Genomic DNA, 57,671 nt, shown 5'->3' with positions numbered 1-57,671 from the left:
TCACGGCCAGGTCGGTTTCGGCGGCCAGTATTTTTCGCGCCTCCGACGCCGAATAGGCATGCAGGAATTCCAGCGGGCGGCCCTGCATCTCGAGGCTGCCCAGGGCAAACAGGGTGGCCGTATGTACATCGGTATCGTCGTCGACGATCAGTACGCGCCAGACGGCGCGCGCTGCCGCGGTCCCGTCCGGTTTTTGACCGTCCGGGGTTTCAGCCAGAAAGACGAGATCGTCGTCGTCGGCCGCATGCTGCCTGTTCATTGTCTTCTCCAGCAGTCCGTCCGGTTCTTCATTTGCATGCATTGCATTCCTTGCAAGCGCCTGGTGCGGAGCATCAGTCGATCTTGCTGCGATACAACTCCGTTTTGGATGTTGCACGATATTTGTCTGGCATGCAATCCGGAAAGCAAATACCGGCTTGGGCTGGAGGGGCAGATAAATGGAATGTCGCAAATTCGCGCCAGGCGTTACGTTTTTGTCAAGAGCCGTCTGGTCCCGACAGTCTCCGTTCAGGCAACTTCGGCAGCGCGGCAGAAATCGGAGGTCGGGAGACATTTTGGCCGGCGCCTGATGCCGATACGTTAAAATCATCGCTTTCCCGACTCACTGCATATCATCATGTCCGGCAATACCCTTGGCACCATCTTTACCGTTACCACTTTCGGCGAATCGCACGGGCCGGCCATCGGATGCGTGGTGGACGGCTGTCCGCCGGGCATGGAACTGTCGGAAGCGGATATCCAGCCGGAACTCGACCGGCGCAGGCCGGGCACGTCGCGCCACGTCACCCAGCGACAGGAGGCGGACCGGGTGGAAATCCTGTCGGGCGTCTATGAGGGCAAGACCACCGGCACGCCGATCGCGCTCCTGATCCGCAACGAAGACCAGCGCAGCAAGGACTACGGCAATATCCTCGACACCTTCCGTCCCGGCCATGCCGACTATACCTATTGGCACAAGTACGGCATCCGCGATCCGCGCGGCGGAGGCCGCTCCTCGGCGCGCCTCACCGCACCGGTGGTCGGCGCCGGCGCCATCGCCCGCAAATGGCTGGCGCAGGCGCACGGCATCGCATTCAAGGGCTGCATGAGCCAGCTGGGCGAACTTCCGATTCCTTTCGAGTCCTGGGACCATGTGCATGCCAATCCCTTTTTCGCGGCCAATGCCTCGATCATTCCCAGGCTCGAGGAATACATGGACCAGCTCCGCAAGGACGGCGATTCCTGCGGCGCCCGCATCGACGTGGTGGCGCAGAACGTCCCCGTCGGCCTTGGCGAGCCGCTGTTCGACAAGCTCGATGCCGACATCGCCTATGCGATGATGGGCATCAATGCGGTCAAGGGCGTGGAGATCGGCGCCGGCTTCCGCTCGGTATCGCAGAAGGGCACCGAGCACGGCGACTCGCTCACTCCGCAAGGCTTCGCGACCAACAATGCCGGCGGTGTCCTCGGCGGCATATCCACCGGCCAGGACATCACGGTGTCCATCGCGATCAAGCCCACCTCCAGCATCCGCAGTCCGCGCGCCTCCATCGACAAGGCGGGCAATCCGATCAGCGTCGAGACCTTCGGCCGCCATGATCCCTGCGTCGGCATCCGTGCCACGCCGATCGCCGAAGCCATGCTGGCGCTTGTGCTGATGGACCATGTGCTGCGCCACCGCGCGCAGTGCGCCGACGTGCGTGTCGACACGCCAGACATCGCGCAGCGGCCGAGGTAAGTGACGCCAGCCTTCCGTTCCGGGCAGACCTTCAGTTTCGCGCTGTTTTTCTTTGCCTACTACGGCTATGTCGGCGTGTTCTCGCCCTACGCCAGCCTGTACTTCGCGGAAAAGGGGCTGACGGTCACCCAGGTCGGCGTGCTGCTCTCCCTCATGCAGGCCATGCGCGTCGTCGGTCCCAATCTCTGGGGCTGGGTGGCGGATCATCACCGCCAGCGTGCGCTGGTGCTGCGGCTGACCGCATTCGCGGCGGCAGCCAGCTTCATCGGCTTTTTCTTCGGCCACACCTTCGTGCATTTCTTCCTGGTCATGGCGGTGTTCAACCTGTTCGTCAGCGCGCAGACGCCCCTGTCCGAAGCACTGATGCTGGCCGAAATGCGGGGCGACTTCACGCCTTACGGCCGCCTGCGGCTGTGGGGCTCGGTCGGCTTCATCGTCAGCGTCGCGGCAGCAGGACCTCTGCTTGACCGTTACGGCGTGGAGGCCATGCCGTGGATCGCCATGACGCTGCTGCTCCTGGTGTGCATCAGCAGCATGCGTATGCGCGAAACGCCGCATGAGGACGGTGCGAAGCCGAAGGCATCCTTGCCCGATCTGCTGAGGCGGCGCGAGGTCATTGCCTTCTTCGCCTCGACCTTCCTGATGATTGCGGCGCACGCCTCGCTGTATGTGTTCCTGTCCTTGTATCTGGCGCAAATCGGCTACAGCAACACGGTGATAGGCTTGATGTGGTCGGTGGGCGTGGTGGCGGAGATCGTTTTCTTTTTCTACCAGGCACCGCTGTTCCGCCGCTTCGGCGTGAAGAGCCTGATGCTCGCCAGCCTGGCGGTCGCGGCGGCGCGCTTCCTGCTGATCGGTTTCGGAGCGCAGTCGCTTGTGCTGCTGCTCGCGGCCCAAACGCTGCATGCGGTGACCTTCGGCGTGCATCATTCGGCATCGATCATCACCCTGCAGCGCTGGTTCTCGGGCCCGCTGCAGGCGCGCGGGCAGGCGCTCTTCACCAGCATCTCCTACGGACTGGGAGGCTCGCTGGGCGGATTGATGCTGAGCGGCTTGTGGGATACATTCGGCGCCCGCGCAGTCTATCTTGCGGCAGCCTTGTTGTCCCTGGCCGGCGCGCTTGCCGCCGCCTTGTCCTACCGATGGCAGAACGATGAGGAGAAAAAATGAAATTCAAGACGATGCTCAAGCAGGCCGTGCTGGTTTCCTCGCTGCTGGCGCTGACCGCATGCGAAACCGTGCAGACGACGCAGGGCGGCGTGGTCGGCGTCAACCGCGAACAAAGGATGGCGGTCTCCGCCGATGCGCTCGAACAGGCGGCGCGCGAACAGTATGCGCAGCTGATCGCCGATGAAGGGCGCAAGGGAACCCTCAACCGCAATCCGACCCAGGTGGCGAGGGTCAAGGCCATCGCGGCCCGGATCGTTCCGCAGACCACGGTGTTCCGGCCCGACGCCAAGGCGTGGGCCTGGGAAGTGAACGTGCTGACGTCGCCCGAAGTCAATGCCTGGTGCATGCCCGGCGGCAAAATGGCCGTCTACAGCGGGCTGATCGAGAAACTGCAGGCCAGCGACGATGAACTTGCGGCAGTGATGGGACATGAAATCGCCCATGCCCTGCGGGAACATGCGCGCGAACGGGCTTCCGAGCAGATGCTCGCCAGCGGCGTGATTTCGGTCGGCAGTGCCTTGCTGGGGTTGGGGCAGATAGGGCAGCAGGGCGCCCAGTATGCCTACATGGGACTGGTCGGCCTGCCGAACTCGCGCGCGCACGAAACCGAAGCCGACCGCCTTGGCATCGAACTGGCGGCGCGCGCCGGTTACGACCCGCGGGCTGCCATTTCGCTATGGCAAAAAATGGGACAGCTCGGCGGCAGCGGAACACCGAAGTTCCTTTCCACTCACCCCTCGCAGGCGGATCGGCTGAACGATCTCACCGCCTATTCGCAGCGCGTGATGCCGCTCTACGAACAGGCAAGAAAAACTCGCTGAACGCGGCGCCGGAAGGCGCCCTGAAGCAGGTCCCGAGACAGGTCCTGTAGCAGGTGCCTCGCCAGGCTCCGATTGCCAGAACTTCAAGAAAACGCCCGCGGCACATGCCGGCGGGCGTTTTTCATGGGCCGCAGGTGCGGCCTTCATCGTTTGAGCTTGCTCAACTATGGCATAATCGAAGGCTATTTTCACCGTTTTGCGCTGCTCTGCACGCTCCTGAACATGGTCCGAACGCTCTACGACAAACTCTGGGAATCGCACGTAGTCCATACCGAGGACGACGGTACTTCCATCCTGTACATCGATCGTCACCTCGTGCACGAAGTGACTAGCCCTCAGGCATTCGAAGGCCTGAAACTGGCCGGACGCCAGCCATGGCGCATTTCCGCCAACCTGGCGGTCGCCGATCACAACGTGCCGACGACCGACCGTGCCCAAGGCATTGCCGATCCGATATCGCGCCTGCAGGTCGAGACGCTCGATGCCAATGCCAGCGCATACGGCCTGACGTATTTCAGCATGGCCGACAAGCGCCAGGGCATCGTCCACGTGATCGGGCCGGAGCAGGGCGCGACGCTGCCGGGCATGACGGTGGTGTGCGGCGATTCGCACACTTCCACTCACGGCGCATTCGGATGCCTGGCCCATGGCATCGGCACCTCCGAAGTCGAACACGTGCTGGCAACTCAGACGCTGCTGGCCAAGAAATCCAAGGCCATGCTGGTGCAGGTCGACGGCGCGCTGCCCTTCGGCGTTACCGCCAAAGACATCGTCCTGGCCGTGATCGGCAAGATCGGCACCGCAGGCGGCACGGGCTATGCGATCGAGTTCGCAGGCTCCACCATCCGTTCGCTGTCGATGGAAGGCCGCATGACCATCTGCAACATGGCGATCGAAGCCGGCGCGCGCGCAGGCATGGTCGCGGTCGACGACACGACGATTAACTACGTCAAGGGCCGTCCGTTTTCTCCGGTCGGTCCGCACTGGGACCGCGCGGTGGACTACTGGCGCACGCTGCATTCGGATCCGGGTGCTAAGTTCGACATGGTGGTCACGCTCAACGCCGCCGAGATCAAGCCGCAGGTCACCTGGGGCACCTCGCCGGAGATGGTGGTGCCGATCGACGACCGCGTGCCCGATCCCGACAAGGAAAAGGATTCCGTCAAGCGCGACGCCATGGAAAAGGCGCTGGTCTACATGGGCCTGACGCCCAACACCGCGATTTCCGACATCCGCATCGACAAGGTATTCATCGGCTCCTGCACCAATTCCCGCATCGAGGACCTGCGTGCCGCGGCCGCCGTCGTGCGTGGCAAGCAGCGCGCATCCAACGTCAAGCTGGCGATGGTGGTTCCGGGTTCCGGCCTGGTGAAGGCCCAGGCGGAAGCCGAGGGACTGGACAAGATCTTCAAGGATGCAGGCTTCGAATGGCGCGAGCCGGGCTGCTCGATGTGCCTGGCGATGAATGCCGACCGGCTCGAGCCGGGCGAGCGCTGCGCCTCGACGTCCAACCGCAACTTCGAAGGGCGCCAGGGACAGGGCGGACGTACGCACCTGGTGTCGCCGGCAATGGCGGCAGCAGCCGGCGTGGAGGGGCATTTCGTCGACGTGCGCGCAATCCGCTGACGGAGCGCAGGGGAGAAGACCATAAAAACACTGTTTGCATTGCTGCTTTCCGCATTGGCGCTGGCCGGCTGCAACACCGTCCAGGGTGTCGGCAAGGATGTCAGGAAAGTCGGCGAAGTAGTGGAAAACGCTGCGAAGCGATAAACGAAAACCGGCCAACGGCGCATCCTGCCAGCGAACAGGCAGGCGGAAAGCGCCGGAAGCCGCCAGGTCAGAAATCATGGAAAAATTTACCGTACATGAAGGATTGGTCGCGCCGCTGGATCGCGCCAACGTCGACACCGACGCAATCATTCCGAAGCAGTTCCTGAAGTCCATCAAGCGTTCCGGCTTCGGCCCCAACCTGTTTGATGAATGGCGTTATCTCGATCACGGCGAACCGGGCATGGACAATTCCACGCGTCCGCTCAATCCCGACTTCGTACTGAACCAGCCGCAGTTCCAGGGCGCGTCCATTCTGCTCACCCGCAAGAATTTCGGCTGCGGCTCCTCGCGAGAGCATGCACCCTGGGCGCTGCAGCAGTACGGTTTCCGCGCCGTCATTGCGCCGAGCTTCGCAGACATCTTCTTCAACAACTGTTTCAAGAACGGCCTGCTTCCCATCGTATTGAGCGAAACTCAGGTCGACCAGCTGTTCAACGAAGTCAAGGCGTTCCCCGGCTACCGCCTGGTGGTGGATCTGGAAGCGCAGGTGGTGCGCACCGTCAACGGCAGCGCGAGCTTCCCGTTTGAAGTCGATGGTTTCCGCAAGTATTGCCTGCTCAACGGCCTGGACGATATCGGTCTCACGCTGCGCCAGGCGGACAAGATCCGCGCATTCGAAGAGCGTCATCTGGCGGCCAATCCCTGGCTGGCCAACACGATCTAGGCGGCCGGACTGCATCGTTCCGGCCTGACCGGATCACGGACTACTTGAGAATTTGAGAACAGAACAATGAAAATCGCAATCTTGCCGGGCGACGGCATCGGACCGGAAATCATCGAGCAGGCAGTGCGCGTGCTGAATGCGCTGGATGAAAAATTTGAAATGGAAACCGCGCCCGTCGGCGGCGCTGGCTACGAGGCGCACGGCCATCCGCTGCCCGACGCCACGCTGGCGCTGGCGAAGGCTGCCGATGCCGTTCTGTTCGGCGCGGTCGGCGATTGGAAATACGACAAGCTCGAGCGTGCGCTGCGCCCCGAGCAGGCCATCCTCGGCCTGCGCAAGAACCTCAATCTTTTCGCGAACCTGCGTCCCGCCATTCTTTATCCGGAACTGGCCGGCGCTTCGACCCTCAAACCCGAGGTCGTGTCGGGACTCGACATCCTGATCATCCGCGAATTGACCGGCGACATTTATTTCGGCCAGCCGCGCGGCGTGCGCACCGCACCCGACGGCGCGTTCAAGGGCGAGCGTGAAGGTTTCGACACCATGCGCTATGCGGAATCGGAAATCCGCCGCATCGCGCATGTCGCCTTCCAGGCGGCGCGCAAGCGCGACAAGCGCCTGACCAGCGTGGACAAGGCCAACGTGCTCGAGACCTTCCAGTTCTGGAAAGACATCGTTACCGATGTCCACAAGGAATACCAAGACGTGACGCTGGATCATATGTATGTCGACAATGCGGCGATGCAGCTGGTGCGCGCGCCGAAAAAATTCGACGTCATCGTCACCGGCAACATGTTTGGCGACATCCTTTCCGATGCGGCGGCAATGCTGACCGGATCGATCGGCATGCTGCCGTCGGCATCGCTGGATGCCAACAACAAGGGTCTGTACGAACCGTCGCACGGTTCGGCGCCCGACATCGCCGGCAAGGGCGTCGCCAATCCGCTGGCGACCATCCTGTCTGCCGCGATGATGCTGCGCTTCTCGCTGAACAGGGCCGAACAGGCCGACCGCATCGAGAATGCGGTCAAGGCGGTACTGGCGCAGGGCCTGCGCACGCCGGACATCTACGAAGAGGGCACGACCAAGGTCGGCACGAAAGAGATGGGCGATGCGGTGGTGCAGGCGCTAAGGTAATGAGTTTATTTTTTTGATGGGCACTTGAGGGAGAAAATTGTGAAGTTAGTAGGCCTGGTGGGTTGGCGTGGTATGGTGGGCTCGGTCCTGATGCAGCGCATGCAGGAAGAGGGCGATTTCGCTCATATCGAGCCGGTATTCTTTTCGACATCCAACACCGGCGGCAAAGCCCCGGCGATGGCGAAAAACGAAACCACACTGAAGGATGCAAATAATATTGACGAGCTGAAAAAATGCGAAATCATTATTACCTGCCAGGGCGGTGACTACACGACCGAGATTTACCCCAAGCTGCGTGCTGCCGGCTGGAACGGCTACTGGATCGATGCGGCCTCCACGCTGCGCATGAAGGACGATGCGATCATCGTCCTCGACCCGGTCAACCTCAACGTCATCAAGGATGCGCTCAAGCGCGGCGTCAAGAACTACATCGGCGGCAACTGCACCGTGTCGTGCATGCTGATGGGCTTGGGCGGCCTGTTCCAGCACGACCTGGTCGACTGGATGACTTCCATGACCTACCAGGCGGCTTCCGGCGGCGGCGCACAGCACATGCGCGAACTGCTGACCCAGTTCGGCTCGATCAATGCAGAAGTCAAGTCGCTGCTCGATGATCCGGCATCGGCGATTCTGGAGATCGATCGCAAGGTGCTCTCCAAGCAGCATTCGATGTCCGCGGACGAGACCAAGCAGTTCGGCGTTCCGCTCGGCGGCAACCTGATTCCCTGGATCGACAAGGATCTGGGCAACGGCGTCTCCAAGGAAGAGTGGAAGGGCGGCGCGGAAACCAACAAGATCCTCGGCCGCGGCGAAGGTTTCGGCGTAACGGCCAAGGCAGCCATTCCGGTGGACGGCCTGTGCGTGCGCATCGGCGCAATGCGCTGCCATTCGCAGGCATTGACGATCAAGCTCAAGAAGGATGTGCCGCTTGACGAGATCGAAGGCATCATTGCCGACAACAACCAGTGGGCGAAAGTCGTGCCGAACACCCGCGAAGCATCGATGAAGGATCTGACGCCCGCAGCCGTCACCGGCAGCCTTACGATTCCGGTCGGCCGTCTGCGCAAGATGCAGATGGGCGGCGAGTATCTGTCCGCGTTCACCGTCGGCGACCAGCTGCTGTGGGGCGCTGCCGAACCGCTGCGCCGCATGCTGCGCATCGTGCTCGACAACTAATCGAGACCTGAGCAACTAGCCAAGCCTCCGACGACTGGGGCCTGTGGAACGCCGGAATGCATTGCCGGTATCTGCAGGCCCCAGTCTCGTTGTCAAACCACAACAGCCATTGCCGACTATCGTAGATACACTGTCACCAATGGCCGTCAAAGTTGGTACTTTGGTTACACTTGCATGGCCAAATCCATGCTGATATGGTGAAAGTTCCACCGATCAATGTTAAATTGGAGCGGTAACCGCCATCTCTCCAGCTCCGCAAACGGAATGCCCCTTATGCCATCCAATATGCATTCAAAAAAGCAACCGTCGATCCGCGCATTGACCCTGAAAACCATCAGCGCAGCCGTCGCGTCTGCATTGGTGTTTTCCAGCGCCTATGCTGCAGGACTAGGCAAATTGACGGTGCTGTCGTCGCTCGGGCAGCCGTTGCGTGCAGAGATCGAACTGACTTCCGTTTCCAAGGACGAGCTTGGCGCGTTGACTGCACGGCTTGCCTCGCCGGAGACCTTCCGCCAGGCGAACATCGATTACAACGCCGCCCTGGCTTCATTGCGTTTCGCCGTAGAACAGCGCGGCGACCGGCAGGTGATTCGCGTCACCTCCAGCCAGCCCCTGAATGAGCCTTTCGTCGACCTGCTGCTTGAAATGTCGGGCCCGAACGGGCGCCTGGTTCGCGAATACACCTTCCTGCTCGATCCCGCCGATTTGCGGCTGGCTCAATCCGCGCAGGTTTCTCCGTCCACGGTAGGCATTCCCGATACCGCTGCTGCAAGGACGCAGCAGCAGGCAGCGCCTGCCCAGCCGGCTGCCGAAGCCGCGGCAGCGCGCAGGAATGCGACGGCGGCCGCACCCGCACCGCGCGCACCTCGCATGGAAGAGCCTGCAGCTGCTTCGGGAGACTACAAGGTGCGCAGCGGCGATACGCTTGCCCGCATCGCCGGCCGTGTCAAGCCAAGCGGCGTTTCGCTCGACCAGATGCTGGTCGCCCTGTATCGCGCCAATCCGGATGCCTTCGTCGGCGAAAACATGAATCGCCTCAAGGCCGGCCAGATCCTGTCCGTACCGGGCGAGGATGCAGCCAAGGCCGTCAGCAGCGGCGAGGCGCGCAGCATCGTCGTTGCCCAGGCCGCAGATTTCAACAACTACCGCAGCAAGCTGGCCGACCAGGTGGCTGCCGGCGCCGCGCAGAAATCGGGCGAAGGCCGGCAGAGCGCAAGCGGCAAGATCAATGCCAAGGTCGAGGAACAATCCAGCCCGGCGGCAGACTCCAAAGACAAGCTGAAACTTTCCAATGCCGCGCCTGCCGCAGGTGCCAATGCCAACGCGGACAAGCGTTCCGGCGGCGGCTCGGCGGAAGACCGCATTGCACAGGAAAAGGCTGTCGCCGAAGCCAATCAGCGCGTCAAGGAACTGGAGAGAAACGTCAGCGAACTGCAGAAACTGCTGGAGGTCAAGAACAAGGGCCTGGCAGAGCAGCAGAAGCAGGCGGAGGCGCCGCTGGCAGACGCCGGCAAGGCAGCCGCCGCTGGTGCTGCGGCTGCTGTGGCACCGGCAGCATCCGATTCTGCAAAGACCGCACCGGCAGCCGGCTCCGCTGCCGAGGCAGGCAAGGCGGCACCGTCCGCTCCTTCAGCAGCGGCAGCACCTGCAGCACCTGCAGCAGCGGGCGCTCCCGAGGCCTCTTCTCCTGCGCCAGCTGCGTCCGCGGAAAAGTCCGCAACGCCCGCGCAGACTCCGGCTCCTGCCGCACCGGCGGCGAAAGCCAAACCGGCAACACCTCCGCCAGCACCGGAAGAGCCGAGCTTCATCGATTCGCTGACCGAAAACCCGATGGTTCTGCCAGGCCTCGGCGCATTGCTCGTGGCCCTCGGCGGACTTGGAATTTATCGCGCGCGCCGCAAGAAGGAAAGCAAGCCTTTCGAAGACAGCCTGATTACCGATTCCAGCCTGAAGGCCAATTCGCTGTTCGGCTCGACCGGCGGACAGACGGTTGATACCAACAACAGCATTTTCAATTCCAGCTTCACGCCTTCGGCCAGCCAGCTCGACTCCAATGAGGTCGATCCGGTCGCCGAAGCCGATGTCTACATCGCCTACGGCCGCGATGCACAGGCGGAGGAAATCCTGAAGGAGGCATTGCGTACCCAGCCCGAGCGTCATGCGGTGCGCGTGAAACTGCTCGAAATCTATTCCAATCGCAAGGACCTGCGTGCGTTCGAAGTGCTGGCAACCGAGCTCTACGGCCTGACCAAGGGCGAAGGGCCGGAATGGGCGCAGGCTGCTGCGCTCGGCGTGGCCATCGATCCGAACAACCCCCTGTACGCCGGCGGCAAGTCCGACGCGGACGACAAGGCGGACGGCGGACTGCTGGCACCGACCCGTCCGCTCGAAGAGCAGGGACTTGCAACGCTGCTTTCGGCAACGCAAAGCGACAATTCCACGCTGCAGACAATCGACTCGCTCGAGACCAACACTTCCTACTTCAGCAATACCGGAAGCGCGAGCGACGTTCCGCTTGAGGTTGCCAAAGACGCCAAGGATGAAGAACCGGCTGCCGTCAAGAACGAACTCGACTTCGAGCCGATGACGGACCTCGATATCGGACTGGACGACAAGCCGGAAATCAAGGCGGAGGCTGAGCAGCCCAAGCCTTCGTCCAACGACCTGGATTTCGATCTGGACGGACTGAACCTGTCTCCGGAACCGGCGGCACCGCAGGCGCCTGCCGCCGCAGCGGAGCCGCTTCCCGAGCTGAGCTCCATCGATTTCGATTTCCTCGATACGCCTTCGGCGGAAAAGGACAAGCCTGCCGACACATCTGCTTCCGTCTTGCCGGAAACGGAGCCAGAGCCGAAAACTGCGCCCGAGCCATCGGTCTCGTCGCTCGACGACTTGCCGAATTTCGAATTGAATCTGCCGGGCGAAGCGCCTGCACCGGCTGAGCCTATCGATCTTCCCGGCATCAAGGATCTCGATTTCTCGCTGGACAATATCTCGCCAGATATTGCATCGGAAGCCGATGTCAAAGCCGCCGAGCCGTTCTCCCTGGATATCGGCCTGCCTGCTGATCCGGCGCCGCTCAATCTGGATATTCCGGAGCTTGCCGATATTTCCGACGAACCGGCATCGGCTGCATCGGGTTCGGCAGAGGATCCGCTGGACTTCGACCTGTCCGGCATCAGCCTGGAACTCAATCCGAAGGATGCGGAAAGCGTTTCCGACTTTTCCCGGTTCGATCTGACCGATACGTCGGATTCGTCCGGTGCGACCGGTTCGGGATTGAGCGACCTTGATGCGAGCATCAACAGCGCAGAAATGGAAACCAAGCTCGATCTGGCCATCGCCTACCAGGAAATCGGTGACAAGGAAGGCGCGCGCGAACTTCTCGATGAAGTCTTGAAGGGCGGGACGCCGCAGCAGAGCGAGCGGGCCAAATCCCTGTTGCTTGAGCTTGCCTGATTGATCCGGCAAATGTAGTCCAGGCGATGCCAAGCTTGGTATTGGTACGAAACGGGCGCAGCGGAGCTTGCGCCCGTTTCGCATTTTTGCTTTTGAATGAACTGGAGTGGAATTGAAACGCATTGCGCTTGGCGTGCAGTATGACGGCGCCCACTGGCACGGCTGGCAGACTCAGCCCCACGGCAAGACCGTGCAGGATGCATTGGAATCCGCCATCAAGCGCTTTGCGCTGACCGACATTGCCACCACCTGCGCGGGACGTACCGATACCGGAGTGCATGCGCTGGAACAGGTAGTGCATTTCGATACCGGCCTTGAACGCGACATGTTTTCCTGGGTGCGCGGCGTCAACGCCTTCCTGCCTGCGTCGATCGCCGTGCGCTGGGCCGCCGAAGTGAAAGGCGAGGGCGACGACGCCTTCCATGCGCGGTTCAGTGCCCGCTCCCGAACCTATCATTACGTGCTCTACAACCATCCGGTACGCATGCCGCTGCTTGCCGGCAAGGCGGGCTGGGTATTCAGGCCGCTGCAGGTCGAGCCGATGCGGGAAGCCGCCGCCTGCCTGCTCGGCACGCATGACTTTTCCGCGTTCCGCGCGGCGGAGTGCCAGGCCAAATCTCCGGTCAAGACCATGCATGACATCCGCATCGAGCGGCGCGGCGACCTGATCGTATTCACCTTGACCGCCAGCGCCTTCCTGCATCACATGGTGCGCAACATCGTCGGTTCGCTCATCGTGGTCGGGAACGGAAACCAGCCACCCCAGTGGCTGGCCGGCATCCTCGACAAGCGCGACCGCAGCCTTGCCGCGCCGACCTTCATGCCCGACGGCTTGTACCTGGCGAAGATCGAGTACGATGCGGCATGGGCGCTGCCGCAGGAAAATTCTCCTGCCTTGCCGTGGTTTCACGGACAATGAATGAGCCGGTAGCATAATATCGGCAGAACGGCTTATTGCTCTCGATTCCATGACTTCCCGTACCCGTGCAAAAATTTGTGGCATTACCCGCCCGCAAGATCTCCAGTCCGTCATTGCGGCCGGCGCCGATGCGATCGGTTTCGTTTTCTATGCCAAAAGCCCCCGCTATGTCGCGCCGCAGGAGGCGGCGGCACTGATTGCCGCTGTGCCTGCCTATATCACCACGGTCGGGCTGTTCGTCAACGCTTCGGTGGAGGAGATCAAAGACGTGGTTCGCGTGGCGCCGGTGTCCATGCTGCAATTCCATGGCGATGAAACGCCCGAGCAATGCCGTGCCGCAGCCGAGGCGGTTTCCCGTCCCTTCATGCGCGCCCTGCGCGTGGAACCGGATATGACGGCCGCCGATTTGCTAGAATACGAGGAAAGTTACCGTGCCGCCGGGCCGTTGTTCGCCGGCCTGCTGCTCGACGCATTTGTCGACGGCTATGGCGGCGGTGGAAAGGTTTTCGATTGGTCTCTCATCCCAAAAGAGCTCGCGCCTCGGGTCGTTTTGAGTGGTGGCTTGAGCGCACAAAACGTCACTGAAGCCGTGCTTCAGGTACGCCCGCATGCCGTCGACGTCAGCAGTGGCGTCGAACTCTCCAAGGGCATCAAGGATCCTGCAAAGATTGCCGCGTTCATCCGGGCAGTTGGCCTTGCCGACTCCCGGCTGAACAACTAACGGATGGCATGCAATCGCGCTCATGCCGCGCTTGCCTCCGTTTCAACAGCAGCCCGATTCCGGATTCTTGCTTCTTGCCGTGGCTGCACGTTGCGGCATGCATTTAGCCATCAATGAACCGATCCAGGGCATTCGCCTGCGCGAGCGCCTTGCCGTCAAGCTTGAAAGAGGATGACCATGAAAGAACTGAACGCGCTTGAAAACTATGGCGAGCGCCAGCCTGTCACGACCGCCGCGCTGCACCAGACGGCGCCCTACAACCTTCCCGATGCACGCGGGCACTTCGGCCCCTACGGCGGCACCTTCGTGTCGGAAACCCTGACGCATGCGCTGACCGAACTGAAGAACGGTTATGCGCATTACCAGAACGATCCGGAATTTCTCGCCGAATTCGAGCGCGAACTGAAGCATTTCGTCGGCCGTCCCAGCCCGATCTACCATGCAAAACGCTGGTCCGAAATGATGGGAGGCGCGCAGATCTACTTCAAGCGTGAAGACCTCAACCATACCGGCGCCCACAAGATCAACAACGTGATCGGCCAGGCCCTGCTCGCAAAGCGCATGGGCAAGCCGCGCGTCATCGCGGAAACCGGGGCAGGACAGCACGGCGTCGCAACCGCCACCATCTGCGCCCGTTTCGGCCTCGAATGCGTGATCTACATGGGCAGCGAGGACGTCAAGCGCCAGGTGCAGAACGTGTACCGCATGGAACTGCTCGGCGCGAAGGTGGTGCCGGTCGAATCCGGTTCAAAGACCCTGAAGGATGCGCTCAACGAAGCGATGCGCGACTGGGTGACCAATGTCGAGAATACCTTCTACATCATCGGTACCGTTGCCGGCCCGCATCCCTACCCGATGATGGTGCGCGACTTCCAGTCCGTGATCGGCAAGGAATGCCTGGTGCAAATGCCCGAGCAGGCCGGCAGGCAGCCCGATTACGTCGTCGCCTGCATCGGCGGCGGCTCCAATGCCATGGGCATCTTCTATCCGTATATCGACCACAAGGACGTGCAGCTGGTCGGCGTCGAGGCGGCCGGAGAAGGGCTCGACACCGGAAAGCATTCCGCATCGCTCATCGCCGGTTCGCCCGGTGTGCTGCACGGCAACCGCACCTATCTGCTGCAGGATGAAAACGGCCAGATCATCGAGACGCATTCGGTGTCGGCGGGCCTCGATTATCCCGGCGTCGGACCGGAGCATGCCTGGCTCAAGGATTCCGGCCGCGCGCAGTATGTTTCCGTCACCGACGACGAAGCGATCGAAGCCTTCCACAACTGCTGCCGCATCGAAGGCATCATCCCGGCACTCGAGTCCAGCCACGCGCTGGCCTACGCGGCAAAGTTCGCCGCCACGCTGCCCAAGGACAAGATTGTGCTTGCCAATCTTTCCGGGCGCGGCGACAAGGACATGCATACCGTCGCCGAACGCATGAAGAAAAACATCTGAAACGCGTCGCCGTTTGCATACACGTCCTTCCAGCCGGAAAGCCGCAGGCGTTTGATCAAGCGCCCGCACTGTTCCATGGCCGAACAACGAGATAGAGACTGACCATGTCCAGAATTAAAAATACGCTGACTACACTTGCCGAACAAAAACGCAAGGGCCTGATTCCCTTCATTACCGCAGGCGATCCGTCGCCGGGACTTACCGTATCGCTGATGCATGCCCTGGTGGCAGGCGGCGCCGACATAATCGAACTCGGCGTACCTTTCTCCGATCCAATGGCTGATGGCCCTGTCATCCAGCGCGCTTCCGAACGCGCTCTGGCCCAGGGCGTCGGCATGCGCGACGTATTAAGCTTCGTAAAGGAATTCCGCAGCAAGGATCAGGCAACGCCCGTGGTGCTGATGGGCTATGCCAATCCGATTGAAAGAATGGGCGCCGACTCCTTCATCCAGGCAGCAGGGGAAGCGGGTGTCGACGGCGTGCTGGTGGTCGATTACCCGCCGGAAGAGTGCGAGGAGTTTGCGGCTTCAATGAAGCGCAAAGGACTCGATCCCATCTTCCTGCTGGCGCCTACTTCGACTCCGGAACGGATTGCGCAGGTCGGCAAGATTGCGACCGGTTACGTATACTACGTCTCGCTCAAGGGCGTCACCGGGTCGGGTCATCTCGACCTGGAAGCCGTGGCGAGCAAGATTCCGGAAATCCGGAAGCATGTGCAGGTGCCGGTCGGCGTCGGCTTCGGTATCCGTGATGGCGCTACCGCAAAGGCAATTGCTTCCGTGTCGGATGCGGTGGTGATCGGCAGCCGCATCATCCAGGAACTGGAAAACACGCCGCAGGAAAATGCGGCCGAGGCGGTGCGCAGTTTTATTGCCGGAATCCGGCAGGCACTTGACGAAAAGGCATGATGTCCAGCTGTTGCTGTCGTCAAACCGATATTGGCGCAAAGCAAGGCCGGCGGTACAATGCGCCCACCCGAAAAATCAAAAGAGGTCACGATGAGTTGGCTTGAAAAACTGCTTCCCCCGCGCATTCAGCGCTCCGACTCCGGCAACCGCAAATCGGTTCCGGAAGGTTTGTGGGTGAAGTGCCCGTCCTGCGAAGCCGTCCTGTACCGCACGGATCTCGAGTCGAATATTCACGTTTGCCCGAAATGCGACCACCACATGCGCATCCGCGCACGTGAGCGCCTTGATGCGCTGCTCGATGCGGGCGGCCGTTATGAAATCGGACAGGAAGCCCTGCCGGTCGACTCGCTGAAGTTCAAGGACAGCAAGAAATACCCGGACCGCCTGAAGGATGCGATGGAAGCGACAGGCGAGACCGATGCGCTGATCGTCATGGGCGGCGCGATCATGACGCTGCCGGTGGTCGTGGCCTGCTTCGAGTTCGAATTCATGGGCGGCTCGATGGGCTCGGTGGTCGGCGAGCGGTTCGCCCGCGGCGCCCAGGCGGCGCTGGATCAGAAGGTGCCGTTCATCTGCATTACCGCAACCGGCGGTGCCCGCATGCAGGAAGGCCTGCTGTCGCTGATGCAGATGGCGAAAACGACATCCATGCTGACCAAGCTGGCGGAGCGCAAGCTGCCCTTTATTTCCGTCTTGACCGACCCCACCATGGGAGGCGTATCGGCATCGTTTGCCTTCATGGGCGATGTCGTGATTGCCGAACCGAAGGCGCTGATCGGCTTTGCCGGACCGAGGGTCATCGAGAACACGGTCCGCGAAAAGCTGCCGGAAGGCTTCCAGCGTGCCGAATTCCTGCTGCAGAAGGGCGCGGTCGACATGATTATCGACCGCCGCAAGATGCGAGAGGAAATCGCACGGCTGTTGGCCCTGCTGCAGAGCCAGCCTGCCGAAGTGCTCGCCTGATCCGGGCCTGCGCCGCAACGGCGAACAAGATGGGTACGGCGTCCTGCGTACCTGTCCTGTTCGCCGTCTTGCATTTGAACTGAACAATTCTTCCATTGCCGCAACGAGTCATGACTACGCAACCCGCAACCCTGGCCGAATGGCTCTCCCTTCTCGAATCCATGCATCCCAAGGCCATCGACATGGGCCTGGAGCGCGTCGGACAGGTCAGGGACAGGCTCGGCATCCGTTTCGACTGTCCTGTGATCATCGTGGGCGGCACCAACGGCAAGGGCTCGACGTGTGCGATGCTGGAATCCATCCTGATGCAGGCCGGATATCGCGTCGGACTGTACACCTCGCCGCACCTGATCGACTTCAACGAACGGGCGCGCGTCAACGGCGAGCCGGCGTCGGACGCGATGCTGACGGAGCAGTTCGCTGTCGTCGAAGCGCAGCGCGGCGACGTATCGCTGACCTATTTCGAATTCACCACGCTCGCCATCCTGCGCCTGTTCGCCCAGTCCGGGCTGGACGCGGTGATCCTGGAGGTGGGGCTCGGCGGACGTCTGGATGCGGTGAACGTGATCGATGCCGACGTTGCCATCGTGACCAGCGTGGACATCGACCACACCGAATATCTCGGCGATACCCGTGAAAAGATCGGTTTCGAGAAGGCCGGCATTTTCCGCGGCGGCCGCACCGCCATCTGCGGCGACCCGGTCCCTCCGCAATCCCTGATCGACCATGCGCGGGCCATCGGCGCCGATCTCTGGCTGTTCGGGCATGATTTCAACTATTCCGGCGACAAGCAGCAGTGGAGCTACGGCGGACGCGGGCAGCGGCGCAATTCGCTCGGCTATCCGGCGCTGCGCGGCGCCAACCAGCTGCTCAACGCATCGGCGGCGCTGGCGGCGCTGGAGGCGCTGCGGCACCGTCTGCCCGTCGGTGCGCAGGAAGTGCGCACGGGACTGGCCATGGTGGATCTGCCGGGCCGCTTCCAGGTCCTCCCGGGCAGGCCGACCGTGGTCCTCGACGTGGCGCATAATCCCCATGCCGCCGCCACGCTGGCGCAGAACCTCGACAACATGGGTTTCCATCCCTATACCTATGCAGTATTCGGCGCCATGCAGGACAAGGATATCGACGGCGTCATCGCCCAGCTCAAGGATCGCGTCGACCATTGGTGCGTGACCGACCTGCCGCTGCCGCGCGCCGCAACGGCGGAAACCCTGAAGCAGAAGCTGCTCGATGCCGGCATCGTGCCGCAGACCGGGGCCGGCAACGAACGTTCGATCGAAACCTTTGCCTCTCCCGCCACAGCTTTCGCGAATGCACGAAGCAGGGCCGGCGAGAATGATAGAATTGCGGTTTTCGGATCATTCCTGACTGTCGCTGGCGTGATGGAAGCGAAAAGATCCGGAGAGGCGGGCTGAAAAACCGTATTGTTTTTTCAAGACCGCCGCTCAACTCACCGACACTTTTTATCGCATGAGCTTGTTCTCGTCCTTCCGCAAAAACAAGCAGGAACCCGCTTCCGACGACAGTGCGTTTTATTCGCGCGCTGAAGAGGAATCCAAGGCGGTACGCAGCCGCAAGCGCCGTTCGGCCAAGCCGCAGGCGCAGGGTGCCGAGCAGGCCGATCCGGTCCTGCCGGAAAAGAAGCGGGCGCGCCGCCGCCTGATCGGTGCGGTGGCCCTGGTGCTGGCTGCAGTGGTCGGTTTGCCAATGCTGCTCGATTCCGAGCCCAAGCCCGTCGCCGACGATATAGCAATCCAGATTCCCTCCAAGGACAAGCCTGCGGCGTCGTCGGCCAGTTCCGCTTCTGCGAACCCGTCGGCAGCACCGGCATCTTCCGGCGTGAATGCGACCGCCGCGCTCGATCCGAAGGAAGAGGTGGTCGACCCGGCGGACATCGCCAAGCAGCCGTCCGCTGTCGCTGCGGCACCCGCCGCAACCCCGAAAACGGAATCCTCCAAACAGGCAGCCGCTCCCAAGGATGACCACGGGAAGCAGGCAGCGCCGACCGCGCCGCTTGCCAAGGCGGATGCCAGGCCCGAACCCAGGCACGAATCCAAGCCGGAATTGAAACCCGAGCCGAAGGCCGACAAGGCTGATAAATCCGACAAGTCGGACAAGGCTGAAAAGGCGGACGCCAGGCAGGCGGAGAAGCTGGCCGAGGCGGCGCGTGCCAAAGCTTTGCTTGAAGGCAAGCCAGATCCGTCCCTCGAAAAGAAATCCAGCAAATTTGTCATCCAGGTGGCGGCACTTGCGACCAGGGAAAAGGTCAATGAGCTGCAAACCAAGCTCAAGGATGCAGGCATCCATTCGTTCACGCAGACAGTCACTACCGATGGCGGCAGCCGCACGCGCATCCGGGTCGGACCGTTCACCAGCAAGGATGAGGCTGAGAAGGTCCGCGCGAAAATCGTCAAGCTGGGCTTGAACGGCACGCTCGTGCCGGCTTGAACATTGCCCATACGTGACAATATTCGACTATATCGTTGTCTTCGTGCTGATTTGCTCGATTGTCATCAGCACCTTGCGGGGCCTGGTCAAGGAAATCCTGTCCCTGCTCAGCTGGATCGTTGCATTCGTGGTGGCCAATGCCTACGGCGAAGGACTGGCCGGATTGCTTCCGGATGCGATTCCCGGCGGCACCACCCGGCTGATCGTGGCCTTTCTCGCCCTGTTCATCGGGGTGCGGCTGATGATGATGCTGCTGAGCATGGCGGTGGATGCAGTGATCAAGGCCAGCGGCCTGACGCTGGCCGACCGCGGTCTCGGCGGGCTGTTCGGGCTGGGACGCGGGCTGGTCATCGTACTGGCCGTCGTGCTGGTGTGCGGCATGACAGCGATTCCGCAGCAGGCTTTCTGGAAGGAAGCCCTGTTCAGCCCGTTGGCCGAAACGGCTGCAAGAACGGTCAGCCCCTACCTGCCGGGCGATTGGGCCAGGCACGTAAGCTTTTGAATTGTCTTAGTTGAGGAGTCCACCATGTGTGGCATTGTTGGCGTTGTTTCCCAGGGTCCGGTCAACCAGCTGATCTATGATGCCTTGTTGCTGCTGCAGCATCGCGGGCAGGATGCGGCGGGTATCGCAACCAATCACGGCAATACGTTTTCGATGTACAAGGCCAATGGCCTGGTGCGCGACGTATTTCGTACACGCAACATGCGTTCGCTGCCCGGCAATGCCGGCATCGGCCAAGTCCGCTATCCGACGGCCGGCTCTTCCAGCGAGGAAGAGGCTCAGCCGTTCTACGTCAATGCGCCGTTCGGCATCATCCTGGCGCATAACGGCAACCTGACCAACTGGGAACAGCTCAAGATCGAGATGTTCAAGAACGACCGCCGCCACGTCAATACCGACTCCGATTCCGAAGTCCTGCTCAACGTGCTGGCCCATGAAATCCAGATGGCCACGACAGGCTACTCCCTGGATCCGTCGGCCCTGTTCAAGGCGGTGTCCGTCCTGCATACCCGCGTGCGCGGCTCCTATGCGGTCGTGGCGCAGATCGCCGGCTATGGCCTGCTGGCCTTCCGCGATCCGTTCGGCATTCGTCCGCTGTGCATCGGCTTCAATGAAACCGACAAGGGTACCGAATACATGCTCGCCAGCGAATCGGTTGCGCTGGAAGGGCTCGGTTTCCGTTTCCTGCGCGACGTGCTGCCGGGCGAAGCCATCTTCATCGACCTCGACGGAAAGCTGTACAACCAGCAGTGCGCGGAAAACCCCATGCTCAATCCCTGCGCATTCGAGTTCGTCTATCTGGCACGTCCGGATTCCATCATCGACGGTGCCTCCGTCTATGCATCGCGCCTGAAGATGGGCGAATATCTCGCGGAGAAGATCAGGCGCCAGTTTTCGGCCGGCGACATCGACGTGGTGATGCCGATTCCCGATTCCTCCCGTCCGGCGGCGATGGAACTCGCGCTCAAGCTCAACCTCGACTACCGCGAAGGCTTCATCAAGAACCGCTACATCGGCCGTACCTTCATCATGCCCGGCCAGGGCCTGCGCAAGAAGTCGGTGCGCCAGAAGCTCAATGCCATCGGCAGCGAGTTCAAGGGCAAGAACGTGCTGCTGGTCGACGATTCGATCGTGCGCGGCACGACCAGCCGCGAGATCGTGCAGATGGCGCGCGATTCCGGCGCCAAGAGCGTGATCTTCGCATCGGCGGCGCCGCCGGTGAAGTTCCCGAACGTCTACGGCATCGACATGCCGACCCGTAACGAACTGATCGCCTACGGCCGCAGCGAAGAGGAAGTCTGCCGCGAGATCACCGCCGATGCGCTGGTCTACCAGGATGTCGATGCGCTCAAGCGCTCGATCTCGGATGTGAATCCGGCGCTCAAGGATTTCGAAGCATCCTGCTTCGACGGCATCTATGTCACGGGCGACATTTCGCGCGATTACCTCGACCGCATCGAGTATGTGCGCAACAATCCCAAGCCGGAAATCGAGGATGCCGTGCGTTCCCAGCTTGCCCTGAATCTGGCGCGCGTCGATTGATGATGTGACCGGCGGAGCTGTTCGCCGCAATGAAAAAGCCCGCGATGCTGTCGCGGGCTTTTTGTTTTGCTCTCCGCGTTTTCGCACCACAGGCATCTGAACGCCGGCCCTGAATTCCACAGCCGGCACGAAGATGTCTGATACCAATCCCAAGGTATGACGTGCCAGATGAGATTGATGGATTTTTTCGTCTCGCAAGGCGTGGGAGGAATCCATAGCGGGGCTATGGATGACGAGCACAACGCGGGCAGGCGGAAAAAGACGCGATCTCATGGCACGTTATGCCTTGGGATTGGTATGACGTGCGGGAAGCCGCGCTTCAATGCCGCCGCAGCAGATGCGCGAATTCCTGCGCCGGCAGCGGCCTGCTGAAGAAATATCCCTGCATCTCGTCGCACTGATGTTCGCGCAGGAAGGCGACCTGCTCCTCGGTTTCCACGCCTTCCGCGATCACCCGCAGGTTGAGGCTGTGTCCGAGCGAAATGACGGTGCTGGTGATGGCGGCGTCATCGGCGTCGGTGGCGATGTCGCGCACGAAGGATTGATCGATCTTCAGGTGGTGCAGCGGAAAGCGCTTGAGGTAGCTGAGGCTGGAATAGCCGGTGCCGAAGTCGTCGATCGACAATTGCACGCCCAGGCTTTCCAGTTCGTGCAGCTTGCTGATGAAGAGGTCGGCGCTGTTCATCACCATGCTCTCGGTCAGCTCCAGTTCGAGATGACGGGCTTCCAGTCCCATGCTGTCCAAGGTATCGGCCACCGACTGCACCAAGCCTTCCTGGTTGAACTGGCGTGCGGACAGGTTGACCGAAATGCTGATCTCCGGCAGCCCGGCGTCCTGCCAGGCGCGGTTCTGCGCGCATGCGGTCCGGATGACCCAGTTGCCGATGGGTACGATGAGCCCGATTTCCTCTGCCATCGGAATGAAGCGGGTAGGGGGCACCAGACCCATGTCCGGATGATTCCAGCGGATCAGCGCTTCGGCGCCGATGATGCGGCCGGTGTGGACATCGACCTTGGGCTGGTAGAACAGCTCGAATTCGTTCTTGTCGAGCGCGCGCCGCAGGGCGCGCTCGAGCGCCGCCCGTTCCAGCGCGCGCACGCTCATTTCCGCCGAATAGAAGTGGAAGGCATTGCCCTGTTCTTCCTTGGCGCGGTACATCGCCGTGTCGGCATTGCGCAGCAGCGTCTGGATGTCTTCGCCGTCGTCCGGGTAGAGCGTCGCGCCGATGCTCGTCGTCATGAACAGTTCATGGTTCCTCACCATGAACGGCTTCTCGAAGACATCGAAGATCTTCTGCGCCACCGCCGCCACGTCCTGCGGGCGCTGCACATCGGTGAGCAGGATGATGAATTCGTCTCCGCCCTGGCGCGCCACCGTATCGCCTTCGCGAACCACCTGCCTGAGGCGGTTTGACACTTCCTGCAGCAGGTTGTCGCCCAGCATGTGGCCAAGGCTGTCATTGACGCTCTTGAATCGGTCCAGGTCGAGGAAGAGCAGGGCGAGCATCTGGCCGCTGCGGCGGGCATGCGCCATGGCCTGGGTGATGCGGTCTCCAAGCAGGTTGCGGTTGGCCAGCGAGGTCAGTGCATCATGATCTGCCAGATATTCGATTCGGGCTTCATACTGCTTGCGCTCGCTGATGTCGATGGCGATGCCGTCGCAGCGCAGCAGCCGTCCTCGCTGGTCGCGGATCGCGCGTGCCCTTTCCTCAACCCAGCGGATGCTGCCGTCCGGGCGGACGATGCGGTATTCATGTTTCAGATCTGCCGCATGCGCAAGCCGGGCATGGCCGGCTTCCATCGCGGCCCGGTCATCGGGATGCACCGACTCGAACCACAGGCTGCGGTCGCGGAAGAAGTCTTCTATCGGCCGCCCGTACAGCGTCTCCACGATGGAATTGAGATAGATGAAGCCGCGGTCGGTCGCCGACCAGACCACGTTGTCGATCGAATCCAGGATGCTGGAGAGTTTTTCCTCGGTTACCCGCAGATCGCTTTCGGCTTTCTCCCGGGCCTGCTTGGTGCGCAGGCTGGCGACACCGTAGGAAATATCGTCCGCCAGTTCTTCCAGCATTGCCACCTGCTCGCTGTCGAAGGAACCGGCATCCTTTTCGTAAATCGTCAGCACGCCGAACAATTGCTCCTGATGCTTGAGAGGGAGTGAAACGGCGACCGGATCGGTCAATGTTTCGACCGCACCTTCGCCGGAGGTCATGTCGACCACCACCCATGGCCGCGCATGCTCATCAATCAGCGCGGAGCCATGCCGGGATAAGGTTCCCGGAACGAACCGGCTGGCGGGCTTGAGCTCCATGCCAGGAACGGAACCGGCGTGCGCTACCGGCGTCAGCGTGCCGTCGTCGCCGGTATAGCCTATCCATGCCATCTGATATCTGCCGGCCTCCACCACGGTGCGGCACATATCCTGCAGCAGCGTGCGCTCATCCCTGGCGTGCACCATCACGTGATTGCATTCCGCCATCACGGTGCGTGCGCGCAGGGTGCGGCGCAGGGCTTCCTGCGCCTGCTTGCGCTCATTGACTTCGTTTTTCAGGCGCGCGTGCTGGCGTTCGATCTCGCTGTAGAGAACGAGGTTGTCGTAGACGACGGCGAGCTGCGAGGCAACCGTTGCCGCGGCCCGTTCATCGATCTCGCTGAATTCCGCCGCACCCAGCTTGTCGACCAGGTACAGCCATCCGTAAGTCTTGTCCTGGGAGGCCACCGGCACGACCAGGATGGAATGCACGGGCGGGTGTCCGGCCGGCAGTCCCAGCCGCCCGGCAATGCCATCCGGGTTGCGCATGCGGCAGGCAGTGCGCTGGGCAAGCACCTTGCCGAAAATGCCGGCATCCGGCAAGGGACTGGTCATGCTTCCGGCCGTGCCGTCCTCCATGCCGCGGGTGAGAAAGTGCGCCAGGCGGCTGCGGTCATCGGCCAGGATGCCGATCGCGGAATATCGGGCGACGCAGATATCCTGCACCACCCGGCAGCTGATTTCCAGAAGTCGGCGCGGATCGCGTTCCGCGGTCAGTTCGATGCCGAGTTCGATCAGCGCGGTCAGGCGCAGACTGACGCCCTGCAGACTCGACAGAGCGTTGGACAGACGCTGTGCGATCCTTTGCAGTTCCTCGGATCCGGAATCGCCGCGAGCCTGTCCCTCGAGGGCGAATTCCGACATGAGGTTGCTGCTGGCTTCCAGTTCGACCAGGTATTCGGACAGCTGGTCATCGAGACCTGAACGGAGCGCCGGCTCGGATGCCTGGACGCTCTCCGGAAGGGCGGCCTGCAGGCTCGGACCGGGCAGGCCCAGCGCTTCCTGCACCGTCTTCAGGATCAATTCCGGATCGGACGGCTTGGGCAAAATCCAGCGCACGCCGCAAGACATCGCCATCAGGCCGGCTTCGCGCTCGTGGTAGGCCGCGGTGTAAAAGATGACCGGTGTTGCGGCAAAGGCCGGCATTGCACGCAGACGGGTGACAAATTCATAGCCGTCCATGTTGGGCATGAGAATGTCGGCAATGACGAGATCGGGCTTGCCCGTGGCTGCCTGCTCCAGGCCTTCGGTGCCGTTGGCAGCTTCGAGCAGACGGTGACCACTGTAACCGAGGAGGACCATGAGAAACTGCCGGTTAAGGACATGATCGTCAACGATCAGTATGGTCGCCATCTTCGCTCCTGTTCGTTACTGTGCGTTACTGTGGAAAGTGCGGGGCCCGGCCTGGTGCCGAGGCGCCGGCATGCGAGGACTTCAGGAATTGTTCGATCACGCCGACGAAGCGCTCAGGCTCGACCGGCTTGCTGATATAGCCGTCGAATCCCGCCGTCAGCAGCTTTTCCCGATCCCCCACCATTGCCAGCGCGGTGACGGCAATGACCGGAATCGAGCACAGTGTCGGCTCCGACTTGAGTATGGCAATCACGCCATATCCGTTCAGGCCGGGCAGATGGACATCGCAGATGATCAGGTCAGGGCGCTCGCGCCGAGCCAGCGCAAGTCCGCCGAGGCCGTCATGCGCAGTCATGGTCTGGTGGCCGTAGGCATCGAGCAGGTAGACCATCAGCTCCAGGTTGGCCGGATTGTCCTCGATGACCAGGATACGGGTATTCAATCGAACGACTCCATCTCGCATGCCGCGAATGCCGCGGATGGGGAACCGCTCCGGCCGGATACGGCGCATGTCATGGACGCGCGCATTATTGCGGATGCTCCGGAAGCGCCAGGGTGAACAGGCTGCCTTCGCCGAAGGTGCTGGCAAACGACAAGTCCGCGCCGAGAAGCGCCGCGAGCTTCCGGCTCAAATACAGGCCGAGACCGGTGCCTTCATAGCGCCGGGTCGAACCGGCGTCGACCTGGGAGAACGCTTCGAACAGGCGAGCCTTGTCTTCATCGCGGATGCCGATGCCGCTGTCGCGCACGCTGATGACCGCCTTGCGCGTTCCGGCGGTTTCCAGTTCGCTCAGCCGCACGTCTATCCCGCCGCGTTCGGTGAACTTGACTGCATTGTTGACGAGGTTGAGCAGTATCTGGCTGACTGCGCGGCTGTCGGTATGGAATACGATGTCGCGTTGGGGAAGGTCAGGCTGAACCAGCAAGTCTTTTTGCCTGGCCAATGGAGCAATCGTGTCGATGACGCCATTGACCAGGCTGTTGAGCGACACGGCTTCGACATGCAGCCTGATCTTGCCGGACTCTATCCTTGCCAGATCGAGCAGGTCGTTGATCAGCGAGAGCAGATGCTTCGCGCTGTGCTGAATGGTGCGCAGCTGCTTGTCCTGGTCCTGCGTCAGCGGGCCGGGCAGGCGCATGAGCAGCGTGCCGGTGAAGCCGATGATGGCGTTGAGCGGCGTGCGCAGTTCATGCGACATGCCGGCCAGGAAATGATCCTTCGCGAGATTGGCTTTCTTGAGTTCGATGTTTTTTTCATGCAGGGCGAGTTCGATCTGCCTGCGTTCGGTGATGTCGCGGATCGCGCTCATGAGCAGGGGCCCTTCCTCGGTCTGCACCTGGCCGATGCTCGCTTCGACGGGAATTTCCCTGCCGTCCTTGCGCAGCGCGTGAAATGCCAGGCCTGCGCCCGTCGCATTCCTGTCCGCCGGCTTGAAGCGGCCTTCGCGGGGCTGCTCCCGCAATTCCTGCGTCCGGTCGCGCAGCAGGCAGTCGACCGGCAGACCCAGCAGTTCATGCGCTTCATATCCGAACAGGCGCTGGGCCTGCGAGTTGGCGAGCACGATATGCCCGGTCGCATTCGACATCACGATCCCGTCGGGCATGCATTCCAGAAGATCGCGGAATTTTGCTTCCAGCAATTTCGCGTCGCGCCTGACCTTCAGCTCGGTCACGTCTTTCTGGCTGCTCAAGACATAGTCGAGGGAACCATCCTGCGCATGAATGGCCTTGTTCGATACATCGACATGGATGAGCGATCCGCTCTTGGTCCGTCGTACCGATTCGTAACTGCAGATGCCTGCCTGTTTCAACAGCGCCAGATTGCGGGCTTCCTCGTCATGATGTTCGTCCGGTACCAGCAATTCGTGCAGAAGCTGTCCGCCGGCTTCCATGCTGTCATAACCGAAAACCTGTTCCGCTCCTCTTGTCCAATGTGCAATTCGTCCTTCAGGGGTCAGTACGACAACCGCATCCGGAATTTCCTGCAGCACCAGTTCGTTGAAATCCATCGGCAAAAATCTGCAATCTTTTCGATTAGTGATAACCGGGGCAATGCTACCTTCTGACGATAAATGCGTGACAGAAAATCACTGTCATTTGACTACGATCACTTGTTTGAACAATAGTGCAAAAATATTTGGATGCAAGCAGCGCGGCCGGCGCCGCTCGGTTCGAAAAATTGTCATGCAGCCGGCCTGTCATTTTGCGTTCACCCGGATTTACGTTACGATACGGGTCTGCGCCGATTTATTCTGATTGCGGGCGCCCGGGTAGAGTCCCATGAAAAATGCTGCTAAAACGGATGATGTTTCTCCCCCGTTTTGGCGCAAGCCAAGCGGGTTTTTTTTCGCCATGACTGATACAAAAAAGTACGGTTTCACCACCAGCATCCTGCACAGCGATCGACAGAAGCCGATCGAACACGGATCCCTCCACAAGCCCATTCATACCTCGGTGACCTTCGGTTACCGCGATGCGCGCCAGCTGGCTGAGGTCTTCCAGGGCAAGCAGCCCGGTTACCGCTATGGACGCCAGGGCAACCCCACCGTCTCCGCGCTCGAAGACAAGGTCACGAAGATGGAGCAGGGTCTTGCGACCATCTGCTTCTCGACCGGCATGGCGGCCATCGGTGCGGTCGCCCAGGCGTTGCTGCGGGAAGGCGATCATGTGGTGTCGTCGGCTTTCCTCTTCGGGAACACCAACAGCCTCTGGCAGACGGTCAACGGGCAGGGCGTCAGGGTGTCGATGGTGGATGCGACCGATGTGAAGAATGTCGAGGCGGCCCTGACGCCCCAGACCCGCATCGTGTTCGTCGAGACCATCGCCAATCCGCGCACACAGATCGCCGATCTCAAGCGCATCGGCCAGCTGTGCCGGGATCGCGGCATACTGTATGTGGTCGACAATACGATGACCTCGCCGTATCTGTTCCGTCCGAAGATGGTCGGCGCCGGCCTGGTCGTCAATGCATTGACCAAGTCCATCGGCGGCCATGGCAACGCGCTGGGCGGCAGCCTCACCGACACCGGCCTGTACGATTGGACCCGTTTCCCCAACATCATCGAGACCTACAAGAAGTACACGCCGAGTCAGTGGGGCATGGCGCAGATCCGTGCAAAGAGCCTGCGCGATTTCGGGGGCACGCTCGGGCCCGAAGCGGCGCACCATATTGCGGTGGGCGCGGAAACCATGGCCTTGCGCATGGAGCGCGAATGCGCGAACGCACTTGCGCTGGCTCGCATGCTCGAAGCCGACGATCGCGTCGCGGCGGTCTACTATCCTGGCCTCGCATCGCATCCTCAGCATGGCATCGCGAGCGAACTGTTTTCCGGCTACGGCAGCCTGTTCAGCTTCGAGCTCAAGGAAGGAACGGATTGCTTCGATTACCTGAACCGGCTCAAGCTTGGTATCCCGGCGAGCAACCTTGGCGACACGCGCACGCTGGTGATCCCGGTTGCCCATACCATCTTCTATGAGATGGGAGCGGAGCGGCGCGCCAGCATGGGTATCGCCGAATCCCTGATCCGGGTATCGGTCGGCATTGAAGATACCGATGACTTGCTTGAGGACTTCAGGCAGGCACTCGACGCGTGAGTACCGTGAAGCCTCGGTGAAGCTTCAGTCCAGCTTCAGTCAGGTTTCATTGCATCGACATCAGGGCCGGCCTTTAAGCCGGCCCTGATGCATTGGGATTGGTATTAGATGATCTTGCCGGCGGTGACCCGATCGAAAGTCTTGGCATGCCGCTGCGGGCGATAGTTCTTCAGCATATCGATCAATGCGGCCGGCTCCGCCGCATGCACCAGCAGATCGGCCTGCTCGCGCCGCAGGAAGCGTTCGTTGATCACATGGTCGAGGAAGCCGATGAGACCATCGTAAAAGCCGTTCACATTGAACAGGCCGATCGGCTTTTCATGAAAGCCGAGCTGCGCCCAGGTAAACACTTCGAACAATTCTTCCAGCGTGCCGATCCCTCCGGGCATGGCAACGAAACCTTCCGACAACTCCGCCATCAGCGCCTTGCGCTCATGCATGTCCTTGACGATATGCAGGCGCGTCAGGCCGAGATGGCCGACTTCCTTGTCCATCAATGCCTTGGGAATGACGCCGGTCGCTTCACCGCCCAGGCGCAGCACTTCATCCGCAATCACGCCCATGAGGCCGACATTGCCGCCGCCGTAGACGAGGGCGATATTGTTCTCAACCATGGTTTTGGCAAGCAGGCGCGCGCCGTCCGCATAGACGGGAGAAGCGCCGACGGAGGAACCGCAATAGATACAGATCGATTTCATAGGTGGCAGGACTGTCAGAGTCAGAGGCGCAGCGGATGCAGCGCGATGCAGGGAAAATTACCAGGAGACGAGTATACCGGCGGGCGCTTCCGCTCGCCGCTGGTCGTTCATTTCAGCTTCTGCAGATATTCGTCCGCGAGCTTGTTGAACATGACGCGGGTTTCGCCGCGCAGATACGGGACGATCTGCGACAGGACCTGATAGCAGCCGCGCGCCAGCGCTTCGGCCATCACTTCCTGCTCGGTGTACTTGCGCGGATTGCGCACGTATTCATACGACAGCCAGTAGGTGGCGACCACCACCATGTTCGTAGCCAGGGTCTCGATCTCCAGGTCGCTTGCCTCGAGCGCCTGGTCCGCACGGAGACCGGTGCACAGCTGCTGCGCCACCTGGATTTCGTGCGCGAGTATCTGCTTGAAATGCAATTCGAGCTTGCGGTTGCGCGACAGCAGGTCGCTGAGGTCGCGGTAGAAGAAGCGATAGCGCCAGACCAGTTCGAACATCAGGTGCAGGTACTGCCACACGTCCTGCACCGTCGGACGGCGGTCGGCCGGCACGGCCAGCATGCGGCTGATTTCGGCTTCGAACTGCACGAACAGCGAATTGACGATGTCGTCCTTGTTGCGGAAGTGGTAGTACAGATTGCCCGGAGAAATATCCATTTCTTCGGCAATCACTGTCGTGGTGATGTTCGGTTCTCCGAATTCGTTGAAGAGCCGCAACGACAGTTCGAGGATCCGCTCGCGCGTGCGTCGAGGGGCTTTTTGTTGCATGAGCGCTGGCTCCCATTTCCTGTGTTCATTTCGCGGCAAGGATAACACCGTTGGTGCGATCCGGATAAACGATGGACCTGGAGAAAGGGACGCAGTTTGGTCTGGTGCGGGAAGGGGCCGGGCGGCCGCCGTGCAGCTGCGCGGCGGCCTGGCATCAGGTGCGTGGCGTCAGGGCCTTACTTTTTTGGAAGTATCACCGTGTCGATTTCATGGATCACGCCGTTGTCGGCCGTCATGTCGCTCTGGATGACATTGGCATTGTCGACCGTGACCTTGCCGTTGTCGGACGTCAGCGTGACTTCCTCGCCTTGTACGGTCCTGACCTTGCCGGGCTTGACGTCCGCAACGAGGATCTTGCCGGGAACGATATGGTAGCTCACCAGTTCCGCAAGCTTTTCCTTGTCCTTCATCAGCGTGCGCAGCGTATCCGGGGGCAGTTTGTTGAATGCCGAATCAGTCGGCGCAAACACCGTGTATGGACCCGATGTCTTGAGGGTGTTCGCCAAGCCTGCGGTTTGCGCCGCGGCAAGAAAAGTCTTGAACGTAGTTCCAGTCGAGGCGGTTTCGACAAGATCGGAGGCATAGGCCGGCGCCCATCCAAACAACAGGGCGATGCCGGATGCAATGGCGGCGAACGAACGCTTCATGGATTACTCCTTGTGATGAGGCAATGAATGGATTCCGCGCGGCATTGTGGGTACCGCTTCGCTGGCGGTAGAACGCGTCTTGTCATTCTGTTTTCAAATGTCCGGAAAAGTTCCGGCACCGCGCAGGAGTGAGGCGTCGCCTGTGCCTGCCGGCAATCTTGACCTGTACTTGTCGGTCGTCCCGGCTATGCGGATTGCCGCCGGAGCGTGGCGGCGTCAAGAATCTCGTGTATCACGGTGCTCTGGATACGGGGATGCAGGCTGAGCGCCACATGGCCGATCGCATGAAAGTCGATGTTCCTGGCGCCTTCAAGATGCGACGAGGTTTGCGGCGAAATGATGTTGTCGTGGTGCGAATAGATCGATACGAACAGACGGTACACGGCTTCGCTTTCCTGGGCGGCCAGCTGCAGCAGCCAATCGCTCGCCACGCCTTCCTGCTCGGTGGCGGTCCAGCGCATTTGCTGCGTATTGACCCCGATCCCGAAATGGGCAAGCGCCGTGCCGTGATGCGGCGTACCCAGCGTGATCGCCCTGGCGATTCGGCCGTTGCCATGGCGGCGTATATAGGCACGGATGGCAAGGCCTCCCATGCTGTGGCCTACGACCACGGCCTGCGCATGACCGGTGTCGCGGCACAATGCTTCGACGGCATTGTGGATGAGCACGGCGTATTCATCGATGCTACCGATGATGGGCTCCATGTCGATCGCCTGGTGGGCGATGCGGGCTGCGCTCAATGCCTTGCTCATGCCGTGCCAGTAACCGCTGTTGCATCCGTAGCCGTGCACCAGCAGTACCGGCAAGCCTCGCGGCTGTTCGGGAATGCGCCGGCTGAAACGCCGGAACGGCATGGTCCATGAGGAACTCAGCATGGTGGCCTTGTATTCGCTCAGGAGCAGGACGCAGGTCGCAAGCAATCCGAGGCGGTATTGCTCAGGCAGCCTGCTTCGCGTACGCGCGGCAATCCGGAAGTTGTTGGCTGCGATCAGGAAGCGAACCGCCAGAGCGAAGCCAAGGGCGAAGAGCAGGGAAACCGGCCATGGCCAATGAAGCACGACGGCGAGAAAGCCGGCAATCGCCGCGATGGCCAGGAACTGCACAAGAAGAATGAATTTGCAGATGCGTGCAACCATGGTTCACAGGCTTCCCAAGCTGTACAGGCGTTGTTCGCGGTTCTGGCCGCCCTGGAGGAAGGATATCCGCACATCGGATTGCCCGTGGCAGGCCACGCGCGGACCCATGGCGGAGGAAGGCGGGCGGATGCGCTTAGACAGCGACAGGCATTGATTATGCAGCAGCCTGTACCGGCGCCGGCTTGTCGGCCACCCGCACGACGCGCGTGCCGCAGATCCGGTCATGGAGGAAACGCCTTTGCGGATCGAGATAGGCAGTCAATGCCCAGAGCAGGATATTGGCTAATGGAATCATCACCAGCATCCAGGTCTTGGCGTTCAGCGCCCATGCCGCCGCCAGTCCGGGCAGTATCCAGCACCAGGACAGCAGGTAGCGGCCGAAGGCCTTCTTGTACCCGAGCGTTTCGCCTGAAGTCGTCACCACCTTCAGGCGCCAGGTCTTCATGGCAAGGGTCTGTCCGCCATGCGTCCAGAACCAGATGAAATACACACCGATCACGGCAAACAGCCAGTCCTGCAGCATGTTGCGCAGGTAGAGCGCGTGTTTCTGTTCCAGGAGGGTGGAAAACAGCCAGCCTGCGACGAATACCACGCCGAACAGCAGCATGGTTTCATAGACCATGCTGGCAAGGCGGCGTTTCAGCGAAGGAGGAGTGGAAGACAGGGTGTTCGTATCAAGCGGCATCTCTGGAGTCTTGTTTCTTATTTTGACGGTGCGGCGGCCGGTGAAATTGCTGACTGGTTCGTCACCTTCGGCGTCACGGATTGTTCATGCACCGGCTTGGGTGCCGCCTTGATGGGCGGGAGCGTGGTGCTGGCATTGCGCTGCGCGCTGGGCGAGGGTAGCGTCGTGACCCGTTTCTTCGGAGCGGGGCTGTCTGCCAGTTCCTTTTTCTGTTCTTCCGGCAATTGCTGGTATTTTTCCCACTGCTCGCTCTTCTGTTCGGACGCCAGTTTCTTGGCGCGCGCGTAATTCGTGCGCGCGGTGCGCCGTTCCTCCGGCGTCAGCTTGACCCAGTCGCGCATGCGCTCCTGCACGCGCTGCTGTTCGTCCGGTTTCATCGAGGAGAACTTGTTGCCGATGGCCAGCCATTTGTTTTTGCGAAAGCCGTCCAGTTGGTCCCATTCCGCAGCGAGCGGCGAAAGCGCCTGCTGCTGCGCCGGCGTCAAGTCCTTCCACAGCGGACGGGAATTGGGTTGCTGCTTCGGAGTGCTGGCTGCTGCGGTGGCCGTCATGACTGGCGTGGCGGCCGCGTTCGGTGCTGTGGCGCCGGCCAGCGCCGCGACCATGCCGCATGAAATGCACGCCGCCCTCAGGAAGCGGGCGGTCGATGAGGACAGCGTCTGCGGCATTTCTCAGTCACCCCGTTTCGCCAGGAAGGCATTGAATCCCTGGTCAAGGTAAGCGGAAATCGGCAGTTCGTCGGCCAGCATTTCTGCGTCGATCTCGGCGGTATCGGTGATCCTGCGCTGCTGCTCGGACTGATAAATGCCGGCCAGGCCGAAGGCCACCACGAGCAGCGGCACGGCGACGCCCATGCGCCCGAGCCAGGCGAGGCGGCTGCCCGGCATGCCGGCGCCGCCATGGCTGCCCTGAGCGCCTTGTGCGGACAGAGCCGGGCGGATGAACAATGCCCGCAGCGCGGATTCCTTCTTTTTCCGGGACAAGGCCAGTCTGCGCGCGGCGGCCAGCCTGTCGGCGGTGGGTTGCGGCAGATGGTCGAGGTTTTCGTTGAGCGCGTGGCGGATCTTGTACGCGAAATTGAGTTGTCTGGTATTCATAAGGTGATTCCCTTTGCGCGCAGCGCCTGAGCCAGGGTGTGTGTCGCCCGAGAGCAGTGTGTCTTGACGCTGCCTTCCGAGCAGCCCATCGCCGCAGCAGTTTCCGCGACATCCATATCCTGCCAATAACGCATCAGAAAAGCCTCCCGTTGACGCCCCGGAAGCTTCTGTATTTCCTGCTCTATGACTGCCAGCACCTGTTCCCGTTCTACCTTGTCGGCGCTGGATTCCGCGGCCTCGCTGCCTTCCTGGGCCTCGTAGGTTTCAAGGATGTCAAAGCCGTCGGGATCTTCGGTGTCCCTGCCCAGGGAGGAAAACAGGCTTACCCAGGTATCGCGCACCTTCTCGCGCCGGAAGTAGTCGTGGATCGTGTTCTGCAGGATGCGCTGAAACAGCAGGGGAAGCTCGGCGGGCGGCTTGTCGCCGTACTTCTCGGCGAGCTTGATCATTGCATCTTGAACAATATCAAGTGCCGCCTCATCCTTTCGCACCGCATAAACGGCTTGCTTGAATGCCCGGCGTTCCACGCTTTCGAGGAAGTCGGAGAGTTCTTTTTCAGTTGCCATCAGGGAGGCGGAGCATTTTTTCTGGATGCCTGGACGAGTGGGACAGGATGACCTGCCGAAATCGGGCGGAGCGCCGTGAAAACAGTGCGCATGCTAGCAAAAACGTGCGTAATTGTGCATGGTTTTTGTGAAAACCGCTTGATTTCTAACGGAATTAATGGAATTTAACTTGACCAAAAGAGTGCGAGCCATTAACGTATCACTCCCTTCCCATCTTGAAGGAATTGTCTTTTCGCGCGGCCCATGATGCCGCGCACCGATCAGACGTGCTTTACTTTTAAAAGCTGTTTGCTCTAACCCACGCCACAAGCGTGAGAAACCGAAGCGGTACTTCAGATTCCCCGGCCGAACGAGTCGCGTTAAGCGGCATTTTGAATCGCATCTACGGGTGCGCAACGAAATGGCGTGACCGCACAAAGAAGGGACGCCCAGGCACTGTTGTCTCGCACGATTTCGCAGGAGAGAGCATCCGATCAATCTCCAATGGACCTTGAAAGGAACCTGGCAATGAGTAGCAATGAAATCACCGGCGCGGAGATTCTCGTCCGCTGCCTGGCAGAAGAGGGCGTCGAACACGTGTTCGGTTATCCCGGCGGCGCAGTTCTCTACATCTACGACGCAATCTTCAATCAGAACAAATTCCAGCACATCCTGGTACGTCACGAGCAGGCTGCGATCCATGCGGCCGATGCCTATTCCCGCAGTTCGCAGAAAGTCGGCGTCGCCATCGTGACCTCCGGCCCGGGCGTCACCAATGCCGTCACCGGCCTGGCGACCGCCTACATGGATTCGATCCCGATGGTGATCATTTCCGGTCAGGTGCCGTCGCATGCGATCGGCCAGGATGCGTTCCAGGAGTGCGACACGGTCGGCATCACCCGCCCGTGCGTCAAGCACAACTTCCTCGTCAAGGATGTCAAGGATCTCGCCGAGACGATGAAGAAGGCGTTCTATATCGCCACGACCGGCCGTCCCGGCCCGGTGCTGGTCGATATTCCCAAAGACATCACCATGCACAAGGCGGCATTCGAGTATCCGAAAGAACTCGAAATGCGCTCCTACAAGCCGGTGGACAAGGGCCATGCGGGCCAGATCCGCAAGGCGGTACAGCTGCTGCTGTCGGCCGAGCGCCCGATGATCTACACCGGCGGCGGCGTGATTCTCGCCAATGCCTCCCCCGAGCTGAACAAGCTGGTCGACAAGCTGGGCTATCCCTGCACCAATACCCTGATGGGTCTCGGCGCCTATCCCGCTTCCAGCGACAAGTTCGTCGGCATGCCGGGCATGCACGGTACCTATGAAGCCAACATGGCCATGCAGCACTGCGACGTGCTGATCGCCATCGGTGCACGCTTCGATGACCGCGTGATCGGCAATCCCAAGCACTTCGCCACGCATCCGCGCAAGATCGTGCACATCGACATCGATCCGTCGTCGATCTCCAAGCGCGTCAAGGTGGACATTCCCATCGTCGGCAACGTCAAGGACGTGCTGGTCGAACTGCTGACGCAGCTCGATGCAGCCGAAGCCAAGCCGAATGCGCAGGCGCTGGCCGCCTGGTGGCGCCAGATCAACGAGTGGCGCGGCCGCGAATGCCTGAAGTTCGCGCCGTCGAACGAAGTCATCAAGCCGCAGTCCGTGGTGCAGAAAGTGTGGGAAATCACCAAGGGCGACGCCTTCATCACTTCCGACGTGGGCCAGCACCAGATGTGGGCCGCGCAATACTACGGCTTCGACAAGCCGCGCCGCTGGATCAACTCCGGCGGCCTGGGCACCATGGGCGTCGGCCTGCCTTACGCGATGGGCGTGCAGATGGCCAATCCTGACGCAACGGTGGCCTGCATCACCGGCGAAGCCTCGATCCAGATGTGCATCCAGGAACTCGCCACCTGCAAGCAGTATCACCTGACACCCAAGATCATCCTGCTCAACAACCGCTTCCTCGGCATGGTTCGCCAGTGGCAGCAGATCGATTACGGCTCGCGCTATTCCGAGTCGTACATGGATTCCCTGCCGGACTTCAACAAGCTCGCGGAATCCTTCGGCCATGTCGGCATGAAGATCGAGAAACCGGGCGATGTCGACGGCGCGCTGCGCGAAGCCTTCGGCATGAAGGACCGCCTGGTATTCATGAACTTCATCACCGACCAGACCGAAAACGTCTGGCCGATGGTGAAGGCCGGCAAGGGCCTGACTGAAATGCTGCTGGGTTCGGAGGATCTGTAATGCGCCATATCATTTCCGTATTGCTTGAAAACGAAGCGGGCGCACTGTCCCGCGTGGTCGGCCTGTTCTCCGCGCGCGGCTACAACATCGAAACCCTGACCGTCGCGCCGACCGAAGATGCGACGCTGTCACGCATGACCATCGTCACCAGCGGCTCGGATGACGTGATCGAACAGATCACCAAGCACCTGAACCGCCTGATCGAGGTCGTCAAGGTCGTGGACCTGACCGAGGGTGCGCACATCGAGCGTGAACTCATGCTCATCAAGGTGCGCGCCGTCGGCAAGGAGCGCGAAGAAATGAAACGGACCGCGGACATCTTCCGCGGCCGCATCATCGATGTCACCGAGAAGACTTACACCATCGAACTGACGGGTAACAAATCGAAGCTCGATGCCTTCATTGAATCGATCGACCGCACCGCGATCCTGGAAACCGTCCGCACGGGTGGTTCCGGCATCGGCCGCGGCGAGCGCATTCTCAAAGTCTGACACTGCACACTACACAATCAAATAACCTGTTAGGAAGATCCATGAAAGTTTTCTACGATAAAGACTGCGACCTGTCCCTCATCAAAGGCAAGAACGTCACCATCATCGGTTACGGTTCCCAGGGCCATGCTCATGCGCAGAACCTCAACGATTCCGGCTGCAAGGTCACCGTCGCGCTGCGCAAGGGCGGCGCTTCCTGGGAAAAGGCGAAGAACGCCGGCCTGAACGTCATGGAAGTCAACGAGGCGGTCAAGGCTGCCGACGTCATCATGATCCTGCTGCCCGACGAGAACATCGCTCAGGTCTACAATGAAAACGTCGCACCGAACGCCAAGCAGGGCGCGGTTCTGGCATTCGCGCACGGCTTCAACGTCCACTACGGCCAGGTCGTTCCGCGCGCCGATCTCGACGTCATCATGGTGGCCCCGAAGGCTCCCGGCCACACCGTCCGCGGCACCTACACCCAGGGCGGCGGCGTGCCCCACCTGGTTGCCGTCTATCAGGACAAGTCCGGGAGCGCCCGCGACATCGCCCTGTCGTACGCAATGGCCAACGGCGGCGGCCGTGCCGGCATCATCGAAACCAACTTCCGTGAAGAGACCGAGACCGACCTGTTCGGCGAGCAGGCAGTGCTCTGCGGCGGTACCGTCGAACTCATCAAGGCCGGTTTCGAAACGCTGGTTGAAGCCGGCTACGCTCCGGAAATGGCTTACTTCGAGTGCCTGCACGAACTGAAGCTGATCGTCGACCTGATCTATGAAGGCGGCATCGCCAACATGAACTACTCGATCTCCAACAACGCTGAGTACGGCGAGTACGTGACCGGCCCGCGCGTCGTCACCGAAGACACCAAGAACGCCATGCGCCAGTGCCTGAAGGACATCCAGACCGGCGAATACGCAAAGAGCTTCATTCTCGAAAACAAGGCCGGCGCACCGACGCTGATTTCCCGCCGCCGTCTGACTTCCGAACACCAGATCGAGCAGGTTGGCGAGAAGCTGCGTGCGATGATGCCCTGGATCAAGAAGAACAAGCTCGTCGACCAGACCAAGAACTAAGTTGTAACATCGCTTACCGGCGGCAAACAATCGGCGCGCCGCAGATAGGTAAAATGCAAGGGGCTGCACTTCAGTGCAGCCCTTTTTTATTGCCGAATTCATTATTGTTTATCGCTGGAGGAATTGATGCACCGTGTACTGACTGGAGTTTTGCTGGCTTCGATCGCTTTTCAGGGTTTGCCTGTCCATGCGCAAACCTCCACGCCCGCGGCGTCCGCTGCGGCTGCCGCGCAAACGAGCGGAACACTGGTCATCATTCCCGCCTTCGGCGAGGTGCGCCATCCGAACGACGAGGCACGCGTGACCTTCATGGTCGAAGAGCAGGACAAGGACAAGTCCGCGGCGGCATCGCGCGTTAATCTCAAGATGAAGCAAGGCACCGAGATCCTGCGCAAGGAAGATCCCAAGGCGGTGCTCAAGACGGCCGGCTACTATACCTATCCGGTTTATGCGGACGAAGGGCAGCCGCGGCCGCTGACCAAACCCCGTCAGGCCATCGGCTGGCGCGTCGGCCAGTATCTTGAAGTCACGACATCCAGCCTTTCAGACTTGCCGCGGACGGTTGCCGCCGCACAGAAGGTGGTGGCCTTGAGCAACCTGCAGTTCACCCTGAGTCCGGCGACCAGCCGCAAGCTGGAGGAGGAGCGCATCGCCGCCGCCTATGCAAACCTGACCGACCGCATTGCCGCCGTGGCCAAGGCGATGGGACGCAATGTATCGGATGCGGTGCTCGACACCGTCGATTTCGAGGCATCCGGCGCATTCGCGGAACGTGCCGACATGCGCATGGCCAAGCCAATGAGTGCTGCGGCCGGCGCTCCGTCAGTGGAAGAGCCGAGCTTCGAACCCGGCGAAACGGTGTTGAATTCCCGGGTCGTGGGCAAGGTGCGCTTCAAGTAAGCGAGAGCCAGGCGGGCCGGTAGAAATGCTGGTGCGGTGCTGTACCGACGGGCCGACCGATTCCGAAAGGCGGACCAAAGCGATGTCAAGGGGTTACATTTGGTTGCGCCTCGTCTAGAATAGCCACGCGCTTGCTTGCAGGGAATGTGTATCTTCAAAGGCAACTTCCCGGCAAGACGAAAGTCATCGTGATAGTCGTTGATCGATGCCGGTCCGTGTTTGTCCCGCCGTGCGAATAGCGGGTAATGCACGACTTGGACTGTGACATGCGGCGGCGGCGATGCGCTCAACTCATCAGCACCTTTATTCATTGATACGGAATCAGCATGGCAACCTTCAATCGTCGCAAGGCGAAGGGCGGCGCGGGAATATTTCCGAAAGCGCGCTTTAACAAACGGAGCTTGCACCATGCCCTCGGGCGTGGAACCGCCGATGGCGAGCCGCCTCTGCCGCCGCCTCGCAGGCGCGGCATCTATCTGCTGCCGAACGCATTTACGACCGCCAACCTGTTTTGCGGTTTCTTCGCCATCGTCATGGCGATGAACCTCAAGTTCGACTATGCGGCGGTGGCGATCTTCGCCGCCATGCTGCTCGACAGCGTCGACGGCAGGGTGGCACGGCTTACCAATACGCAAAGCGAATTCGGCGCCCAGTACGACAGCCTGTCCGACATGCTGTCGTTCGGCGCGGCACCCGCGCTGGTCGTCTACGAATGGTCGCTGCGCGGCATGGGCAAGCTCGGCTGGCTCGCCGCATTCGTCTATTGCGCCGGCGCCGCATTGCGCCTGGCGCGTTTCAACACCAATATCGGCGTGGTGGACAAACGCTATTTCCAGGGCTTGCCCAGCCCCGCGGCGGCGGCACTGGTGACAGGCTTCATCTGGCTGATGCACGACCTGGGCTTTGCCGGCGTCGACCTGGCCTGGTATGCCTGGGCCATCACGCTGTATGCCGGACTGACGATGGTTACCAACGTGCCGTTCTACAGTTTCAAGGAAATTAATTTCCGCAAGTCGGTGCCTTTCATCGCGATATTCCTGATTGTCCTGGTCTTCGTGCTGATTTCGAGCGACCCGCCGAAAGTGCTGTTCGGCATGTTCGTGCTCTACGGCCTGTCCGGATACGCGGTCTACTTCTGGAGATTGTTCAAAGGCAAGCCAGTCAGCATCGTGCAGACTTCCGAAGCGGAAAGTCACGAGATCAAGGATTGAAGACGTTGTGCCTCGGAAATGCGGGGCAGGGTAAAATTGCTGAGCAGGGGCGAGAGCGAGCGGCAGATGTACGGTGCTCCTCCTTTCGCCTTTTTCCTGCTCAACGCCGGCTGCTGCAGTGCAGGCAGGCGCTTATTGCACTTTCCCCGGAATCCGCTTATAGTTTTTTGCATGTTCCGCGAAATTTACATTTCCGCTCCCCTATTGTCCGGCAGCCTGCCAGGCCTGCTGCGTCTGCTAGTGCGTTAACGCGCGCTAACTCCCCACTTCCCACAATTCGAGCAGTTCCAATCCATCGCGCAGACGATGGGCGGCGAAAGACCGATTGTGATGCCCATTACCCAATTACCCCGACAGGAGTGCAGCATGGCCGATAAGCTGATTATTTTTGATACCACCTTGAGAGACGGCGAGCAGTCGCCCGGCGCGTCGATGACCAAGGATGAAAAGATCCGCATCGCCAAGCAGCTGGAGCGCCTGCGGGTGGATGTGATCGAAGCCGGCTTTGCGGCCGCGTCGCCGGGCGACTTCGAGTCGATCAAGGCCATTGCCGGCATCATCAAGGAGTCCACCGTCTGCTCGCTGTCGCGCGCGAACGATCGTGACATTTCCCGCGCCGCGGAAGCCTTGGCATCCGCCGAGCGCAAACGCATCCATACCTTCATCGCGACGTCGCCCCTGCACATGGAGAAGAAGCTGCGCATGAGTCCGGAGCAAGTGCTGGAGCAGGCCAAGCTTGCAGTGCGCTTTGCACGGCAATTCACCGACGACGTGGAGTTCAGCCCGGAAGACGGCAGCCGCTCGGAAATGGACTTTCTCTGCAAGGTCATTGAAACCGTCATCAACGAAGGCGCGCGCACCATCAATTTCGCCGATACCGTCGGCTATGGCGTTCCGGAACTGTACGGCCAGATGATCAAGACGCTGCGCGAGCGTATTCCCAATTCCGACAAGGCTGTCTGGTCCGTTCACTGCCATAACGATCTCGGCATGGCCGTGGCCAATTCACTGGCCGGCGTGGTCATCGGCGGTGCACGGCAGGTGGAATGCACCATCAACGGCTTGGGCGAGCGCGCCGGCAATACCGCGCTGGAGGAAGTCGTGATGGCGGTGCGCACCCGCCGCGATCACTTCGGGCTGGATTTGTCGATCGACACGTCGCAGATCGTGCCGGCCTCCAAGCTGGTCTCCCAGATTACCGGCTTTGCCGTCCAGCCCAACAAGGCGGTGGTCGGCGCCAACGCCTTCGCCCACGCGTCCGGCATCCACCAGGACGGCGTGCTCAAGGCCCGCGACACGTATGAGATCATGCGCGCCGAAGACGTGGGCTGGACCACCAACAAGATCGTGCTGGGCAAGCTGTCGGGCCGCAATGCGTTCAAGCAGCGGCTCGAGGAACTCGGCATCGAACTGGAATCCGAGACCGAGCTCAATGCGGCGTTCTCCCGGTTCAAGGAGCTGGCCGACCGCAAGTCGGAAATCTTCGACGAAGACATCATTGCCGTCGTGGCGGACGAGCAGCACTCCCACGACAACGAGTTCTACCGCTTTGTCTCGCTCGCCCAGCGTTCCGAAACCGGCGAAAGGCCGAGCGCCAGGGTGGTTTTCACGATGGACGGCAAGGAACTGGCCTGCAACGGCGAGGGCAACGGGCCGGTGGATGCGACAGTGAACGCGATCGAAGCGGAGGCCAGGAGCGGCGCCGAGCTTCTGCTGTTCTCGGTCAATGCGATCACGACCGGCACGCAGTCGCAAGGGGAAGTGACGATGCGGCTTTCCAAGTCGGGGCGCATCGTCAACGGCGTGGGTGCGGATCCGGATATTGTCGTCGCCTCGGCGAAGGCTTACCTGTCGGCGCTTAACAAGCTGCATTCGAAAGCCGAGAGACTCAATCCGCAGCTTTGATGGCGGCATTGCACCGAAAGTAGGCAAGGCAAAACGAAACGCCGGCATATGCCGGCGTTTTTCATGCGGAGGCGTTAAATGTTTTGCCGCCGGGCCGTAAATTCTCCAGTTTCGCCCTGTATGTTCAGCGCAAACCGAAGCCGAACGGAAAGCGCTTGTCCGGATCGAATCTCGGATCAGGGCCGTTCATCATCTGGCGAACGACGCCGGAGCGGTCGAAATGCACATGCATCAGTGAATTCCACACATCGCTCTCTTTGTACGGGTAGGACCAGACTTCGAGATCTCGCAGGGAGAGATAGGAAGTGTCGCTCGGCGCGCCTATTGTACGCAGCACCGTATCCTTGGTCGCCTTGCCGACTTCGATCGAGGCAAACTTTTGATTGGTGAGTACCTGTTCGAAAGATTTCACCCTGCCTGAAGCATCGATGCGGGCCATGTAGGTTCTCTGCCCCCACGGACCTTGCATGTACTCATAGATTTCCTCATTGCCGTCGGTGTACCGGTGCGTGGGTTCGCCGCGCTTTGCCAGGAGATCCGCCTTGCTGTCGCCGACGTTGACAGGTGCCGGCAGGATCGATGCGCATCCGACCAGCGTGGACAGGATGGCCGCGACGCATAACTGCCTGAGAGAGCCGAATTTCAATGTTTTATTGGGGAAATACATGATGCCCTGCCAATCTTCTTGTCTAAGTATTTGAATTGATTTGAACCGGGAAGCCATTTCCGCTATACTGCGCGTCTTGGTTTTTTGACCGAGTTTATTTCCAAAATGTTCACGGTGCGTCGGGGTTGCGACTCCCTGCACCGCATGTGAAAGGTAAGTCATGACAGTAGAAAACATCAACAAGGCCGCAATTATCGCGGACAACGCGCGCGGCGCCAACGACACCGGCTCTCCGGAAGTGCAGGTTGCACTCCTGACCGCTCGCATCAACGAACTGAACGGCCATTTCAAGGCCCACTCCAAGGATCACCACTCCCGCCGTGGCCTTATCATGATGGTTAACCGTCGCAAGCGCCTGCTCTCCTACCTGAAGGCCAAGGATGCAAATCGCTATCGCGCTCTTATCGAGAAGCTCGGTCTGCGTAAGTAAACTCTTGCGATATTCGCGAGGTTGATCGGAAAAATGCCTGCGTCAGTCTCTGATGCAGGCATTTTGCCATTTGGAGATTTGCGTTTCGTGATTTCCTGCAGTAAAGATGGCATGTCATGCGTGACGGGTCATCCGTGGTGAGGTGAACGACAGCGCCTGAAATTCTGTCGGCAAAAATAGAAAGGAAACACCGTGTTCAACAAAGTTACCAAAACCTTCCAGTACGGACAGCATACGGTCACGCTCGAGACGGGCGAGATTGCACGCCAAGCTTCCGGCGCCGTGTTGGTGTCGGTGGAAGACACCGTCGTGCTGGCAACCGTGGTCGCCCGCAAGGATGCCAAGCCGGGTCAGGACTTCTTTCCGCTGACCGTCGATTACGTCGAGAAGAGCTATGCAGCCGGCCGCATTCCCGGCGGCTTCTTCAAGCGTGAAGGCCGTCCTTCGGAAAAGGAGACGCTGACCTCCCGCCTGATCGACCGTCCTATCCGCCCGCTGTTCCCGGAAGGCTACCTGAACGAAGTCCAGGTCATCGTGCACGTCCTCTCGGTGAATCCCGAGATTGACCCCGACATCCCGGCGATGATCGGCGCATCCGCCGCGATCAGCGTTGCAGGCATTCCCTTCAATGGTCCGCTCGGCGCTGCGCGCGTCGGCTATATCGACGGCCAGTACGTCCTCAATCCGACTGCCTCGCAGCTGCCCAAGTCGCAAATGGATCTCGTCGTCGCAGGCACGGAGCAGGCTGTGCTGATGGTGGAATCCGAAGCCAACCAGCTGTCCGAAGAAGTCATGCTCGGCGCCGTTGTCTACGGCCATGAGCAGATGAAGGCAGTGATCGACGCCATCCATGAACTCGTGCGTGACGGCGGCAAGCCGGAAGTGCAGTGGGCGCCCGCGCCGAAGAACGAGGCATTGATTGCCCGCGTTACCGAACTGGCCGAAGGCAAGCTGCGCGAAGCCTATCAGACCAAGGACAAGCAGGCGCGCACCGCCAAGCTGAACGACGTGTCGGCACAGCTGAATGCCGCGCTGGCAGAGCAGGCTGCAGCCGCAGGCCAGTCGGCGCCGGATTCCGCGGAAGTCGGCAGCATCCTGTTCGACCTGGAAGCCCGCATCGTGCGTTCCCAGATTCTTGAAGGCGAGCCGCGCATCGACGGCCGTGATACACGCACCGTGCGTCCGATCAGCATCCGCAGCAGCGTGCTCCCGCGCACTCACGGTTCAGCGCTGTTCACGCGCGGTGAAACCCAGGCGTTGGTCGTTGCCACGCTGGGCACCGCACGCGACGAGCAGAAGATCGACGCGCTGATGGGCGAGTACTCGGACCGTTTCATGCTCCACTACAACATGCCTCCGTTCGCCACCGGTGAAACCGGCCGCGTCGGTACGCCGAAGCGCCGCGAGATCGGTCATGGCCGCCTTGCCAAGCGCGCGCTGCAGGCGGCATTGCCGTCTCCCGAGGAGTTCAGCTATTCGGTTCGCCTGGTTTCCGAAATCACCGAGTCCAACGGTTCTTCCTCGATGGCATCGGTGTGCGGCGGCTGCCTCGCCCTGATGGATGCAGGCGTCCCGATGAAGGCCCATGTGGCCGGCATCGCGATGGGCCTGATCAAGGACGGCAGCAAGTTTGCCGTCCTGACCGACATCCTCGGCGATGAAGATCACCTCGGCGACATGGACTTCAAGGTGGCGGGTACCGCCAACGGCATCACCGCGCTGCAGATGGACATCAAGATCCAGGGCATCACCAAGGAAATCATGCAGGTGGCACTGGCGCAAGCCAAGGAAGGCCGCATGCATATCCTGGCCAAGATGCAGGAAGCGCTGCCCACAGGCAAGGCTGAACTCTCCGACTTCGCCCCGCGCCTGATTACCATCAAGATCAATCCCGAGAAGATCCGCGACGTGATCGGCAAGGGCGGTGCGGTCATTCGCGCGCTCACCGAAGAAACCGGCACGCAGATCGACATCAGCGACGATGGCATCGTAACCATCGCCTCCGTGGACGCTGCTGCGGGCCAGGAGGCCAAACGCCGCATCGAGGAACTGACCGCGTCCGTGGAAGTGGGCAAGAGCTACGACGGCGTCGTGCTCAAGCTGCTCGACTTCGGCGCGATCGTCCAGGTCATGCCGGGCAAGGACGGCCTGCTGCATATCAGCCAGATCGCCAATGAGCGCGTCAATGCGGTTGCTGACTACCTGAAGGAAGGCCAGCAGGTTCGCGTGAAGGTGCTGGAGACGGACGACCGCGGCCGCCTGAAGCTGTCGATGAAAGCCGCAGCCGCAGAAGAGGCGGGTGCTGCGCAACAGCAGCAACAGCAGCAATAAGCGCATCCGGCGGCATCACGATGCCGCAAGCCTGATGCAGGAACCGCCCGGGACGAAAGTCCGGGCGGTTTTTTCATGGGCTTGTCGATCCTTGAGGACGCCGGATTGAATGCATGGATTTCGTATTTGGTTCATGAAAAGAGCAGACCCGCAAAGCAGAGAGAAGGCAGTTGGTGTCCTGGCCATGTTGCGGCGGAAATGTTTTGTACTTCAGGGGAAACGTTTCAGCACATGGAGCGGCGCTGCTTATCGGAAGTCATCCGCTGCCATGCTTCACCGGGCGTCGACTGCGGTCCCGGGCAGAACAAGGCGATTGGCGTAAAATGCCTTTTCCACATCGACAGGACCATCATGAAAGCGATTGAAATCACAAAGCCCGGCGCGCCCGACGTGCTGCAGTTGTGCGAACGCCCCGTACCCCAGCTCAAGGAAGGCGAGATCCTTATCAAGGTGCATGCGGCCGGCATCAACCGTCCGGACGTATTTCAGCGGCTGGGGCAATACCCGGTGCCGCCCGGCGCATCCGACCTGCCTGGACTCGAAGTGGCCGGCGAGATCGTTGATGGCAATCTTGACGGTACGGGCTTTGTCAAAGGGCAGATGGTATGTGCGCTTGTCCAGGGCGGCGGCTATGCGGAGTATTGCGCAGCGCCCGTGCGTCAATGCCTGCCCGCTCCCAAGGGTTTGAGCGCAGTCGAGGCGGCATCACTGCCCGAAACGTTCTTTACGGTGTGGAGCAACGTATTCGACCGTGCTCATCTGACCGGCGGCGAAACCTTGCTGGTGCAGGGCGGCACTTCCGGCATCGGCGTTACCGCCATCCAATTGGCGTCGGCAATGGGGCACCGGGTCTTCGCGACCGCCGGCAGTGAAGACAAGAAACTCGCCTGCGAACAGTTCGGCGCGGTTCGCGGCATCAATTATCGCGATGAAGACTTTGTCGAAGTGGTCAAGGCGGAAACAGGCGGGAAGGGCGTTGATGTCGTGCTGGACATGGTGGCCGGCGACTACGTCAACCGCGAAATCAACTGCCTTGCAGATGATGGCCGAATCGTCATCATTGCATTGCTGGGCGGGGCCAAGGGAAGTATCGATTTCTCCCAGGTGCTGCGGCGCCGTCTTGTCATTACCGGCTCCACCTTGCGCCCGCGTCCCATCGAATTCAAGGCCGCCATCGCCGACAAGCTCGTCAAAAACGTCTGGCCGCTCATCGAGGCCGGAAAGATCAAGCCGGTCATTCATAGCGTCTTCCCGCTTGATCAGGCGGCGCAGGCCCATACATTAATGGAGAGCAGTGCCCACGTCGGCAAGATCGTGCTGCAGGTCCGGTAGACCGGCAAATTTATTGATGGCTACGGACCTGATTGAGGAACATCAACCGCTTGTCCGCAGTCATAGAAAGTTGCCTGGGTTTGACCATCCATGTTGCGGCGCGCTAGAATCAAGGGTTATCGAATTTTTAGGCCCTTATGCGTCGCAAACTCATAGCCGGAAACTGGAAAATGAACGGCAGCCTGGCTGCCAATGCCGCTCTGCTGGACGGGATCAAAAGCGAACTCCCGCAGGCGCCGTGTGATGTTGCAGTGTGTGCACCAGCTCCCTATCTGGCGCAGTGCAAGGAGCTGCTTGCAGGCTCGCCCGTAAAGTGGGGCGGTCAAGATGTTTCCGTGCACGAGTCGGGCGCCTATACCGGCGAAGTGGCTGCGGCGATGCTGAACGATTTCGGTTGCATCTACGTCATCGTCGGCCATTCCGAGCGCCGTACCTACCATGGCGAATCCAGCGAGCTGGTTGCTGCCAAGGCGGTGCGAGCCATCAAGGCGGGACTGGTGCCGATCGTGTGCGTCGGCGAGTCGCTCGAGGAGCGCGAAGCCGGCAAGACCGAATCGGTGGTCGGAGCCCAGCTGGATGCGGTACTGTCGGCGCTTGATGCTGCAGACTGCAGCAAGATGGTGATCGCGTACGAACCGGTATGGGCGATCGGCACCGGCAAGACGGCAACGCCGCAGATGGCGCAGGACGTTCATGCACTGCTGAGGGCAAGGGTTGCGGCCCGAAGTGCATCTGCAGCGGAAACGGTGCAGATCCTGTACGGCGGCAGCATGAAGCCGGACAACGCGAAGGAGCTGCTCGCGATGCAGGATATCGACGGCGGCCTGATCGGCGGCGCCGCGCTCAAGGCGGCGGATTTCCTGGCGATCATCCGGTCGGCATAAGCGTGTCTGTGCAGGCACATCTGCATAAGCGGCAAAGGTTTTAATCAAGTATTGGAAAGCATGTAATGAACGTATTGTTCACATTGATTGTTGTGGTGCAAGTCATCTCCGCGCTGGCGATTATCGGTCTGGTTCTGGTGCAGCATGGCAAGGGCGCTGACATGGGAGCCGCTTTCGGCTCGGGTGCCTCGGGAAGTCTCTTCGGCGCTACCGGTTCCTCGAATTTTCTTTCGAAATCCACCGGAGTCGCCGCCGTCATATTTTTCTCTGCAACGCTCGCCTTGGCCTTCATCGGCGGCAAGCGCGGTCCGGCGACAGGCGGTGTGATGGACAGCCTCCCGGCTCCCGCTTCGACCATTCCGGCGCCGGCGTCCAGCGCGCCTGCAGGTACAGCAAATCCCGCTCCCGCAACGCCTGCTCCGGCCGGTGATGCAGGACAGGCAAACCAGATTCCGAAATAGTTTATTGGGCTTGGTCGTCAGCAATTGTGCGTTGAACAAATGCTGCGAAACAGGGTAAAATAGCAGTCTTAGCCGACGTGGTGAAATTGGTAGACACGCTATCTTGAGGGGGTAGTGGCGAAAGCTGTGCGAGTTCGAGTCTCGCCGTCGGCACCAATAATCTAGGAGCCAGCAAGGGATTTCCCGAGCTGGCTTTTTATCGAGGAAATTTGGTTTGATTTGCCAATCATTCAACTAACCAACATCCGCTCCTTATCGTGAACCTCGAAAATTATTTCCCCGTACTTTTGTTCATTCTTGTCGGCATCGGCGTCGGCGTCGTTCCGCAGGTTCTGGGTCGCGTGCTTGCGCCGCATAAACCCGATGTAGAGAAGCTGTCTCCGTACGAGTGCGGCTTCGAGGCATTCGAGGATGCGCGCATGAAGTTCGACGTGCGCTACTACCTTGTCGCCATTCTGTTCATTTTGTTCGATCTGGAAACCGCATTTTTCTTCCCGTGGGGCGTGGCAATGCGCGACCTCGGATGGCAGGGCTTCCTGACGATGCTGGTGTTTATCGCCGAATTCGTCGTGGGCTTCTGGTACATCTGGAAGAAGGGCGCGCTGGATTGGGAGTAAGTCATGGCTATTGATGGTGTTTTGAACGAAGGTTTTATTACGACGACAGCGGACAAGCTGATCAACTGGACGCGAACCGGCTCGCTGTGGCCGATGACGTTCGGATTGGCTTGCTGCGCGGTTGAAATGATGCACGCCGGCGCATCGCGCTACGATCTTGACCGCTTCGGCATCGTGTTTCGTCCGTCGCCCCGCCAGTCCGACGTCATGATCGTCGCCGGCACGCTGTGCAACAAGATGGCGCCGGCCCTACGCAAGGTGTACGACCAGATGGCCGAGCCGCGCTGGGTGATCTCGATGGGCACCTGCGCCAACGGTGGCGGCTACTATCACTACTCCTATTCCGTGGTGCGCGGCTGCGACCGTATCGTGCCCGTGGATGTGTACGTGCCGGGCTGTCCTCCGACTGCGGAAGCGCTTCTCTACGGCATTCTCCAGCTGCAAAACAAGATCAAGCGCACCAATACGATTGCGCGCTAACAGATCGCGTTAAAGAAATATGACGACAAAAATTGAAACCCTTGAAGCCGCAGTGCGCAATGCGCTCGGCGGCCAGATCCAGGATCTCAAGGTGGCATTGGGAGAAGTGACGATCGTCGTTGCTGCCTCCGATTATCTGTCTGCGATGCGCGTATTGCGCGATCATGCGGATCTGCGTTTCGAAGAGCTGATCGATCTGTGCGGCGTCGACTATTCGACATACGGCGATGGCGTATGGGACGGTCCCCGCTTCGCGGTCGTCTCGCATCTGCTGTCGGTAACCCACAACTGGCGCATCCGCGTCCGGGTCTTTGCGCCGGACGATGAAATGCCTGTCGTGGCTTCGCTGGTCGACACCTGGTCGACCGCCAACTGGTATGAGCGTGAAGCCTTTGACTTCTTCGGCATCCTGTTCGAAGGGCATAACGACCTGCGTCGCATTCTGACCGATTACGGCTTCATCGGCCATCCGTTCCGCAAGGATTTCCCGGTATCGGGCTATGTCGAAATGCGCTACGACGCCGAGCAGAGGCGAGTGATTTACCAACCCGTGACGATTGAGCCGCGTGAAATCATTCCGCGTGTGATTCGCGAAGAGAAATACGGGATGAAATAATGGCTGAGATTAAGAATTACACACTGAACTTCGGTCCGCAGCATCCGGCGGCGCACGGCGTGCTGCGCCTTGTGCTTGAGCTTGATGGCGAAGTGATCCAGCGTGCCGATCCCCATATCGGCCTGCTTCACCGTGCGACCGAAAAGCTGGCGGAGCAGAAGACCTTCCTGCAGTCCGTTCCCTACATGGACCGCCTCGACTACGTGTCGATGATGTGCAACGAGCACGGCTATGTTCTCGCCATCGAGAAGCTGCTCGGCATCGAGGTGCCGCTGCGCGCGCAGTACATCCGCGTGATGTTCGACGAGATCACCCGCATCCTGAACCACCTGCTGTGGATTGGTGCGCACGGTCTGGACGTCGGCGCGATGGCCGTCTTCCTGTACGCATTCCGCGAGCGCGAAGACCTGATGGACTGCTATGAAGCGGTCTCCGGCGCACGCATGCACGCCGCCTATTACCGGCCGGGCGGCGTCTACCGCGACCTTCCCGACGCGATGCCGCAGTACAAGGCATCGGCCGTCCGCAATGAAAAGGCGATTCGCCAGCTCAATGAAAACCGCCAGGGTTCCCTGCTCGATTTCATCGAAGACTTCACCAACCGTTTCCCGGGCTACGTCGATGAATACGAAACCCTGCTGACGGATAACCGTATCTGGAAGCAGCGCCTGGTCGGCATCGGCGTGGTATCGCCCGAGCGGGCCAAGGCAATGGGCTTCACCGGTCCGATGCTGCGCGGCTCGGGTATCGCATGGGACCTGCGCAAGAAGCAGCCGTACGAAGTGTATGACCTGCTCGATTTCGACATCCCGGTCGGCGTCAACGGCGATTGCTACGACCGCTACCTGGTGCGCGTCGAGGAAATGCGCCAGTCGAACCGCATCATCAAGCAGTGCATCGAGTGGCTGCGCAACAACCCCGGCCCGGTGATGACCGACAACCACAAGGTTGCGCCGCCGTCGCGCGTCAACATGAAGTCCAACATGGAAGAGCTGATCCATCACTTCAAGCTCTTTACCGAAGGCTTCCATGTACCGGAAGGCGAGGCCTATGCCGCCGTCGAGCATCCGAAGGGCGAGTTCGGCGTCTACCTGATTTCGGACGGCGCAAACAAGCCTTATCGCATGAAAATCCGCGCTCCCGGCTTCCCGCACCTGCAGGGGCTGGACGAAATGGCCAAGGGTCACATGATTGCGGACGCAGTAACGATCATCGGCACGCAAGATATCGTGTTCGGTGAGATTGACCGATAACCGCGCAGACGCTGCGCACGAATGGTTGACGATATGCTGTTAAGTCAAGAAGCTTACAAGAAGATTGATCGCGAACTCGCGAAATTCCCTGCCGACCAGCGGCAGTCCGCCGTCATGGCGGCTCTGGCGATTGCCCAGAGCGAAAAGGGCTGGCTGCCCCCCGAAGTCATGGTGGATGTGGCCAACTATATCGGCATGCCGCCGATCGCAGTGCAGGAAGTAGCAACTTTTTACAATATGTACGACACCAAGCCGGTGGGCAAGTACAAGATCTCGGTCTGTACCAACCTGCCGTGCCAGCTTTCTGGCGGCGAAAAGGCCGCGCATTACCTGAAAGAGAAGCTGGGTATCGACTACAAGGAAACATCCGCCGACGGCCAGTTCACGCTTGTTGAAGGCGAGTGCATGGGTGCCTGCGGCGACGCGCCCGTCATGATCGTCAATAACAAGCGCATGTGCAGCTTCATGTCCAATGAAAAGATCGATGCGCTGGTAGAGGAATTGAAGAAATGACCAGCCTGCACAATCGACATATCAATCCGCTGATTCTTGCCGGACTCGACGGCAACAACTGGCACCTGTCTGACTACGTCAAGCGAGGCGGATACGAGGCACTCAAGCGCATCCTCAACGAAAAGATCGCACCTGAGCAGGTCATCGCCGAACTGAAGGCGTCGTCGCTGCGCGGTCGCGGAGGCGCTGGCTTCCCGACAGGCCTGAAGTGGAGCTTCATGCCGCGCCAGTTCCCCGGCCAGAAGTACCTGGTCTGCAATACCGACGAGGGCGAGCCCGGCACGTTCAAGGATCGCGACATCATCCGCTACAATCCGCATGCTCTGATCGAGGGCATGGCCATCGGCGCTTACGCGATGGGCATCACTGCGGGATACAACTATATCCACGGCGAGGTCTGGGCCGAGTACGAGCGTTTCGAAGAGGCGCTGGAAGAGGCGCGCGCCGAGGGCTTCCTGGGCAACAACATCATGGGCAGTGAATTCAGCTTCCAGCTGCACGCCTTCCATGGTTACGGTGCCTACATCTGCGGTGAAGAGACCGCGCTGCTCGAATCCCTGGAAGGGAAGAAGGGACAGCCGCGGTTCAAGCCGCCGTTCCCCGCCAGCTTCGGCCTGTACGGAAAGCCGACCACGATCAACAACACCGAGACCTTTGCGGCCGTGCCCTTCATCATGCGCATGGGCGGCGAGGCATACGCGGCGCTGGGCAAGCCGAACAACGGCGGCACCAAGATCTTCTCGATGTCCGGCGACATTGCGCGTCCCGGCAACTATGAAGTCCCGCTCGGTACACCGTTCGCGACCCTGCTTGAACTGGCGGGCGGCATGCGCGACGGCAAGAAGATCAAGGCGGTGATTCCCGGCGGATCGTCGATGCCCGTGCTGACCGGCGATGTGATGATGGCCACCGACATGGACTACGACTCGATCGCCAAGGCGGGTTCGATGCTCGGCTCCGGCGCGGTCATCGTCATGGACGAAACACGCTGCATGGTCAAGTCGCTGCTGCGTCTGTCGTATTTTTATTACGAGGAATCCTGCGGCCAGTGCACTCCCTGCCGCGAAGGCACCGGATGGCTGTACCGGATGGTGCATCGCATCGAGCACGGCCAGGGCCGCGCCGACGATCTCGACATGCTGAATTCGATCGCAGACAACATTCAGGGACGTACCATCTGCGCGCTCGGCGACGCGGCGGCAATGCCCGTGCGCGCCATGGTCAAGAACTTCCGCGAGGAGTTCGAGTACCACATCGAGCACAAGCGCTGCATCGTTCCTGCCTATGTCTGAATCACGTGAGGGGCCGCATGGCCCCGCACGGCACAAGTTACCTGGCGCGCCTTGCGCGCCTTACCCATACTGAGGCAAAACCGAGTCATGGTTGAAATTGAAATCGACGGCAAAAAAGTAGAGGTGCTGGAAGGCAGCATGGTAATGGATGCTGCCAACAAGGTCGGCACCTACATCCCGCATTTTTGCTATCACAAGAAACTGTCCATTGCGGCCAACTGCCGCATGTGCCTGGTCGAAGTCGAAAAGGCACCGAAGCCGCTGCCTGCATGCGCGACACCGGTGACCAACGGCATGATCGTCCGTTCGAACAGCGACAAGGCAGTCAAGGCGCAGAAAAGCGTCATGGAATTCCTGCTCATCAATCACCCGCTGGACTGTCCGATTTGCGACCAGGGCGGCGAGTGCCAGCTGCAGGATCTCGCAGTTGGCTACGGCCCTGCGGCTTCGCGCTATGAAGAGGAAAAGCGCGTCATCGAACCCAAGGACGCGGGCCCGCTGATCTCCATGCGGGAAATGGCGCGCTGCATCCATTGCACACGTTGCGTTCGCTTCGGCCAGGAAATCGCCGGCGTCATGGAATTCGGCATGCTCAACCGCGGCGAACACTCGGAAATCACGACTTTCGTCGGCAACAGCGTCGACTCCGAACTGTCGGGCAACATGATCGACCTGTGCCCGGTCGGTGCATTGACTTCCAAGCCGTTCCGCTATTCCGCGCGTACCTGGGAACTGTCCCGCCGCCGCTCCGTCAGCCCGCATGACGGCCTCGGCTCCAACCTGATGGTTCAGGTCAAGGGCGGCAAGGTCATGCGCGTGCTTCCGCTGGAAAACGAAGCCGTCAACGAATGCTGGCTGTCGGACAAGGACCGCTTTTCGTACGAAGGCCTGAATCACGAGGACCGCCTGACGGTGCCGATGATCAAGCAGGACGGAAAATGGATCGAAACCGACTGGCAGACCGCGCTGGAATACGTCGCGCACGGCCTGCGCAACATCCGTCATGAGCACGGCGCCGACGCGATCGCGGCATTGGCTGCACCGTATTCGACGCTGGAAGAACTGAGCCTGCTGCAGAAACTCGTGCGCGGCCTCGGTTCCGAAAACGTCGACTTCCGCCTGCGCCAGTCCGACTTCAGCCTCGACGGCAAGGTCACGCCGTGGCTGGGCATGTCCATCGACGAGTTCGGCCAGGTCAACCGCGCTTTCCTGATCGGCTCCTTCCTGCGCAAGGATCACCCGCTGCTCGCAGCCCGCCTGCGGCACGCTGCCAAGCGCGGCACGAAGGTCAGCATCCTGAATGCGACCGACGATGATCACCTGCTGCCGATCGCAAACCGTCTCATCAAGGCGCCGTCCGAATGGCTGTCGGCCTTGAGCGAAGTCGTGGTCGCTGTCGCCGCAGCCAAGGGCATCTCCGCACCGGGCGGCTTCGAAGGCATCGAGCCGGGCGAAGTCGCAAAGGGTATCGCCGACAGCCTGCTGTCCGGCGAGAGCAGGGCTGTCGTGCTCGGCAATTCCGCTGCGCAGCATCCTCAGGCTTCGCTGCTGCATGCGGCCGCCCAGTGGATCGCACAGCAGACCGATGCCAAGTTCGGCTACCTGACCGAAGCGGCAAACACCGTCGGCGGATACATCGCCAACGCCTTGCCGGGCAATGGTTTCAATGCCATCCAGGCGTTCGCACAGCCGCGCAAGGCTTATGTGCTGATGCACGCCGAGCCGGAATATGACTGCTACGATCCGCAGGCTGCGCGTGCGGCATTGAACCAGGCAGAGATGGTTGTCGTCATGTCGCCGTACAAGCACGGCGCAGAGTACGCCGATGTCCTGCTGCCGATTGCGCCGTTCTCCGAAACGGCGGGCACATTCGTCAACTGCGAAGGCCGGGCTCAGGGCTTCAACGGCACCGTCAAGCCGCTGGGTGAAACACGCCCGGCCTGGAAGGTGCTGCGCGTGCTCGGCAACCTGCTCGACATCGGCGGCTTCAACTACGACACATCCGAACAGATTCGCGTGGAAGTGCTGGGCACCAAGCTGGCCGAAGAAGCGAACCTGTCGTCGAAGCTCAACAACGTCATCAGCGCGGCGCCCCAGGCTGCCAAGCTGGCCGGCGCGAGCCAGCTCGAGCGCATCGCCGACGTGCCGATCTACTTCAGCGACGCCATCGTTCGCCGCGCGAGTTCCCTGCAGCAGACAACCGATGCGAAGGCGCCGAAGGCGCACATTTCCGCGCTGCTCGCAGAGCAGCTCGGCATCGCCGAAGGCGGGCAGATCAAGGTGCTGCAAGGGCAGGGCGCAGCCATCGTCCCGGTGACTGTCGATGCAAAACTTCCGGCCAATGTTGTCCGGTTGGCGGCTGCACATCCCAGCACCATCGGCCTCGGCGGCATGTTCGGTCCCATCAGCGTGGAGAAAGTCTAAATGGATCAGGTGTTCATGACCATCAACAGCACCGGCCAGAATGTGTTCGGCATGCTGTGGCCGCTGATCTGGAATATCGTCAAGATCGTCGCCATCGTCCTCCCGCTGATGGGCTGCGTTGCCTATCTGACGTTGTGGGAGCGCAAGATGATCGGCTGGATGCATATCCGCATCGGCCCGAACCGTGTCGGCCCGGCGGGTCTGCTGCAGCCGATCGCCGATGCGCTCAAGCTGCTGCTCAAGGAAATCGTCGTTCCGGCGAAAGCCAACAAGGCCTTGTTCGTGATTGCTCCGATCATGACCATCATGCCGGCGCTGGCCGCCTGGGCCGTCATTCCGTTCGGTCCGGAAACCGTGCTCGCCAACGTCAATGCCGGTCTGCTGTTCGTGATGGCGATTACCTCGATGGAAGTCTACGGCGTGATCATTGCCGGCTGGGCATCCAACTCGAAGTATGCGTTTCTCGGCGCAATGCGCGCTTCCGCCCAGATGGTTTCGTATGAAATCGCAATGGGCTTTGCGCTGGTAGTCGTGCTGCTCGTGTCCGGCAGCCTGAACCTGACCGACATCGTGATGGGCCAGAACAAGGGCTTCTTCGCCGACAAGGGTATTCCGCTCCTGTCCTGGAACTGGCTGCCGCTGCTGCCGATTTTTGTTATCTACGTGATTTCGGGAATCGCCGAAACCAACCGCCATCCGTTCGACGTTGTCGAAGGCGAATCGGAGATCGTTGCCGGCCACATGGTGGAATATTCGGGCATGTCCTTCGCGATGTTCTTCCTCGCGGAATACGCCAACATGATCCTGATCTCCATGCTGGCTTCGCTGATGTTCCTCGGCGGATGGGGCGCGCCGGTATCGTTCCTGGAATTCATCCCTGGATGGATCTGGCTCGGCATCAAGACCTTCCTCGTCGTCTCGCTGTTCATCTGGGCACGTGCTTCGTTCCCGCGCTATCGCTATGACCAGATCATGCGCCTGGGCTGGAAAGTGTTCATCCCGCTCACCCTGGCCTATCTGGTGATCGTCGCCGCCTGGATTCAGACGCCCTGGAATATTTGGAAGTAAGGAAAGAGGCTCAATACCATGGAAGCCATCAAAGAATTTTTCGGCAGCCTGATGCTGCGAGAGCTGCTCAAGGGGCTCGCGCTTACCGGACGATACATGTTCGCCCGCAAGATCACCGTGCAGTTCCCTGAAGAGAAGACCCCATTGTCGCCACGTTTCCGCGGTCTGCATGCGCTGCGCCGCTATCCGAACGGTGAAGAGCGCTGCATCGCATGCAAGCTGTGCGAAGCAGTTTGCCCGGCAATGGCCATCACCATTGAATCGACTGAGCGCGATGACGGCACCCGCCGCACAACGCGCTATGACATCGACCTGACCAAGTGCATCTTCTGCGGCTTTTGCGAGGAATCCTGCCCGGTCGACTCTATCGTCGAAACCAATATCCTTGAATATCACGGCGAAAAGCGCGGCGACCTTTACTTTACAAAGGAAATGTTGCTCGCGGTGGGGGACCGTTATGAAAAGGATATTGCCGCTGCCCGCGCAGCCGACGCCGCATACCGTTGATGCCGGCCGTCTGGCCTTCGTGAAGCTGACTTACTTGGTCGATTATGGAATTTAAAACTGCTTTGTTCTACGCGTTCTCGGCGATCCTGATACTGGCCGCCATCCGCGTCATCACCGCCCGCAATCCGGTGCACGCCGCACTGTTCCTGGTGCTTTCCTTCTTTTCGGCGGCAGGCATCTGGATGCTGCTGAAGGCCGAATTCCTCGCCATCGTGCTGGTGCTCGTCTATGTGGGCGCGGTCATGGTGCTCTTCCTGTTTGTCGTGATGATGCTCGACATCGACATCGGCAAACTGCGCGAAGGCTTCTGGGGCTATTTCCCGCTGGCCGCCGGCGTGGGCGTGCTCATCGTTCTCCAGATGGCCGCGGTGCTGTTCCACGGTTTCTGGGATCCGGTGGCTCAGGCGCCTGCCGCCGCTGCCAATATCGGCGATACGAAGGAACTGGGCAAGCTGATCTATACCGAGTACATCTATGCGTTTGAAATCGCGGCGGTGGTGCTGCTGGTTGCGATCGTGGCAGCCGTGGCCCTGACCCTGCGCCGCCGCAAGGATTCGAAGTATTTCGATCCCGCAGCCGCGGTCAAGGTCAAGCGCAATGACCGTATCCGTGTCGTCAGCATGAAGGCCGAATCCGAGCGCACCAACGGCAGCGCCGGCACCGCGGCCCCAGCAGCGCCTGCAGCAGAAAAACAATAAGGAATCGCACCGTGGCTCTCT

The 57,671-nt window shown here is 60.6% G+C and carries 54 protein-coding genes and 1 tRNA gene (2 of these 55 only partly in view); 42 read left to right on the top strand and 13 right to left on the bottom strand.

The window, feature by feature from the left end; all coding sequences use genetic code 11:
• Positions 1–259: the 5' end (the start) of a GGDEF/EAL domain-containing response regulator gene (locus IGW03_RS16080; protein ID WP_228535596.1), read on the bottom strand. The gene continues 1,991 nt to the left of window position 1, outside the view; the window shows 259 of its 2,250 coding nt (coding positions 1–259); it begins with the start codon at positions 257–259; the stop codon falls past the left edge of the window.
• Between the two features lie 357 nt (positions 260–616).
• Between IGW03_RS16080 and aroC the strand changes: the two genes are divergently transcribed.
• The 18 genes from aroC (at position 617) to purF (ending at position 21,423) form a co-directional block, all read left to right on the top strand.
• A complete protein-coding gene (gene aroC, locus IGW03_RS16075) occupies positions 617–1,717 on the top strand; it encodes a chorismate synthase (protein WP_194723580.1) in 1,101 nt (366 codons plus the stop codon).
• Positions 1,718–2,887 (top strand): MFS transporter, encoded by a 1,170-nt coding sequence (locus IGW03_RS16070; RefSeq protein WP_194723579.1) that lies wholly within the window; start codon positions 1,718–1,720, stop codon positions 2,885–2,887.
• Positions 2,884–3,708, top strand: coding sequence for a M48 family metallopeptidase (locus IGW03_RS16065; RefSeq protein WP_194723578.1), 825 nt, complete (start codon positions 2,884–2,886; stop codon positions 3,706–3,708). Before IGW03_RS16070 ends, IGW03_RS16065 begins: the two co-directional genes overlap by 4 nt.
• 222 nt (positions 3,709–3,930) lie before the next feature.
• Entirely contained in the window at positions 3,931–5,334 is a 1,404-nt protein-coding gene (gene leuC, locus IGW03_RS16060; RefSeq protein WP_194723613.1) for a 3-isopropylmalate dehydratase large subunit, read from the top strand.
• Between the two features lie 39 nt (positions 5,335–5,373).
• Positions 5,374–5,478 (top strand): entericidin A/B family lipoprotein, encoded by a 105-nt coding sequence (locus IGW03_RS16055; RefSeq protein WP_438943649.1) that lies wholly within the window; start codon positions 5,374–5,376, stop codon positions 5,476–5,478.
• A gap of 76 nt (positions 5,479–5,554) precedes the next feature.
• Positions 5,555–6,202 (top strand): 3-isopropylmalate dehydratase small subunit, encoded by a 648-nt coding sequence (leuD, locus tag IGW03_RS16050; RefSeq protein ID WP_194723577.1) that lies wholly within the window; start codon positions 5,555–5,557, stop codon positions 6,200–6,202.
• A 66-nt stretch (positions 6,203–6,268) separates the two neighbouring features.
• Entirely contained in the window at positions 6,269–7,339 is a 1,071-nt protein-coding gene (gene leuB, locus IGW03_RS16045) for a 3-isopropylmalate dehydrogenase (protein WP_194723576.1), read from the top strand.
• Positions 7,340–7,378: 39 nt separating this feature from the next.
• Complete coding sequence (asd, locus tag IGW03_RS16040; protein WP_194723575.1) at positions 7,379–8,515, top strand: aspartate-semialdehyde dehydrogenase; 1,137 nt, start codon at positions 7,379–7,381, stop codon at positions 8,513–8,515.
• 285 nt (positions 8,516–8,800) lie between these two features.
• On the top strand, positions 8,801–11,974 hold the full coding sequence (locus tag IGW03_RS16035) for a motility hub landmark protein FimV (RefSeq protein WP_228535592.1): 3,174 nt from the start codon (positions 8,801–8,803) through the stop codon (positions 11,972–11,974).
• A 112-nt stretch (positions 11,975–12,086) separates the two neighbouring features.
• The gene (truA, locus tag IGW03_RS16030) at positions 12,087–12,893 is read left to right on the top strand and encodes a tRNA pseudouridine(38-40) synthase TruA (protein WP_194723573.1); all 807 of its coding nucleotides are present in this window, start codon (positions 12,087–12,089) and stop codon (positions 12,891–12,893) included.
• Between the two features lie 49 nt (positions 12,894–12,942).
• Positions 12,943–13,614 (top strand): phosphoribosylanthranilate isomerase, encoded by a 672-nt coding sequence (locus IGW03_RS16025; protein WP_194723572.1) that lies wholly within the window; start codon positions 12,943–12,945, stop codon positions 13,612–13,614.
• Between the two features lie 177 nt (positions 13,615–13,791).
• Positions 13,792–15,060, top strand: coding sequence for a tryptophan synthase subunit beta (gene trpB / locus IGW03_RS16020; protein ID WP_194723571.1), 1,269 nt, complete (start codon positions 13,792–13,794; stop codon positions 15,058–15,060).
• Between the two features lie 104 nt (positions 15,061–15,164).
• On the top strand, positions 15,165–15,968 hold the full coding sequence (gene trpA / locus IGW03_RS16015) for a tryptophan synthase subunit alpha (protein ID WP_194723570.1): 804 nt from the start codon (positions 15,165–15,167) through the stop codon (positions 15,966–15,968).
• A 90-nt stretch (positions 15,969–16,058) separates the two neighbouring features.
• Positions 16,059–16,931 (top strand): acetyl-CoA carboxylase, carboxyltransferase subunit beta, encoded by an 873-nt coding sequence (accD, locus tag IGW03_RS16010; protein WP_194723569.1) that lies wholly within the window; start codon positions 16,059–16,061, stop codon positions 16,929–16,931.
• A 110-nt stretch (positions 16,932–17,041) separates the two neighbouring features.
• Positions 17,042–18,346: a bifunctional tetrahydrofolate synthase/dihydrofolate synthase gene (folC, locus tag IGW03_RS16005; RefSeq protein WP_194723568.1), complete on the top strand. Its 1,305-nt coding sequence runs from the start codon at positions 17,042–17,044 to the stop codon at positions 18,344–18,346.
• Positions 18,347–18,401: 55 nt separating this feature from the next.
• Entirely contained in the window at positions 18,402–19,379 is a 978-nt protein-coding gene (locus IGW03_RS16000) for an SPOR domain-containing protein (RefSeq protein ID WP_194723567.1), read from the top strand.
• Between the two features lie 13 nt (positions 19,380–19,392).
• On the top strand, positions 19,393–19,881 hold the full coding sequence (locus tag IGW03_RS15995) for a CvpA family protein (RefSeq protein ID WP_194723566.1): 489 nt from the start codon (positions 19,393–19,395) through the stop codon (positions 19,879–19,881).
• 24 nt (positions 19,882–19,905) lie between these two features.
• A complete protein-coding gene (purF, locus tag IGW03_RS15990) occupies positions 19,906–21,423 on the top strand; it encodes an amidophosphoribosyltransferase (protein WP_194723565.1) in 1,518 nt (505 codons plus the stop codon).
• 319 nt (positions 21,424–21,742) lie between these two features.
• Here the strand turns inward: purF and IGW03_RS15985 are convergent, their stop codons facing one another.
• The 3 genes from IGW03_RS15985 to IGW03_RS15975 form a co-directional block, all read right to left on the bottom strand.
• Positions 21,743–25,090, bottom strand: coding sequence for an EAL domain-containing protein (locus tag IGW03_RS15985; RefSeq protein WP_194723564.1), 3,348 nt, complete (start codon positions 25,088–25,090; stop codon positions 21,743–21,745).
• A gap of 25 nt (positions 25,091–25,115) precedes the next feature.
• A complete protein-coding gene (locus IGW03_RS15980; RefSeq protein ID WP_228535590.1) occupies positions 25,116–25,532 on the bottom strand; it encodes a response regulator in 417 nt (138 codons plus the stop codon).
• 85 nt (positions 25,533–25,617) lie between these two features.
• Positions 25,618–27,099, bottom strand: a complete 1,482-nt coding sequence (locus tag IGW03_RS15975; protein ID WP_194723563.1) for a PAS domain S-box protein — start codon at positions 27,097–27,099, stop codon at positions 25,618–25,620.
• Positions 27,100–27,442: 343 nt separating this feature from the next.
• On the opposite strand from IGW03_RS15975, the gene IGW03_RS15970 reads away from it, so the two are divergent.
• Positions 27,443–28,684, top strand: a complete 1,242-nt coding sequence (locus IGW03_RS15970; RefSeq protein WP_194723562.1) for a cystathionine gamma-synthase family protein — start codon at positions 27,443–27,445, stop codon at positions 28,682–28,684.
• Positions 28,685–28,788: 104 nt separating this feature from the next.
• Here IGW03_RS15970 and IGW03_RS15965 read toward each other — a convergent pair whose 3' ends face one another.
• From IGW03_RS15965 to IGW03_RS15930, 8 genes are all read right to left on the bottom strand, one after another.
• Complete coding sequence (locus tag IGW03_RS15965) at positions 28,789–29,382, bottom strand: LOG family protein (protein ID WP_194723561.1); 594 nt, start codon at positions 29,380–29,382, stop codon at positions 28,789–28,791.
• 107 nt (positions 29,383–29,489) lie between these two features.
• Positions 29,490–30,155: a TetR/AcrR family transcriptional regulator gene (locus tag IGW03_RS15960; RefSeq protein WP_194723560.1), complete on the bottom strand. Its 666-nt coding sequence runs from the start codon at positions 30,153–30,155 to the stop codon at positions 29,490–29,492.
• Between the two features lie 176 nt (positions 30,156–30,331).
• Complete coding sequence (locus IGW03_RS15955) at positions 30,332–30,802, bottom strand: fasciclin domain-containing protein (protein WP_194723559.1); 471 nt, start codon at positions 30,800–30,802, stop codon at positions 30,332–30,334.
• A gap of 185 nt (positions 30,803–30,987) precedes the next feature.
• Positions 30,988–31,938: an esterase/lipase family protein gene (locus tag IGW03_RS15950; protein ID WP_194723558.1), complete on the bottom strand. Its 951-nt coding sequence runs from the start codon at positions 31,936–31,938 to the stop codon at positions 30,988–30,990.
• Between the two features lie 154 nt (positions 31,939–32,092).
• The gene (locus IGW03_RS15945; protein ID WP_194723557.1) at positions 32,093–32,623 is read right to left on the bottom strand and encodes an RDD family protein; all 531 of its coding nucleotides are present in this window, start codon (positions 32,621–32,623) and stop codon (positions 32,093–32,095) included.
• Positions 32,624–32,640: 17 nt separating this feature from the next.
• Positions 32,641–33,291 carry a DUF3106 domain-containing protein gene (locus tag IGW03_RS15940; RefSeq protein WP_194723556.1) on the bottom strand — a complete coding sequence of 217 codons (651 nt, stop codon included), beginning with the start codon at positions 33,289–33,291 and terminating at the stop codon, positions 32,641–32,643.
• Positions 33,292–33,294: 3 nt separating this feature from the next.
• Complete coding sequence (locus tag IGW03_RS15935) at positions 33,295–33,720, bottom strand: DUF3619 family protein (RefSeq protein ID WP_194723555.1); 426 nt, start codon at positions 33,718–33,720, stop codon at positions 33,295–33,297.
• Complete coding sequence (locus IGW03_RS15930) at positions 33,717–34,286, bottom strand: RNA polymerase sigma factor (protein WP_194723554.1); 570 nt, start codon at positions 34,284–34,286, stop codon at positions 33,717–33,719. The genes IGW03_RS15935 and IGW03_RS15930 overlap by 4 nt, the downstream gene beginning before the upstream one ends.
• Positions 34,287–34,793: 507 nt before the next feature.
• Between IGW03_RS15930 and IGW03_RS15925 the strand changes: the two genes are divergently transcribed.
• The 6 genes from IGW03_RS15925 to IGW03_RS15900 all read left to right on the top strand — a co-directional run bounded on the left by IGW03_RS15925 (position 34,794) and on the right by IGW03_RS15900 (position 42,077).
• A complete protein-coding gene (locus IGW03_RS15925; RefSeq protein WP_194723553.1) occupies positions 34,794–36,512 on the top strand; it encodes an acetolactate synthase 3 catalytic subunit in 1,719 nt (572 codons plus the stop codon).
• Complete coding sequence (ilvN, locus tag IGW03_RS15920; protein WP_119738913.1) at positions 36,512–37,003, top strand: acetolactate synthase small subunit; 492 nt, start codon at positions 36,512–36,514, stop codon at positions 37,001–37,003. The genes IGW03_RS15925 and ilvN overlap by 1 nt, the downstream gene beginning before the upstream one ends.
• A gap of 41 nt (positions 37,004–37,044) precedes the next feature.
• Positions 37,045–38,061 carry a ketol-acid reductoisomerase gene (gene ilvC / locus IGW03_RS15915; RefSeq protein WP_194723552.1) on the top strand — a complete coding sequence of 339 codons (1,017 nt, stop codon included), beginning with the start codon at positions 37,045–37,047 and terminating at the stop codon, positions 38,059–38,061.
• Positions 38,062–38,187: 126 nt separating this feature from the next.
• Positions 38,188–38,961: an SIMPL domain-containing protein gene (locus IGW03_RS15910; RefSeq protein WP_194723551.1), complete on the top strand. Its 774-nt coding sequence runs from the start codon at positions 38,188–38,190 to the stop codon at positions 38,959–38,961.
• Between the two features lie 326 nt (positions 38,962–39,287).
• Complete coding sequence (pssA, locus tag IGW03_RS15905) at positions 39,288–40,172, top strand: CDP-diacylglycerol--serine O-phosphatidyltransferase (RefSeq protein ID WP_194723550.1); 885 nt, start codon at positions 39,288–39,290, stop codon at positions 40,170–40,172.
• A gap of 366 nt (positions 40,173–40,538) precedes the next feature.
• On the top strand, positions 40,539–42,077 hold the full coding sequence (locus IGW03_RS15900; RefSeq protein WP_194723549.1) for a 2-isopropylmalate synthase: 1,539 nt from the start codon (positions 40,539–40,541) through the stop codon (positions 42,075–42,077).
• 124 nt (positions 42,078–42,201) lie between these two features.
• Here the strand turns inward: IGW03_RS15900 and IGW03_RS15895 are convergent, their stop codons facing one another.
• Positions 42,202–42,744, bottom strand: a complete 543-nt coding sequence (locus IGW03_RS15895) for a hypothetical protein (protein ID WP_194723548.1) — start codon at positions 42,742–42,744, stop codon at positions 42,202–42,204.
• 160 nt (positions 42,745–42,904) lie between these two features.
• Here IGW03_RS15895 and rpsO point away from each other — a divergent pair, with 160 nt between their 5' ends.
• From rpsO to nuoK, 17 genes are all read left to right on the top strand, one after another.
• Positions 42,905–43,174, top strand: coding sequence for a 30S ribosomal protein S15 (gene rpsO, locus IGW03_RS15890; protein WP_194723547.1), 270 nt, complete (start codon positions 42,905–42,907; stop codon positions 43,172–43,174).
• 192 nt (positions 43,175–43,366) lie between these two features.
• Entirely contained in the window at positions 43,367–45,505 is a 2,139-nt protein-coding gene (pnp, locus tag IGW03_RS15885; protein WP_194723546.1) for a polyribonucleotide nucleotidyltransferase, read from the top strand.
• A 351-nt stretch (positions 45,506–45,856) separates the two neighbouring features.
• Positions 45,857–46,837 (top strand): NAD(P)H-quinone oxidoreductase, encoded by a 981-nt coding sequence (locus tag IGW03_RS15880; protein ID WP_194723545.1) that lies wholly within the window; start codon positions 45,857–45,859, stop codon positions 46,835–46,837.
• A 137-nt stretch (positions 46,838–46,974) separates the two neighbouring features.
• A complete protein-coding gene (gene tpiA, locus IGW03_RS15875) occupies positions 46,975–47,721 on the top strand; it encodes a triose-phosphate isomerase (protein WP_194723544.1) in 747 nt (248 codons plus the stop codon).
• A 65-nt stretch (positions 47,722–47,786) separates the two neighbouring features.
• The gene (secG, locus tag IGW03_RS15870) at positions 47,787–48,182 is read left to right on the top strand and encodes a preprotein translocase subunit SecG (protein ID WP_194723543.1); all 396 of its coding nucleotides are present in this window, start codon (positions 47,787–47,789) and stop codon (positions 48,180–48,182) included.
• Between the two features lie 71 nt (positions 48,183–48,253).
• Positions 48,254–48,338, top strand: a tRNA-Leu gene (locus IGW03_RS15865).
• Between the two features lie 101 nt (positions 48,339–48,439).
• On the top strand, positions 48,440–48,799 hold the full coding sequence (locus IGW03_RS15860; RefSeq protein WP_194723542.1) for an NADH-quinone oxidoreductase subunit A: 360 nt from the start codon (positions 48,440–48,442) through the stop codon (positions 48,797–48,799).
• 3 nt (positions 48,800–48,802) lie between these two features.
• Positions 48,803–49,279, top strand: a complete 477-nt coding sequence (locus IGW03_RS15855) for a NuoB/complex I 20 kDa subunit family protein (protein ID WP_194723541.1) — start codon at positions 48,803–48,805, stop codon at positions 49,277–49,279.
• 19 nt (positions 49,280–49,298) lie between these two features.
• Entirely contained in the window at positions 49,299–49,895 is a 597-nt protein-coding gene (locus IGW03_RS15850) for an NADH-quinone oxidoreductase subunit C (RefSeq protein ID WP_194723540.1), read from the top strand.
• Positions 49,895–51,148 carry an NADH-quinone oxidoreductase subunit D gene (locus tag IGW03_RS15845; RefSeq protein WP_194723539.1) on the top strand — a complete coding sequence of 418 codons (1,254 nt, stop codon included), beginning with the start codon at positions 49,895–49,897 and terminating at the stop codon, positions 51,146–51,148. The genes IGW03_RS15850 and IGW03_RS15845 overlap by 1 nt, the downstream gene beginning before the upstream one ends.
• Positions 51,149–51,181: 33 nt before the next feature.
• Positions 51,182–51,661, top strand: a complete 480-nt coding sequence (nuoE, locus tag IGW03_RS15840) for an NADH-quinone oxidoreductase subunit NuoE (protein ID WP_194723538.1) — start codon at positions 51,182–51,184, stop codon at positions 51,659–51,661.
• A complete protein-coding gene (gene nuoF, locus IGW03_RS15835; protein ID WP_194723537.1) occupies positions 51,658–52,953 on the top strand; it encodes an NADH-quinone oxidoreductase subunit NuoF in 1,296 nt (431 codons plus the stop codon). Before nuoE ends, nuoF begins: the two co-directional genes overlap by 4 nt.
• An 87-nt stretch (positions 52,954–53,040) precedes the next feature.
• On the top strand, positions 53,041–55,377 hold the full coding sequence (gene nuoG, locus IGW03_RS15830; protein ID WP_194723536.1) for an NADH-quinone oxidoreductase subunit NuoG: 2,337 nt from the start codon (positions 53,041–53,043) through the stop codon (positions 55,375–55,377).
• Complete coding sequence (gene nuoH / locus IGW03_RS15825) at positions 55,378–56,445, top strand: NADH-quinone oxidoreductase subunit NuoH (RefSeq protein ID WP_194723535.1); 1,068 nt, start codon at positions 55,378–55,380, stop codon at positions 56,443–56,445.
• Positions 56,446–56,463: 18 nt separating this feature from the next.
• Entirely contained in the window at positions 56,464–56,952 is a 489-nt protein-coding gene (nuoI, locus tag IGW03_RS15820) for an NADH-quinone oxidoreductase subunit NuoI (protein ID WP_194723534.1), read from the top strand.
• Positions 56,953–56,996: 44 nt separating this feature from the next.
• A complete protein-coding gene (locus IGW03_RS15815) occupies positions 56,997–57,650 on the top strand; it encodes an NADH-quinone oxidoreductase subunit J (RefSeq protein WP_194723533.1) in 654 nt (217 codons plus the stop codon).
• 11 nt (positions 57,651–57,661) lie between these two features.
• Positions 57,662–57,671, top strand: the 5' portion of a protein-coding gene (nuoK, locus tag IGW03_RS15810) for an NADH-quinone oxidoreductase subunit NuoK (RefSeq protein WP_040040991.1). It continues 299 nt past the right edge of the window; the window shows 10 of its 309 coding nt (coding positions 1–10); its start codon is at positions 57,662–57,664; the stop codon falls past the right edge of the window.

The sequence above is a fragment of the Noviherbaspirillum malthae genome (assembly GCF_015352985.1).
GTDB lineage: Bacteria > Pseudomonadota > Gammaproteobacteria > Burkholderiales > Burkholderiaceae_D > Noviherbaspirillum > Noviherbaspirillum malthae.
This window is presented reverse-complemented; position numbering and strand designations above follow the sequence as displayed.

Excerpts from the sequence above, each read along its gene's own strand:
- IGW03_RS15850 (WP_194723540.1), top strand. The coding sequence starts at position 49,299 with ATGACGACAAAAATTGAAACCCTTGAAGCCGCAGTGCGCAATGCGCTC.
- IGW03_RS15935 (WP_194723555.1), bottom strand. The coding sequence starts at position 33,720 with ATGAATACCAGACAACTCAATTTCGCGTACAAGATCCGCCACGCGCTC.
- purF (WP_194723565.1), top strand. The coding sequence starts at position 19,906 with ATGTGTGGCATTGTTGGCGTTGTTTCCCAGGGTCCGGTCAACCAGCTG.
- nuoI (WP_194723534.1), top strand. The coding sequence starts at position 56,464 with ATGGAAGCCATCAAAGAATTTTTCGGCAGCCTGATGCTGCGAGAGCTG.
- IGW03_RS15960 (WP_194723560.1), bottom strand. The coding sequence starts at position 30,155 with ATGCAACAAAAAGCCCCTCGACGCACGCGCGAGCGGATCCTCGAACTG.
- rpsO (WP_194723547.1), top strand. The coding sequence starts at position 42,905 with ATGACAGTAGAAAACATCAACAAGGCCGCAATTATCGCGGACAACGCG.
- leuD (WP_194723577.1), top strand. The coding sequence starts at position 5,555 with ATGGAAAAATTTACCGTACATGAAGGATTGGTCGCGCCGCTGGATCGC.
- trpA (WP_194723570.1), top strand. The coding sequence starts at position 15,165 with ATGTCCAGAATTAAAAATACGCTGACTACACTTGCCGAACAAAAACGC.
- IGW03_RS16025 (WP_194723572.1), top strand. The coding sequence starts at position 12,943 with ATGACTTCCCGTACCCGTGCAAAAATTTGTGGCATTACCCGCCCGCAA.
- IGW03_RS15965 (WP_194723561.1), bottom strand. The coding sequence starts at position 29,382 with ATGAAATCGATCTGTATCTATTGCGGTTCCTCCGTCGGCGCTTCTCCC.
- nuoE (WP_194723538.1), top strand. The coding sequence starts at position 51,182 with ATGCTGTTAAGTCAAGAAGCTTACAAGAAGATTGATCGCGAACTCGCG.
- accD (WP_194723569.1), top strand. The coding sequence starts at position 16,059 with ATGAGTTGGCTTGAAAAACTGCTTCCCCCGCGCATTCAGCGCTCCGAC.
- ilvN (WP_119738913.1), top strand. The coding sequence starts at position 36,512 with ATGCGCCATATCATTTCCGTATTGCTTGAAAACGAAGCGGGCGCACTG.
- IGW03_RS15910 (WP_194723551.1), top strand. The coding sequence starts at position 38,188 with ATGCACCGTGTACTGACTGGAGTTTTGCTGGCTTCGATCGCTTTTCAG.
- trpB (WP_194723571.1), top strand. The coding sequence starts at position 13,792 with ATGAAAGAACTGAACGCGCTTGAAAACTATGGCGAGCGCCAGCCTGTC.
- IGW03_RS15925 (WP_194723553.1), top strand. The coding sequence starts at position 34,794 with ATGAGTAGCAATGAAATCACCGGCGCGGAGATTCTCGTCCGCTGCCTG.
- IGW03_RS15970 (WP_194723562.1), top strand. The coding sequence starts at position 27,443 with ATGACTGATACAAAAAAGTACGGTTTCACCACCAGCATCCTGCACAGC.
- IGW03_RS15900 (WP_194723549.1), top strand. The coding sequence starts at position 40,539 with ATGGCCGATAAGCTGATTATTTTTGATACCACCTTGAGAGACGGCGAG.
- IGW03_RS15945 (WP_194723557.1), bottom strand. The coding sequence starts at position 32,623 with ATGCCGCTTGATACGAACACCCTGTCTTCCACTCCTCCTTCGCTGAAA.
- IGW03_RS15930 (WP_194723554.1), bottom strand. The coding sequence starts at position 34,286 with ATGGCAACTGAAAAAGAACTCTCCGACTTCCTCGAAAGCGTGGAACGC.
- IGW03_RS15950 (WP_194723558.1), bottom strand. The coding sequence starts at position 31,938 with ATGGTTGCACGCATCTGCAAATTCATTCTTCTTGTGCAGTTCCTGGCC.
- leuC (WP_194723613.1), top strand. The coding sequence starts at position 3,931 with ATGGTCCGAACGCTCTACGACAAACTCTGGGAATCGCACGTAGTCCAT.
- nuoH (WP_194723535.1), top strand. The coding sequence starts at position 55,378 with ATGGATCAGGTGTTCATGACCATCAACAGCACCGGCCAGAATGTGTTC.
- folC (WP_194723568.1), top strand. The coding sequence starts at position 17,042 with ATGACTACGCAACCCGCAACCCTGGCCGAATGGCTCTCCCTTCTCGAA.
- tpiA (WP_194723544.1), top strand. The coding sequence starts at position 46,975 with ATGCGTCGCAAACTCATAGCCGGAAACTGGAAAATGAACGGCAGCCTG.
- IGW03_RS15975 (WP_194723563.1), bottom strand. The coding sequence starts at position 27,099 with ATGGATTTCAACGAACTGGTGCTGCAGGAAATTCCGGATGCGGTTGTC.
- IGW03_RS15985 (WP_194723564.1), bottom strand. The coding sequence starts at position 25,090 with ATGGCGACCATACTGATCGTTGACGATCATGTCCTTAACCGGCAGTTT.
- secG (WP_194723543.1), top strand. The coding sequence starts at position 47,787 with ATGAACGTATTGTTCACATTGATTGTTGTGGTGCAAGTCATCTCCGCG.
- IGW03_RS15895 (WP_194723548.1), bottom strand. The coding sequence starts at position 42,744 with ATGTATTTCCCCAATAAAACATTGAAATTCGGCTCTCTCAGGCAGTTA.
- ilvC (WP_194723552.1), top strand. The coding sequence starts at position 37,045 with ATGAAAGTTTTCTACGATAAAGACTGCGACCTGTCCCTCATCAAAGGC.
- leuB (WP_194723576.1), top strand. The coding sequence starts at position 6,269 with ATGAAAATCGCAATCTTGCCGGGCGACGGCATCGGACCGGAAATCATC.
- IGW03_RS16035 (WP_228535592.1), top strand. The coding sequence starts at position 8,801 with ATGCATTCAAAAAAGCAACCGTCGATCCGCGCATTGACCCTGAAAACC.
- IGW03_RS15815 (WP_194723533.1), top strand. The coding sequence starts at position 56,997 with ATGGAATTTAAAACTGCTTTGTTCTACGCGTTCTCGGCGATCCTGATA.
- IGW03_RS16000 (WP_194723567.1), top strand. The coding sequence starts at position 18,402 with ATGAGCTTGTTCTCGTCCTTCCGCAAAAACAAGCAGGAACCCGCTTCC.
- IGW03_RS15855 (WP_194723541.1), top strand. The coding sequence starts at position 48,803 with ATGGCTATTGATGGTGTTTTGAACGAAGGTTTTATTACGACGACAGCG.
- aroC (WP_194723580.1), top strand. The coding sequence starts at position 617 with ATGTCCGGCAATACCCTTGGCACCATCTTTACCGTTACCACTTTCGGC.
- IGW03_RS16065 (WP_194723578.1), top strand. The coding sequence starts at position 2,884 with ATGAAATTCAAGACGATGCTCAAGCAGGCCGTGCTGGTTTCCTCGCTG.
- IGW03_RS15845 (WP_194723539.1), top strand. The coding sequence starts at position 49,895 with ATGGCTGAGATTAAGAATTACACACTGAACTTCGGTCCGCAGCATCCG.
- pssA (WP_194723550.1), top strand. The coding sequence starts at position 39,288 with ATGGCAACCTTCAATCGTCGCAAGGCGAAGGGCGGCGCGGGAATATTT.
- IGW03_RS15880 (WP_194723545.1), top strand. The coding sequence starts at position 45,857 with ATGAAAGCGATTGAAATCACAAAGCCCGGCGCGCCCGACGTGCTGCAG.
- nuoG (WP_194723536.1), top strand. The coding sequence starts at position 53,041 with ATGGTTGAAATTGAAATCGACGGCAAAAAAGTAGAGGTGCTGGAAGGC.
- IGW03_RS15940 (WP_194723556.1), bottom strand. The coding sequence starts at position 33,291 with ATGCCGCAGACGCTGTCCTCATCGACCGCCCGCTTCCTGAGGGCGGCG.
- IGW03_RS15955 (WP_194723559.1), bottom strand. The coding sequence starts at position 30,802 with ATGAAGCGTTCGTTCGCCGCCATTGCATCCGGCATCGCCCTGTTGTTT.
- nuoF (WP_194723537.1), top strand. The coding sequence starts at position 51,658 with ATGACCAGCCTGCACAATCGACATATCAATCCGCTGATTCTTGCCGGA.